This window comes from Myxococcales bacterium (assembly GCA_012517325.1).
Classification (GTDB): Bacteria; Lernaellota; Lernaellaia; order Lernaellales; family Lernaellaceae; genus JAAYVF01.
The window spans coordinates 1-50,335 of the sequence record JAAYVF010000125.1 but is presented as its reverse complement, the minus strand read 5'-3'; the positions used below and the strand labels follow the sequence as shown (position 1 = coordinate 50,335).

Sequence of the window (50,335 nt, the reverse complement as noted above, 5' to 3'; positions counted from 1 at the left end):
TTCCTTGGACATCGATACCCCCGGGTGGTGCGGCCGTCGCGGTTGCGGCTCCCGTCGGCCTCCGGCCTCCGTCCGTCGCAACCGCAACACGACCCAACATCACTCTATCAGGTGTCTCGCCTTCAAAGGGGGTCAGTATGTGCGGCTGCTGACTCCTCCCTTTAATTTCTCTTGGCACGCTGAGGCAACCCACCTGGATTTCGATACATTTTTCTCAATCTATCTCATTTTGGTGCAGATCGATAAATAGTGCATTAAATCAATCGATTAGCCATGCGGGTGTGCCAAATTGGTACACTTTCCGGATTTTACAGACGGCTTTCTGGCGAGGGTTTAAAATTTCCTAACATGTCGATAATAAAGAGGAAACACAAATGTTCGAGCATTTGGCACGGGCGATGCTCTATATGTCGGGCGTGTGATGCGGTGAGAAGGAGGGGCTGGAAGATGTTTACTTCCAAACGATACATCGAAGAATTCCAGATCGTGTTCGTACTGCTCGTCTTCACCCTCTTTTTCATGATGCAGGCGGTTGATTCCTGCTCGCTTCGGCCCGTGGCGGCAAATCAACCTTCCGGCCCTCACTTCTCGCCAAGTGATCTAAACCCAAACGGCAATGCGTCGACAGCCCAGGTAAACGGCATGGTGAGCGATCCATCCGACGTGACGGTTCAAACCCATGCGAAAACTGGTCAACTATGAAACGCTATTACCATATTCACGGGGATAGCAAGATGAGAATCCTGGTAGTTGACGATGATCCGGTCCAGTTGGAGACGATCTGTCGCGGGTTGTTCCTGTACGGACATGATTGCCTCAAGGCCGTACACGGCGGCCGGGCGTTGGAGATCCTGAATTCGACGGACGGCAACCGGGTGGAAGTGTTGCTGACCGATTTCACGATGCCCGGAAAAAACGGCTTCGAGATCATTCAATTGGCCAGGCGGCAGCGGCCCGATCTGCCGGCCGTCCTGATCACGGGATTGACCGCCGCCTACGACAGCGCGGCCGTCGAAGAAATGGGCATCCCGGTTTTGCAGAAACCGTTCGACCCGGACTTGCTGGACCGGACGATCCGCCAGGTTGCCCAGAACCATGTAGCGAGAACCGGAACATGAGCACCAACGGGCATCGACTCACGGCCCGATCAGTCCTCCCCCTTTCCTCCATGAGGGCGCCGGGGAAGCCACGGCTTCCCCGGACAACCTCGCCCGTGGGGAGAGCGAAACGATCGGGTGCGGTTTGAGCCAGTGTTCGGCTCCTTGACAGAATAACGATTTGCCACGTGGGAACGGATTTTACGTCCCGCCCGATTCAAGCGTTTCCCGCGTGGCGGTTTTTGGAAATGAAAATTGTTTTGCCGCGCGGGAACGGACTTTTCATCCCGCCCGATTCAAGCGTTTCCCGCGCGGCGGTGTTTGGAAATGAAAATTGCTTTGCCACGCGGGAACGGATTTGACGTCCCGCCCGATTCAAGCGTTTCCCGCGTGGCGGTTCCTTGAAACGAAAAAAACCTTTGCCGCGCGGGAACGGATTTCTCATCCTGGCTCGATCACATCGGTTTCCCGGCGCGGCATTTCTTTTTAAACTTGAAAATATTAGGTTTTTCCCATCGTCAATCGCCGCTCCGTAATCCGACGGCACGGCCGATCATCCGGCAATTATTTCACACCGCCGCTCGTTTTCCGGCAGACCGGGCATTTTTTCCGCTTCGCTTTCAAGAAAACTAAAGGACTTGGGCAGGTTAGTCGAAAACTTGCTCAGGTAGGCGTGATGGAACAAAAAAATATGACGCATCGGACTTCCCTTCAGCCGCCTGGAATAGGTCGTTTACAGTCCCGTTTATAAGGGTGGAACCGATGGATATTTCCCAGCAAGAACTCATCAACGATTTCGTTCTTGAATCCCGCGAACACCTGAGTCAGTTGGAACCGGACCTGTTGGCCCTGGAACAACAAGGCGAAACGGTGGACAACGCCACGATCAACCGGATTTTCCGCACCATTCACAGCATCAAGGGTTCATCCGGCTTCCTGGATTTGGACAAAATCAATCGCCTCAGCCACATCATGGAAAACATCCTGATGAAAATCCGGGATGGGCTCATGAAGACGACGCCGGCGATCGTCGACGCCCTGTTGGCCGGTGTGGACAAATTGCGGCTGATGATCGAGGACGTCGGGTCCAGCAACTCGGTGGACATCGACGCGGAAATCGGCCGGTTAAGCGGCATTTTGGAAGACAAGGCGCCGGCGGCGGGTAAACCGGCTCCGGCCCAGACGGCAACTCCGGCGAGTAAGCCCACTCCGGCCGCTCCGCCGGCCGGCCCGCAGAAAGGAAGTGTCGCCTTGGTATTGGACGCGGAAAAACTGAAGCATGCCAAAGCCAACGGTCAGACCGTCTATACGCTTTGCCTGGATCCGAAAACCGATGTCCTGGCCCAAGGAATGGGCGTGCAGGATTTCGTCGATCAGATCACTTCCATCGGCGGTTTGCTGGCGGCGACGCCCGCCCTGAGCGAATGGGAGGATCTGCCGGCTGACGCGACCGTGAATCTCGTGGTCGCGACGGTGTTGGAAGCCGATTTGCTGGCGTCGGCGCTGAAGATCGAAGAGCGTAAAATCTCGCTCTACGAGGCCGAAAAACCGGCGCAAACGGCCGACGTTGCAACGGTGGAAGTCGCCGCGACCGTGGAAAGCTCGACCGCCAAAACGGCGACGGTCGCCGCCGGGGCCGACAAGCTCGATACGTTGCGGGTGCAGGTCACGTTGCTGGACAACCTGATGAACCTGGCCGGCGAAATGGTGCTGGGCCGCAACCAATTGATGCAGATCCTCGACAGCCACATCGCGGAAATCCGCGGCCTCAACAGCATTTTGCAGAACATCAACCTGGTCACCAGCGAACTGCAAGAAGCCATCATGCAGACGCGCATGCAGCCGGTCGGCAGCATTTTCAACAAATTCCCCCGGTTGATGCGCGATATGGCCCGCAAGCTCAACAAGGAAATCGAACTGGATGTCCAGGGCAGCGAGGTCGAACTCGACAAATCGATCATCGAATCCCTGGCCGATCCGTTGACCCACCTGATCCGCAATTCCGCCGACCACGGCGTGGAAATGCCCGCGGATCGAGTCAAAGTCGGCAAGCCGCGTGTCGGCCGCGTGCTGATGCGGGCCTACCACGAAGCCGGAATGGTCAACATCGAGATCATCGACGACGGGAAGGGCGTCGATCCGCGCAAGGTGAAGGCCAAGGCGATCGAAAAGAAGGTCATTACCGCCGCCGAGGCGGAGAAGATGAGCGAGCGCGAGGTTTACAACCTGTTGTTCGCGCCGGGCTTCTCGACCGCCGAGCAGGTCACCGCGGTTTCCGGCCGCGGCGTCGGCATGGACGTGGTCAAGACCAACATCGAAAAGCTGGGCGGTTCGGTCGAAATCGAATCGACCCTCGGCAAGAGCACGCGCGTCAACCTGCGCCTGCCGCTGACGCTGGCGATCATTCCGTCGCTGATCGTCAAGGTCGGCAAGGAAAAGTTCGCGATCCCGCAGGTCAGCATCGAGGAACTGGTGCGCATCCGCGCCAAGGACGCCCACAAGACGATCGAAAAAATCAACGGCGCCGATGTCCTGCGCCTTCGCGACAAGCTGTTGCCGCTCGTCCGGCTCGCCGATGTCCTGCGCATTCAGGAAACCTTCATCGATCCCGAAACGGGCGAGGAGAAACCCAACCGCCGCCACAACCTGGTCGACCGCCGGGCCCGCGGCAACGGCCACACCTACTCGCTCGACCCCGATTCCGACGAACTGAAGCCGGAAAATCAGACGAAGGATCCGGCGCCGGAAATGATTCTGAGCGAGCAGCGCGATCAGCGCACGACGACCCGTCGCTGGCGCCGGCAGAGCGCGGTGACCGTGCTGGTTCTCAAGGCCGGCAACAACCGCTACGGCCTGATCGTCTCGGGCATCACCGACAACGAGGAAATCGTGGTGAAGCCGCTTTCGAAGTACATCAAAAAGAACATCTGCTACGCCGGCGCCACGATCATGGGCGACGGCAGCGTGGCGATGATTTTGGATCCGCACGGCATCGCCGAGACGGTCGGCATGCGCTTCGAGGAGATCGAGCGCGCCTCGGGCAAGATCGAAAATGAATACCATCGCAATGCCCTGCGCGAGCGGCAGTCGATGCTGATCTTCGCCAACGGCCCGAAGGAAACCTTCGCGATGTCGCTGCCGCTGATCATGCGCCTGGAGAAAATCACGGCCGATCAGATCGAGCGCATCGGCGACAAGGAATTCATCCAGTATCGGGGCGGCTCGCTGCGGTTGATCCGCTTGCACGACTCGCTCTCGGTCAGCCGGCCGACGGAAGATCAGAACCAGCTTTTCGTGATCGTGCCGAAGAACGTGAAAAAGTCGGTCGGCCTGGTGGCGACGAAAATTCTCGACGTGCTGGAAACCGACGTCGATCTGGACACCTCGAACATCGCCTCGCCGGGGATTCTCGGTTCGGCGATCCTCAACGAACGCATCACGCTGGTGCTCGACCTGTTCACGCTGTTCGAAAAGATCGACGCCGGCATCTTCGGCCACGTGGCGAAACAAATGGCCGACGACCGCGAGGTCAAGGTGCTGCTGGTCGAGGACACTCCTTTCTTCCGGCAGCTCGAACGGAGCTTCCTCGAGTCGGCGGGATTCCAGGTGGAGGTCGCCTGCGACGGCGAGGAAGCCCAGCACCTGTTGGAAAGAGCCAAATTCGACATCGTGGTGTCCGACATCATGATGCCGAACATGGACGGTTTCGATCTGGTCAAGCGCATTCGCGCCAACGAAAAAATCAAAAATCTACCGGTTCTAGCCCTCACTTCGCTGGACGACGATCAATCCCGGCAACGGGCGATGGAAGTCGGCTTCAACGGCTATGAAGTGAAAATCGACAAAAACCGGATGTTGCAAACGATCTACGGGTTGGTTTGCGGAGAGGCGGCGTCATGAGCGAGCGGCAATTCGCGACGTTTTATCTCGATGATTTGTTGCTGGGGATCGACATCCTGGCGGTGCGCGAGATCAACCGCCATCTCGATCTGACCAACGTTCATCTGGTCGAGGACTATGTCTGCGGCATGCTCAATCTCCGCGGTCAGATCATCACCATGCTGGATCTGGGCGTGAAACTGGGGTTGAAACCGCGCGAGATCACCCCGGAATCGCGGGGTATCATCCTCAAAACGCAGCAGGAAATCGATACCAAGACGTTCGAGGCGCTCGCCGAGGAAGATCTGGGAACCGATCACGTCGGCTTACTGGTGGACCGGGTCGGCGATGTCGTGACGGTGGACGCGGGGGAGATCGATCCGCCGCCGGCCAATATCGGCGAAATCAGCGGTCAATATTTGAGCGGCGTGGTCCGCTTGGAAGATAAATTATTGTCTATATTGAAAATTACACCAATTACTGTTTGACCAGGCGCAGGTTTAAAAAAAGAGAACTTTCCAGTAAGAAAGAGGGGGGTGTCGTCATGTTGGCTTGGTTTAACAATCTGAAAATATCCACTAAAATTGTCTTGAGTGGTTTGTTGATGGTCGTCATGTTCAGCGGGCTGATGTTCGCGTGGATCCTGCCGACCGTCAAGGATGCGCAACTCGCGAAAAAGAAAGAAAAAATCAAGGAACAAGTGGAAGTGGCTTGGACCATCCTGAATCATTACGCCGAGTTGAGCGCCAAGGGTGAAATGGATGAAGCCGCCGCGAAAAAAGAAGCCATCAAGGTGATTACCGCGTTGCGTTACGGCCCGGAAATGAAGGACTACTTCTGGATCAATGACACCGAGCCGGTGATGGTGGCACATCCGTACAGCACGGATTTGATCGGTAAGAGTCTGGCCGATAACAGCGACCCGAACGGCGTGAAAATTTTCGTGGAATTCGTCAAGATCTGCCAGGCGCATGGCGCCGGTTTTCTGGGTTACATGTGGGCCGCCACGGACAACAAGAACAAAATCGTGCCCAAGATTTCCTACGTGAAAATCCTGCCGAAATGGAACTGGATCGTCGGCACGGGCATGTACATCGAAGACGTGCTGGCCGAAATTCGCGCCTTGACGGTAAAAATCACCCTGGTCTTCCTCGCGATTTCATTGCTGGCGCTGGCCGTGTCGTATCTGGTCGCCCGAGCGATTTCCAAAAACATCCAGCAGACGACCACCATGCTGCGCGATATCGCCGAGGGCGAGGGCGATTTGACCCGGCGCCTGTCCGTGGACAGCGAGGATGAAATCGGCGTGTTGGCCACCAATTTCAACCTCTTCGTCGAAAAGCTTCAGAAGTTGATTGGCATCATCGCCGAGAATACCGGCGAATTGCGGGAAACCGCCTCCACCATGTCCTCGGTTTCGACCCAACTGGCCGGCAGCGCCGAGGAAATGACCAATCAATCCGGCACCGTGGCCTCGGCGGCCGAGCAGATCAGCACCAACGTCGCCGGCATCACCACGGCCACCGACCATATGTCCAGCAACGTTTCCACCATGGCGGCGGCGGCCGAGGAAATGTCCAACAGCGTCAACACCGTCGCCACGGCGATCGAGGAAATGTCCTCCTCGTTGCAGGAGGTTTCCAAGAATACGGCGCGCGCTTCGCAGATCGCCGAGGCCGCTTCGCGGAACGCCGATTCGGCCACCGATTTGATTTCCCAGCTCGATACGGCGGCGCGTGAAATCGGCAAAGTGGTGGAGGTCATTAACGACATCGCCGATCAGACCAACCTGTTGGCGCTCAACGCCACCATCGAAGCCGCCAGCGCCGGCGAGGCGGGCAAGGGCTTCGCGGTCGTCGCCAACGAGGTCAAGGAACTGGCCAAGCAGACCGCCTCGTCGACCGAGGTGATCACCGAACAGATCGGCGGCATTCAGGTGCGCGCGGACAACGCGGTGAAGGCCATCAAACAGGTCGTGGAAATCATCGCCGAGATGAACACCATCACCAATACCATCGCCACGGCGGTCGAGGAACAGACGGCGACGACCAACGAGATTTCGCGGTCGACGGCCGGGGCGGCCCAGGGCGCCAAGGATGTTTCCGAAAACGTGCAACGCCTCAACACCAGCATCGATGTCGAGGTGGTGCGCAGCATCAAGGAAGCGGCCAAGGGCGTCGGCGAGGTGTCGAAGAACATCCAGGGTGTGAACCTGGCGGCGCATGACACGGCCCAGGGCGCCAACCATACGCACCAGGCGGCGCAGGCCACGTCCGAACTGGCGCAACGGCTGCAAGATATCGTCAGCCAGTTCCGGTTCTAGCGTATGTTGCAACCGCCGCCGCTGGGGGCATTTCAGCGGCGGCGGACCTTCGTCGGGACCGGGACGTGAATTGTTGAAAGAAAGAGTCGAAGAATGAAAATTAAGACAAAACTTTTACTGATGAGCACGGCTTTGGTCTTTTTACCGATTATCGTATTGATCGGTCTGGCCTTTTTAGTCGGCACCGACACCAATCGGGAAGCCAGCCGGTTGGTCGGGGAGCTTTCTCAGGCCGGTTTCGATTATGCCTTGGAAGGCGCGATGAACATGCTTCGCTCGCAGCAGGAATCGGTTCAGTTGCAGGTTGAAAGTTACAGTAAGGTGGCGCAAGACCAATTGCGCCTGTTGGGCAAGCCGAGTAAGACCGATCGAATGATTGCCTGGGACGCGGTCAATCAATTTTCCAAGCAAAGTAAAAAAATCGAATTGCCGATGCTGCGCCTCGGCGGCACGGTGCTTGAAAAAAACCTCGAATTCGACCGGCCTACGCCACTGGTCGATCAAGTGCGCAATTTGACCGGCGCGACGTGCACCGTTTTTCAGCGGATGAATGCGGACGGTGACATGTTGCGCGTGGTCACCAACGTCAAGGCCGCCAATGGCAATCGGGCCATCGGCACGTTCATCCCGGCAGTTGAACCCGGCGGCGCGCGGAACAAGGTTGTCGCGGCGCTGTTGCAAGGCGAAACATACAAGGGCCGGGCGTTTGTTGTCGATGATTGGTACGTCACCGTTTACGTGCCGCTTCGCGAGGATTCCGGCCAGATAATCGGCGCGCTGTTCGTGGGCGTCAAACAAAACAACATCAGTGCCATTCGGCAGGCAATCCTCGGCTCCAAGATCGGCACGTCGGGCTACATGTTCGTGCTGGGCGGCAAGGGCGATCAGCAGGGCAAGTACATTATTTCCAACGAGGGTAAACGTGACGGAGAAAGCGTTTGGGAGGCGAAGGATCAAGCGGGCAAATATTTCATTCAGGACATGGTAACCAAAGCAATCGCCTGTAAAAGCGGCGAGAAATTCACGGTGCGGTACCTTTGGCAAAACCCGGGCGATGATAAAGCGCGCCTTCGAATCGCGCGAGTCGGTTATTTCGCTGATTGGGATTGGGTATTGGGCGTTTCCGTACAGGAAGAGGAATTCAAGGCATCCGAGAAAAAAATGGCGGCCGGGTTGCGATTCATGCTCATGTCCTTTCTGCTCGGCGGATTGATCCTGGCCGGTTTGGGCCTGGGCGTGGCTTTGGTGATCGGCAATAAAATCAGCCGGCCGATTGCGCAGACCAAGGATTTATTGCGCGAGATCGCTTCCGGCGAGGGCGATCTGACCAGCCGATTGGAAGTCAATTCGACCGACGAGGTGGGGGAACTGGCGGAAAACTTCAACTTGTTTGTCGAAAAACTGCAAAAAGCGATGCGCGTCGTGGCGGGCATCACGAATCAACTCGACGGTAGCGCCGATCGTCTGACGAAGGTGGCTTCGCAGTTGGCCGGCGCCGCCGATAACACGACCAAGCAGTCCAGTACCGTTGCCACGGCGACGGAAGAAATTTCCGCCAACGTCCAAGGCATGAGCCAGACCGCCGAGGCCATGTCGCTGAACCTAAATACGATCGCCGCAGCGGCCGAACAGATGTCCACCAGCGTCAACACGGTGGCCACAGCCATCGAGGAAATGTCGTCTTCCTTGTCCGAAGTCGCAAAAAATACCACCCGCGCCTCGCAAATGACCGACGGCGCCAAATCCAACGCCGATTCCGCGACGACGTTGATCGGCCAACTCGAAACGGCGGTCAAGGAAATCGGCAAGGTCATTCAGGTGATCGACGATATCGCCGACCAAACCAACTTGCTGGCGCTGAACGCGACGATCGAAGCCGCCAGCGCCGGCGAGGCCGGCAAGGGATTCGCGGTGGTTGCCAACGAGGTGAAGGAACTGGCCAAACAAACAGCGAACTCGACCGAGGAAATCACCGGCCAGATTCAAAACGTGCAACAACGGACAACCAATGCGGTCGCGGCGATTCGCCAGGTCGCCGAGACGATCGGCGAAATCAGTTCGATCACCAACACAACCGCCGCCGCGGTGGAGGAACAGACCACGACCATCAATGAAATCTCCCGCACCATATCGAGCGCCGCGGCGGGCGCTTCCGAGGTTTCGGGAAACGTGCAACAACTCAACGACCGCATCGGCCGCGAAATCGTCAGTGGCATCCGCGAAGCAGCTAAAGGTGTCAACGAGGTATCGCGGGGCATTCAAGGCGTCGATCAAGCAGCGCGAACGACTGCTCAGGGATCCGAAACCGCCAACGGCGAAGCCGAGCGGTCGGTGCGTCTGGTCGGCGAGTTGTCCGATGTGGTACGACAGTTTAAAATAGACTAAACTAAATTACTTGCCCCAGGGGCGAGAGATATTTAAACAAGCGATGATTGAGCCGTTCCTAGGGCCGTTTGGCCTGTCGAAAAGGGAAGTAAAAGTGGACCAGCCCCATCGGATTCTCGTGGTCGATGATACGGTCGTCTACCGGCGGATTCTGACCGATATCATCGCCGGCTTGAAGGACGCCGAGGTCGTTGGTAGCGCGCCGAACGGCGTGATCGCGTTGAAAAAGATTCCGACCGTCAATCCCGATGTCGTTTTGCTCGACGTGGAAATGCCCGAGATGGACGGCCTGGAAACGCTGAAAATCATCAAGCGCGATTACCCCGAAATCAGCGTCATCATGATCAGCGGCGTCTCCTCCACGAGCGCGGATCTGACCATCAAGGCCTTGGCCAACGGGGCGCTCGATTTCATTAAAAAACCCGAGGGCGACAAATTCGACGAAAACGTCGCGCTGCTGAGCAAGCAGATCGCGGCGCTTTTGCAGATGCATCGCGCCCGGCGTTATACCCGCGCGGCGCGTGCCATCCGCACCGGACCGGTCGCTGAAATCCCGGTCGAGCGGCCGCCGGCGCCGCCGCCGCCGCGGTTGGTCAAGCCGGCCGCTGAGATGTATCCGGCGCCGCCCGGCCGGTTCGATCTGTTGGCGATCGGGTCCTCCACGGGCGGGCCCGAGGCGCTGACGCACATCATTCCCAAGCTGCCGGCCAACCTCAACGTGCCGGTGCTGCTCGTCCAGCACATGCCCCCGATGTTCACCGCCTCCATGGCCAAGAACCTCGATCGGCTTTCGGCGCTGCGCGTCAAGGAAGCCGAGGACGGCGAACTGATCAAACCCAACGTTGTTTACGTCGCGCCGGGCGGTTTTCACATGGTGATCCGGCCGGCGGAAGGGGGAGAGAAGGGTTACCAGATCGTGATCAACGATTTGCCGCCGGTGAAGAGCTGCCGCCCATCGGTGGATGTGTTGTTTCGCTCGATCGCCGAGGTTCACGGCCGCGGCGTTCTGTCCGTGGTGCTGACCGGGATGGGCGACGACGGCGCCGACGGCGTGCTGGCGTTGAAGCGCCAGGGAACCTATTGCCTCGCCCAAAGCGAAAAAACCTGCGTGGTTTACGGCATGCCGCGCGCGGTGGACGAAGCCAATCTTTCGAACGAACGCGTGGATCTGGACGACATCGCGGACCGCCTGTTGTTCAAGTTGGGCCGGACGCCGCTCAAGGAATCCTAGACCGATGCCGTCGATCAATCCGGACGAATTCGATCTGCTGCGCAAATTCATCGAGGATCGTTGCGGCATCGCCTTGGAAAAAGGCAAGGAATACCTGATCGAGAGCCGCCTGGCGCGCCTGCTGGTGGAAACCGATTCCGGCAACTTCGGCGATTTTTACCGCAAGGTGAAAAGCGAACCCAATCCGGTGTTGGTCGAGCGGATCATCGACGCGATGACCACCAACGAGACCCTGTGGTTTCGCGACAAGGGCCCCTACATCATCCTCGAGGAATTGATCCTGCCGCAAATGAAGGAATTGCTGCGCCAGGGCGCCCGCTCGGAAATCCGCATCTGGTCCGCCGCCTGCTCTACCGGCCAGGAGCCGTATTCCATCGGGATGATCATCGATCGTTACTGCCAGTTATACGGCGAGGGCTGGCTGCAACCGTCGCGTTTTTCGATCCTCGGCACCGACATCTCGCCGTCGGCCCTGCTGCTGGCCAAAACCGCCCGTTACGATCGCATCAGCATCGAGCGCGGCATGATCGAAAGCTACCGGAACGCCTACTTTCGGCAAAACGGCACGGTTTGGCAGCTCGAGGACAAGATCAAGGGAATGGCGACCTACCGCAAGTTCAACCTCATGGAAAGTTTCATGACCCTCGGCCGTTTCGACCTGGTTTTCTGCCGTAACGTGGCGATCTATTTTTCCGACGCGGCCAAGCGCGATCTCTTCCGTAAAATCGCTCAAATCCTCTTGCCGGGCGGGTTCTTTTTCCTTGGTTCGGCGGAGAGTCTGACCGGCTTTTCCGCCGATTTCGAGATGGGCGAGTACAAGGGAGCGCTGTACTATCGGACTAATGCCCGAGGGACGACGGGATGATCCCGAGCGTTGACGATTCGGCGATGATCCGCAAAATCATCAGCCGGGCCGTCGAGGTGATCGGCTTTATGGAATCGCTGGGGATGAGTTTCGATCGGTGACGCGGTTCATCCCGCCAGCCGCACGCGAATCGACTTTTCCACCTCCTCGATCGCTTTCCGCAGCCGCCGGTATTGCCGTTCGCTGAGCGCCTCGTACAAGGGCAGCCGCACCGCCTCGCGGCAAAGCCGCGCCGCTTCCGGGCAATCGCCGTAATGCAAAAGCCGGCCGCAATCCTCCTCGATCGAACTGCCGGCGCCGACGTAAAAACCCTGGTGCATCGCCGCTTGCTTCAACTCCGCCGGGCTCAGACGGCAGCGGGCGACGAAGCCGGAAAAGGCCGGCGTTCCGTGCCGGTTTCGTTTTTGCGGCAACAGCCAGATCGGCAAGTTGGCGGCCAATTCCTCCCACCGGCGATTCAGCTCCGCGTTGCGTTGATCCAGCAGCCGCAAACGCTCCATGCCCAGACGGGCCTGGAAATCGCTGTAGGTGATTTTCCGGGTGAGCAGATGCCGGTGGATGCCGCTGTAAATTTGCGTCGCCGGGCGCGCGGCCGTTTTTTTCCGTCCCAGCCGGGTGACCAGCCAGAAGAGCGGGCTGCGGATCGCCAACTCCTTCATCCAGGTGAGGAAGGTTTTACCGAGCGACGGCAGCTTGGCGGGCGCGTAATTTTTCAACTGGTTCCGCAGCGAATCGGCGATCCGTGGATTGCCGGTGGCGATCAACGCCCCGCCGTACGTATGCAAGGGTTTGTTGACCTCGAAGCTGAAAATCGCCGCGTCGCCGAAGGTGCCGACCTTGCGACCGTTGACACCGGCGCCCAAGGCCGCGGTGCAATCCTCGAGGAGCAACAAGCGCCGCTGATCGGCCACCCGCCGGATCGCCTCGATGTTGCACGGGGCGCCGAACAGGTGCGCCGCGACGATCAGTTTGGTCTTTGGGGTGACCCGGGCGGCGATCAACTCGGGATTGATGTTGAAAGTGTCAGGTTCGATGTCGACCGTCACCGGCTTGGTGCCCAGCGCTTCCAGCAGTGGGATAATGTCGCTGCGGTAATAGGCCGGGACGATGATTTCGTCGCCGTGTTTGACGCCCAGGGCCGCCAGCGCCAGTTCGAACGCGTCGCGCACGCTGGCGGTCGCCCGGACCGTCATGCAGCCCAGATAAGCCGCGAACTTCATTTCAAAACGATTGACGACGGTGCCCGGCGCCAGGTTCGGCCAGAACAAGGCTCGTAACCATTTGGCGACATCGCCGTGGTGAACCCGCACTTTCATCCTCGGGATCATGGTCGGGGCGCTCCTTGCATCGGTCGGGTTGACGGTTCAACCGGCGGTCGGGTTGTCGGTGCGTCGATGAGCCGGGTTTCTCGGGGCCAATGGTCACGGGCGCAAAACGAATATCGCCACGAAGTCAGGTTGCTCTCGCGGATGTCGGTCCCCGAATGGATGGAAAGGGTTTTTTTTATGTCTGAGCGACGCTGCTGCCGCGCCCTTTCTTTTCCCTGCCGTCAACATAAAAAACCGCCGGGAGGATGTCAACTTGGTGGGAAAGGTCGGCGAAACCGGGGACAATCGCCATTCGTCGCCCCACGGTGGCAAAGAAATTTGACAAACCGGGATTTTCAGTTTAAGTTTCCGCCATGAAATCGTTCGGCAACCTGATTCTCCATCATCATCATTCGCACGGCGCTGCCGGAGCCGGATGAGTGCGATTCGTTTTGGCACCACCGACGCCGGCTTCGAGCCGGCGTTTTTTTTTGAAAGGAACTGGGGATGTCGCGGGAATTCGGAAGCGTCGCGGTGCGGTTGGCCCTACCGAAAGGGCGGATGCAGGAAGAGGTGATTACCCTGTTGGCCGAGGCGGGGATTCGCGTCCATTGGGGTGGTCGCAATTATCGGCCGGCGCTGTCTCTCTCCGGGTTCACGGCCAAGCTGCTCAAGCCGCAAAACGTCATTGAAATGTTGCACGTCGGATCGCGGGATATCGGGTTCGCCGGCGCCGATTGGGTGGCCGAGCTCGAGGCCAAAGTGGTGGAATTGCTGGACACCGGCCTCAATCCGGTGCGCCTGGTGGCCGCCGCGCCGGCCGACCTGCTGGTGGACGGCCGCCTGCCGGATCAACCGCTGGTCGTGGCTTCCGAGTACGAGCGGCTGACCCTGGACTGGATTCGCCGGCAGGGGTTGCGAGCGACGTTCGTCCGCTCCTACGGCGCCACCGAGGTCTTTCCGCCGGAAGACGCCGATTGCATCGTCGACAACACCGCTTCGGGCGTCACCTTGAGCGAAAACCGCCTGGCGATCGTCGATGAACTGATGACCTCCTCGACGCGCCTCTACGCGCATCCGCGGGCGCTCGACGATCCGCGGCGCCGCGAGGCGATCGAGAGTTTCGTTCTGTTGCTGCGCTCGGTGCTCGATGCGCGCGAACGGGTGATGTTGGAAATTAACGTGCCCGCCGACCGGTTGGAGGCGATCGTCGCGGTGCTGCCGTGCATGCGTCGACCGACGATTTCGCACTTGTACGGCGAGACGGCTTACGCGGTGAAGGCGGCCGTGCCGCGCCGGGATTTGCCGGCCCTGATTCCCGCGATCAAGAAGCACGGCGGCACCGATATCGTGGTGACCGCGCCCGATCAACTGGTGCCGTGAAGGAGGCCGGGATGGACGAAAATATTTCCCGGCGCCCGCGGCCTTCGCCGAATCTGGATGGCTTGTACGCGTATACCGTGCCGCGCGCTCCCGCGCCGACCGATTTGAAATTGGACAGCAACGAGGGCGTGGCGCCGCCGCCGGGGTTGTTACGCGCGCTCGCTGAGGCCGGCCCGGAATTGATGAATCGTTACGTTCGCGCCCACGAACTGGAAGCGGCCTTGGCGGCGTACCACGGCGTGCGGCCGGAGCAGGTGCTGGTCACGGCCGGCGGCGACGACGCCATCGATCGTTGTTGCCGCGTTTTCGTCCAGCCGGATCGCGAAGTCGTCCTGCCGGTCCCCACGTTCGAAATGGCGGCGGTTTTCGCCCGGTTGAGCGGCGGCCGGATCGTGCGCGTGCCCTGGACGAAACTCGCCTTTCCGACCGCGGAAGCCCTGGCGGCGGTGACCGAGCGGACGGGAATGATCGTGGCGATCAGCCCCAACAACCCGACCGGCGGTGTGGTCGCGGCCGACGATTTGCGGCGAATATCCGAAGCCGCGCCGCATGCCGTGTTGCTGGTCGATCTGGCGTACGCGGATTTTGCCGAGGTCGATTTGCGGTCAACCGTTTTCGCGCTGCCCAACGCGATCACCGTCTTTACCTTCTCCAAGGCTTGGGGACTGGCGGGTCTGCGGGTCGGCTATGCGATCGGCCCAGCGGATTTGATCGCTCCTTTGCGCGTCAGCGGCGGCCCATATCCGGTTTCCAACCTGTCATTGACGCTGGCGACGCGCTGGCTGCGTGAGGGGCGCGCGGCGGTCGCGGCGACCGTCGACCGGGTGCGGCAGGAGCGCGCCGAATTGCAGGCCGACCTGACGCGATGGGGCGCGCGGCCGTTGCCTTCCCAGGGCAATTTCGTCTTCGCGCATTGCGCCGATCCGCGGTGGGCGCGCGACGCGTTGGCCGGCCTGGGCATCGCCGTGCGCTGGATTCCGCCCGACGGGGATTTCCCCGCCGGTTTGCGGATCACCTGTCCGAGCGACGAAGCGGATTTCCGGCGGTTGCAAACGGCGCTGCACGCGGTGCTGGCGCCCGAGGCGCTGCTGTTCGATCTGGACGGCGTGCTGGCCGACGTCTCGCAATCCTATCGCGCGGTGATGCAGGCAGTGCTGGATTTTTACGGCGTCACGATCCAGCGCGACGAGATCGCGGCGGCGAAGCTCGAGCCCGACGCCAACGACGATTGGGAGCTGACCGGCAGGCTGCTGCAGCGGCACGGCGTCGAGGTCTCGCTCGACGAGGTGACCCAGCGCTTCGAGGCGCTATACCAAGGAACGCTGGAATCGCCCGGCCTGTGGACGCGGGAAACCCTCTTGCCCGCGCCGGAACTGCTGGACCAACTGGCGGCGAAAGTGCCGCTGGCGGTGGTGACCGGCCGGCCGCGCGCCGATGCCTGGCGATTTTTGGAGCGGCACGGTCTGGCGCGCCGCTTTCAGGCGGTGATCTGCCGCGAGGACGCGCCGCTGAAACCCGACCCGGCGCCGGTGCGGCTGGCGTTGGAAAAAATGTCGGTCCGGCGGGCCTGGCTGATCGGCGATGCCAGCGACGATCTGCGGGCTGCCCGGGCGGCGGGTGTCGTGCCGGTCGGCTTCCTGCCGGCCTATGCCCGTTCGGACGCCGCCGTGGCCGCGCTGCACCAGGCTGGTGCCGCGCGGGTTCTGACTTCCCTCGATGAATTGAAGGAGATTTTGCCATGACCGAACGTCGCGCCACCGTGCAACGCACGACCAAGGAAACCGACATCACGCTGCAACTGAACCTGGACGGCGAGGGGCAGGCCAAGATCCGGACCGGCATCGGCTTTCTGGATCATCTGCTCGACAGCCTGGCGCGCCATGCCCGTTTCGATTTGAATCTGGCCTGCCGGGGCGATCTGGAAGTCGACGATCACCACAGCGTCGAGGACTGCGCCCTGGCGCTCGGCACGGCGTTCGCGGAAGCTCTGGGCGAGCGGCGCGGCATCGCGCGCTTCGGATCGGCTTATGCGCCGCTCGACGAGGCGCTCGCCCGGGCCGTGGTGGATATTTCCAGCCGGCCTTTCGCCGTCGTCGAACTGCAACTGCAACGCGAGGCGATCGGCAACCTGGCCGGCGAAAACATCACGCATTTCCTGCATTCGTTCGCGGCGGCGGCGCGATTGACGCTGCATGTTGACGTATTGCGCGGCGCCAACGACCATCACCGGGCCGAAGCGGCGTTCAAGGCTTTGGCGCTGGCCTTGCGGCAGGCGGTGGCGCGGGACGGCGGCACGGCGGTTCCCAGCACCAAAGGGGTGCTCGAATGACCGGGCCGGAAGTCATCGTGGTGCGGACGGGCGTCGCCAACCTGGCGTCGGTCCTGGCCGGGTTGCGGCGGGCCGGAGCGGCGCCGCGGGTCAGCAACGAGCCGCGAGATATCGAAACAGCCTCGCACCTGTTGCTGCCGGGCGTCGGCGCGTTCGGCGCGGGTATGCGGCAACTGGCCGATGACGGCCTGGTTGCGCCGCTACGGGCGCGGGTCTCGGCCGGGCGGCCGACGTTGGCGATCTGCTTGGGCTTGCAACTGCTGTGTGATGCCAGTGACGAAGATTTGGGCGTGGCGGGACTGGGGGTCGTTCCCGGGATTGTCCGGCGGTTTCCGGATACGGTGCGCGTGCCGCAGATGGGTTGGAACAACGTGGCGCCGGACGAAGGTTGCCGTCTGTTGCGGGCGGGATTCGCCTACTTCGCCAACTCCTATCGCCTAGCCGAATGCCCGTCGGGCTGGCAGGCCGCCTACGCGGAACACGGCGGCCGCTTCGTCGCCGCGCTTGAAAAAGGGGCAGTGATCGGCGGCCAGTTCCACCCCGAACTGTCGGGACAATGGGGCCTGGATTTGCTGCGCCGTTGGTTGGGCGCGGGAGGCGAGACATGCTGACCCGGCGGATCATTCCCTGCCTGGATGTGCGCGACGGTCGGGTGGTCAAAGGCGTCCGTTTTCAGGATTTGCGCGAAGCCGGCCGGCCCGAGGATTTCGCGCCCGCCTACGAACGGCAAGGCGCCGACGAATTGGTTTTGCTTGACGTCTCGGCCACGCCGGAGGGCCGGAAAACGGCGCTGGAAACCGTGCGCCGGGTCAGGGAAAAAATCGCCATCCCGCTGACGGTCGGCGGCGGCGTGCGCGGCGTGGAAGACGCCGGGGCCTTGCTGGAGGCCGGCGCGGACAAAGTCGGTGTGAACACGGCGGCGGTCGCGCGGCCCGAACTGCTGTCGCTGCTGGCCGAGCGCTTCGGCCGTCAATGCACGATCCTGGCGGTCGACGCGAAACTGACGGCGCCGGGCCGCTGGCAGGTAGTGGTCGAATCGGGTCGCAAGGATACGGGCCTGGATGCCATCGAGTGGGTCCGTCGAGCCTGCGCGCTGGGCGCCGGCGAAATCCTACTGACCAGTTGGGACCGCGACGGCACCCGCACCGGTTACGATTTGGAATTGGTCGGCGCCGTGGCTCGCGCCGTCAACGTGCCGGTCATCGCCTCGGGCGGCGCCGATACGCCGCGCCAATTGTACGAAGCGCTGGCGGCGGGCGCCGACGCCGTGCTGGCCGCGTCGATTTTTCATTACAACGAATACACCGTGGCGCAGTTGAAAGATTACCTCGCCGAGCAGGGCGTGGAGGTGCGGCGATGATCATTCCTTCGATCGACTTGATGAACGGTTCGACGGTGCAACTCGTCGGCGGTCGCGAAAAAAAACTCGATGCCGGCGATCCGCGCCCGTTGGCGAAGGCGTTCGGCCTGGTCGGCGAAATCGCCGTGGTCGATCTGGACGCGGCCCTGGGCCGCGGCGACAACCGCGAGTTGATTCGCGAACTGCTGCGCCTGGCGCCTTGCCGGGTGGGCGGCGGCATCCGCGATGCGGACACCGCCCGGCGCTGGTTGGACGACGGCGCGACGAAGGTGGTGCTGGGCACCGCCGCCGTGCCGGAAGTGCTCCGCGAACTGCCCCCGGAACGGGTCGTCGCGGCGCTCGACGCCGAGTTCGATGAGGTGGTGGTGGAAGGCTGGCGGAAAAAAACCGGCGCCACCATCCGGGAACGGTTGCGGGAATTGCGCGGCCTGGTCGGCGGTTTTCTCGTCACTTTCGTCGAGCGCGAGGGACGACTGGGGGGCATCGAGCTGGACCGCGTCGCCGCGCTACGCGAGGAAATCGGCGCCGCGCGCCTGACGATCGCCGGCGGGGTGACGACGCTGGAGGAAGTCGCGGCGTTGGACCGCCTGGACATCGACGCGCAGGTCGGCATGGCCTTGTATACGGGCCGGATGGAGCTGGCCGACGCGTTCGCCGCGCCGTTGCGTTCGGATCGCCCCGACGGCTTGTGGCCGACGGTGATCGTCGACGAGAGCGGCATCGCGCTGGGGCTGGCTTACTCGGATCGCGCAAGCCTGCGCGAGGCGCTGCGCACCGCGCAAGGCGTTTATCACTCGCGTTCGCGCGGCCGGTGGGTGAAAGGCGCGACCTCGGGCGATACGCAGGAACTGGTGCGGATCGACGCGGACTGCGACCGCGATGCGCTGCGGTTCACCGTGCGGCAAAAGGGCAAGGGCTTTTGCCATCGCGGCACGCGCACCTGTTGGGGCGAGGACGGCGGGCTGTCTCAACTGTCGCGCCGGTTGGCGTCGCGTCTTCGCGAAGCGCCCGAAGGCTCGTATACGCAGCGGCTGGCGGCCGATCCGGAATTGCTGGCGGCGAAGCTGGCGGAGGAAGCCCGCGAACTGGCCGAGGCGAAAACGCCGGATGAAATCGCCTGGGAGGCGGCCGATGTGTTCTATTTTACGCTGACCGCCATGGCACGCGGCGGGGTCACGCTGGCCGAGGTGGAAACCGTTTTGGACGGCCGGGCCGGACGCGTGACACGCCGGCCGGATAAGAAGGGGAAAGGGAAATGAGCGAGGTCATCCTGCGGCGAATGGCCGCCGCGGACGTCGTCCGGCAGGCGCGCGAACCCGTCGATGCCCCGACCTTGGCGGCGGCCGCCGCGATCGTGGACGATGTGCGCCGGGGCGGCGAAGCCGCGTTGCGTGGGCAGGCGGTGCGCCTGGGCGATCTGCAGGCGGCCGAGCCATTGGTTCGTTCGCGCGCGGAACTCGACACCGCCGCCGACCGGCTGAACCCGAAAACTCGCGACTTGCTCGAACGCACCGCCGCGCGGATTCGCAATTTTGCCGAGGCGCAACGGCGTTCCTTCGCGGATTTGACGGTGTCGCTGCCGGAAGGTCGCGCCGGACATACCGTGGCGCCGGTCGAGCGGGCCGGTTGTTACGCGCCCGGCGGCCGTTTCCCCTTGGTGTCCTCGGTGCTGATGACCGTCATTCCCGCCCGCGTCGCCGGGGTAAGCGAGATCTGGGTGGCTTCGCCGCGGCCGTCGCCGGAAGTTCTGGCGGCGGCGGCGATCGCCGGGGCGGACGCCCTGTTGGCGGTCGGCGGCGCTCAGGCGATTGCCGCGCTGGCCTTCGGCGTCGGCGGGCCGCCGCCCTGCGAGTCGATCGTCGGACCGGGAAACCGCTGGGTGACCGCGGCGAAACAGCTCGTCTTCGGTCGCGCGGCGATCGACATGCTGGCCGGGCCGTCGGAGCTGTTGATTCTGGCCGACGAAACCGCCGATCCGGTGCGCGTGGCGGCGGATTTGCTGGCGCAAGCCGAACACGATCCGGACGCCTGGCCGATCCTGGTCACGACGAGCGAAACGCTGGCGGCGGGAGTGGAAGTCCAACTGCAGCGGCAACTGGCGGATTTGCCGACGGCGGCGACGGCACGGGCGGCGTTGCAAAACGGTTTTTACGTATTCGTCGACGACCTGGAGGCCGGCGTCGCACTTTGCAACCGACTGGCCCCGGAGCATCTGGAATTACTGGCGGCCGAACCGTGGGCGCTCGTTCCCCGGCTGCGGCATTACGGTTCGCTGTTCATCGGCGAGGCCAGCGCCGAGGTCTTCGGCGATTACGGTTTCGGGCCGAACCACGTGCTGCCGACCGGCGGCACGGCGCGGTTCGTGGGCGGCTTGTCGGTCTTCCATTTCTTGCGGGTCCGTACCTGGATGGCGATCGATCCCGAAGCCGATCGTCGTGAACTGACGGCGGATGCGGCGGCCCTGGCGCGGCTGGAAGGGCTGGCCGCGCACGCGCGCGCGGCGGAAACCCGGCGTCGGTGATTGCGGCGCCGCGATGATGGTCACCCCTTGGCGGGAAAGGTATTTTTTCGCCGTTCGAAAATGCGTTACACTGCTGCGACAGCGCCAGCAACCAATCGAGGGGGCAGCCGGTGATCGAGCCGCTTGAAATTCTGACCCGATTGGTTCGCACGCCCAGCGAAACCGGCGCGGAGGCCGAGATCATCCGGGAAACGGCGGCGCTTTGCGAGGCGCTCGACCTGCGGCCGGAAGTATCCCCGGACGGCCTGGTTTTTCGGGTCGAAAGCGAGGTCGGCGGCCCGACGCTGTTGTTCTGCTCCCATCTGGATACGATCGCCGCCGGCGAAGGATGGGCCCGGTCGCCCGTCGGCGCGCCGGCCAGCGAGACCCACCTTTACGGCCACGGCGTCGTCGACGCCAAGGCATCCTGCGCCGCCATTCTGGCGACTTTCGGCTTTTACGCGCGCGGCGGCCTGCCGCGCGGCCAGATCGTCGGCGCCTTGTCGATCGGCGGCGAGGGCAACGACCCGTCCCTACCGCGCCTGCTGCGGACGATCGGCCACCTGGACGGCGGCATCGTCGGCGAACCGACGCAGATGCAGATCGCCGCGTCGCAGGTCGGCTTGATGATGGTGGAACTCACGGCGCGCGGCGAGCGCAGTCACGTCTCGCGAGCGAGCGGCGAAAACGCCATTCATGCGCTGCTGCGCGACCTGCAGACGTTGCGCGATCTGCGCTTCCAACGGCGGGATGAAAAACAGGGCCGGGTGAAAATCACGCCGACCCGGCTGGTCGCCGGCGTGGCCGACAGCGTGACGCCGCCGACGGCGCACGCGCTGCTCGATATCCGCGTCACCCAGCAATACGACCACGAGGAAGTGCTCGAGATCCTCCGCGGCGCCGTCGCGTCGGAGTTGCGGGTGCTCTCGGATCGCTGGTCGCCGTGTGAAACGCCGGAATCGGAACCGTTGGTCGTCGCGGCTCGGGCCGCGCTGCCGGACGCGCGGGTTTACGCCTCCGACGAGAGCGGCGACTGGGCGTTTCTGGAGGAGTTGAACGTGCCGGCGATCAAGGTCGGGCCCGGCAACCCGGCGCTCGCGCACGGCGCCGGCGAGCGAATCGCGCTGGAGGCCTTCGAGCGCGGGGTCGTCGGCTATATCCGCCTGGCGAAAACCTGCCTGATGCGGCTGGATTCCCCCGACGATTACTGACCGTTTTCCTCGTCCGCCCCGCCGCCGTTGTCGGCCTGATCCGCTTCCGCCGCATGGTTGTTGAACACGGTCTGGCTGATGGCCCGCACCGACGAAATCTTGTGCTTGCTGAGACTGTTACCGCCCGCGTCGCGGTTTTTGACCAGCAATTCGGTGAAGTTGAAATACCGATCGGTGCGGATGCGTGGTTTCTTGCGCAGCTTGATGTGCACGAACGCCTCGGCGCCGGGTTCGCAGAAGAGAATCTTGGGTTTCTTGGCGTTGCGGCCCAGGTTGTACATTTTTTCTCGCGTCACACCGCCGACCGTGAACCGCTTGACCCAGGCCTTGCCGCTGAGGATGTCCTCGTAAATCAGGTTGAAGACCGTTTCCCGGTCGGCCGGCGTGAAGACCCGCGCGTGCACGATCTTCTCGCCGACGTAGACCTTGGCCGCCACCTTGACCACCGTCATGTTGCCGTTTTCGAGCACGACCAGCGCGTCGTCGAGCGACGAGCAGGGGCCGAGTTCCTCGGCGTTTTTCAGGTCGGTGCCGATGAAGCCGTTTTCGCGGTCGACGTAGAGTTTTTCGGTCCGTTCGACCACGTGAATCGCCTTGATGGCGTCGAAGGTCGTCAGTTCGGTTTTGCGCTCGCGGCCCTGGCCGTAGGTTTCGCGCAGGCGGTCGAACCATTCGATGGTGTACGGCACGAGGTTTTTCAGGTTGCGCCGGACCTGTTTGATCTCGCGGTCGATGGCCAGCAGTTCCTCCCGCGCGCGCTCGGCGTCCCAGGCGCTGATGCGGCGCATCTTCACTTCCGTCAGCATGACCAGATCATCCGCGCCGACCGGGCGGCGCAACGTCTTCTTGAAGGGCTCGAGGCCGCGGTCGATCTCGGCCAGAACGGCTTCCCACGTCGTGCATTTTTCGAGGCGCAGGTAGATCCGGTTTTCGATGAAGATCTGCACGAGGCTCTTGTGGTGCCAGCGCAGTTCCAACTGTTCGAGCTGGTGCTCCAGGTCGGCCTTGAGCAGGGCCTTGGTCTGATCGGCTCCTTGCGCCACCATTTCCATCACGCCCATCGTCTCGGGCTTGCCGTCGACGATCATCATGCCGTTGGGGCTGTGGCTGACCTCGCATTCGGTGAAGGCGTAGAGGGCGTCGATGGCCTTGTCCATCTCGACCCCGCGCTGGAAAGTGACGTGGATTTCCACCGCGGCGGCCGTGTTGTCCTCGATGTGCGACAGCTTGATCTTGCCCTTGTCGCCCGCGGCGATGATCGAATCGATGAGCGAGGAAGTCGTCGTGCCGTAGGGGATTTCGCGGATGACGATCGTCTTGCCGTCGCTTTTTTCCAGCCGGGCGCGGACCTTGACCTTCGAGCCCGGCCGGCCGTCGTTGTAGCCGCCGATGTCGGCCAGGCCGCCGGTCGGGAAATCGGGGTATAGCTCGAACGGCTCCTGTCGCAGGTACGATTGCACCGCGTCGATGATTTCGAGGAAATTGTGGGGCATGATTTTCGTCGAGAGGCCGACCGCGATGCCCTCGGCGCCCATCAGCAGCAACAGTGGAAAGCGCGCCGGCAGGACGATCGGTTCCTTGCGGCGGCCGTCGTAACTCTTTTTGTACTCGGTCAGGTGCGGCGCGAACAGCACTTCCTTGGCGAATTTGGTCAGCCGCGCCTCGATGTAACGGGCCGCCGCCGCCGAGTCGCCGGTCACCGGATCGCCCCAGTTGCCCTGGGTGTCGATCAGCAAATCCTGCTGGCCGAGGCCGACCAGCGCGCTGTAAATCGACGCGTCGCCGTGCGGGTGGTACTGCATCGAATGGCCGACGACGTTGGCCACCTTGTGATAGCGGCCGTCGTCCATTTCCCACAACGAATGCATGATGCGCCGCTGCACGGGCTTGAAACCGTCGGCAAGGTCGGGAATCGCGCGGTCGGTGATGACGTAGGAGGCGTATTGCAGAAAGTAATCGCGATAGGTGTCCTCGATCGTCAGCTTGCCGGTGAAGTCGGCGGGCGCCAGCGGCAACTCGCCCTGGCCCTTGTTCTTCTTGGTTCGTTTTCCGGTCATGGATCTCAGGCTTTCGCTTCCTCGACCCGGTCGATCGGTTCGAGGATCAGGTTCTTGATGATGTGTTCGCGCCGCTCGGGCGTGTTCTTGCCCATGTAGTAGGCCAGGATGTCCTTGAGGTGGGCGCCGGCGAACCATTCGACCTTGTCGAGCCGGATGTTCTCGCCGATGAACTGGCCGAACTCCTCGGGGGAAATCTCGCCGAGGCCTTTGAACCGCGTGATTTCCGGCGAACCGGCGAGTTCCGCGGCGGCCCGGTTGCGCTCCGCTTCCGAGTAGCAGTAGCGGGTTTCCTTTTTGTTCCGCACCCGGAAGAGCGGGGTTTGCAGAATGTGCAGGTGCCCCTTGCGCACCAGTTCCGGATAGAACTGCAGGAAGAAGGTCAGCAGCAGCAGGCGGATGTGCATGCCGTCGACGTCGGCGTCGGTGGCGATGACCACCTGGTTGAAGCGCAGGCCGTCCAGTTCGTTCTCCAGCCCGAGCGCGTGCTGCAGGAGGTTGAGCTCCTCGTTTTCGTAGACGACCTTGCGCGTCAGGCCGAACGTATTGAGCGGCTTGCCCTTCAAGGCAAAGACGGCCTGGGTTTCGGGCCGGCGCGACTTGGTGAGGCTGCCCGAGGCGCTGTCGCCCTCGGTGATGAAAATCTGCGTCAGTTCGCGGAGGCCGTCCTTGGCGTCGTTGAAGTGGAATTTGCAGTCGCGCAGTTTCTTGTTGTGGATGTTGGCCTTTTTCGACCGCTCGGTGGCCAGCTTCTTGATGCCGGCCAATTCCTTGCGCTCGTGCTCGTTCTGCTGAATCTTCTGCTGCAGAATTTTCGCCGTTTCCGGGTTCTTGTGCAGCTCCTTTTCCAGCGTGTCGCGAACGAAATCGATCACCCAGCCGCGCAGCGGCGGGCCCTCGGGCGTGACCATCGCGCTGCCGAGTTTGGTCTTGGTCTGCGACTCGAACACCGGCTCGTGGATGCGCACCAGGATGGCGCCGACCACGCCGCCGCGGGCGTCGGCCGCGTCGAATTCCTTCTTGAAGAACTCGCGGTACGCCTTCAGCACGCCTTCGCGGAACGCCGCCTGGTGCGTGCCGCCGTCGTGGGTGTATTGGCCGTTGACGAACGACAGGTAGGATTCGCCGTAGTTGTTGGTGTGGGTGACGGCGTATTCGATCTCGTCGCTGACGACGTGAATGATCGGGTAAAGCCCCTCGTCGCCCACTTCCTTGGCCAGCAGATCGGCCAGGCCGTTGTCGCTGGCGATGGTCTCGTTGTTGAACTGCAACTTCAGACCGCGATTGAGGTAGGCGTACAGTTGCAGCCGCTCGCGGATGAACTCCGCGCGGTACTTGAAGCTCTTGAAAATTTCCGGATCGGGGACGAAGCGGATCAGGGTGCCGTTGCGCTCGGCGGTCGCCTGCACCTTGCTATCCTTGACCAGTTCGCCGCGGCGGAATTCGGCGCGTTTGACCTCGCCCTCGCGGTAGGATTCGACTAGGAAATACTCGGACAGGGCGTTGACCGCCTTGGTGCCGACGCCGTTGAGACCGACCGAACGGTAGAAGGCGCCCTTATCGTACTTGGCGCCGGTGTTGATCTTGGCGACGCATTCCACCACCTTGCCGTGGGGAATGCCGCGGCCGAAATCGCGGATGGTGACGGTCTTGCCGTCGATTTCGATGGCCACGCGTTTGCCGGCGCCCATCAGGAATTCGTCGACGCTGTTGTCGATGACTTCCTTCAAAAGCACATAAATACCGTCATCGTATTGCGAACCGTCGCCGAGTTTGCCGATGTACATGCCCGGCCGAGTCCGGATATGCTCTTTCCAGTCCAGGCTGCGGACGTGTTCCTCGGTGTAGTCGGCGAGGCTGCCGGGTCCGTTTTTGCTAACCAAGGCTTCCTCTCTTTGTGCGAAAAATTCAATATTTAGTGCCACGAATGAGCCAAAACGTCAAGTAATGGATGACTGATGAACTTTTACCAAGGGTGTCCGGAGTGTGATAAAAATAATTATATATATGGAAAATAATCATGAAGCGGGGCCGGCAAACGCTGGAAAAGGGGAAACGGCTGCTACACCGTTTCCCCTTTACGGTTCAATTAATCACGTAATTCTCCGTCTTCGTCGCTTCCAGATTCCCCGCCTCGTCGCGGGCGCGGAAGCGCAGCACCGTGGTGCCCGGGTTGTGGATCCAGACGCCGTCGATCGGGCTCGTGCCGCTGAAAGTGGTGACGCCGCCGGGCGTCGGCACGGAACCGTCGAGCGTGTAATAGATCGTCGGCTGACCGGTGCGGTTATCCGTCGCGATCAGGTTGACGAGAATTTCGTACGGATAGATGCCGCCGGGTGCCGAAGCCGTCGTCACCGGCGCGGTCGTGTCGATGTAGTACTGCTCGGAAGCCACGACGCTCCAATTGCCCGCCGCGTCGCGCGCCGCGAAGCGCAGCAGGGTGTCGGCCGACACGTTGATAGTCAACGGGCTAACGCCGTGCGGTGACGAGGCCGTCGGCGTCGAGCCGTCGGTCGTGTAATAAACGGTCAGGGTGCCGGCCAGGTTGTCGGTGGCGGTCAAGGTGACGGGAAAAGCCGCCGCATGGGGGCTTCCCGAAGGATTGGCCGCAACCTCGGGCGGCACGGTATCGATGGTGAAGGTCGCCGCCTGGATCGCCTCGGCGTTGCCGACCTGATCCACCGCAAAATATTGCAACACGGTGGTTTCGACGATCGGCAGATGTTGCACGGGGCTGACGCCGTGAATCGTCGTTGGGCCGCCGATCGCGGGCGTCGAACCGTCCAGCGTGTAGTAGAGGTTCGGGTGCGCGTCGCAATCATCGGCCGCGGAAAGGGTGAGGTAAACCGGCGCGGCGTACAAACCCGCGGCGGGATCGATCGCGGTGACCGGCGCGGCCGCGTCGATGCAATACGTTTCGACGTAGACCGGGCTGTCGTGCCCCAATTCGTCGCGCGCGAAGAAGGTCAGGGTCAGACCGTCGCCGACCGTGACCGCCAACGGGCTGGCGCCGGAAACCGTGTTGCCCTGGCCCGGAACGGGGAGAGTGCCGTCGGTGGTGTAATACAGCGTGACGGTCGTCGCGTAATCGTCGGTGGCGGTCAGGGCCACGTTTTGCGAACCGGCGTAAGTGCCGCCGCGCGGTTCCGCGACGGCGCTGGGTCCGGTCGTGTCGATGGCGTAAACGGCGCTTTGCGGAACTTCCAGATTACCGGCCGAATCCATCGCAAAGAAGCCGAGGGTCGTCTCGCTGTTGATCGGAATATCGGCAATGGGCGACGGACCGGCCAACGTGTTGGGAGCGCCGGGGAAGGGCGGCACGCCGTCGAGCGAGTAATAAATCGTGACGGTGTTGGCCGGGTCGCCGATGTCGTCGGTGGCGGTCAGGGTGACCGTCAGCGGTTCGCCGTAAACGCCGGCCGCCGGAGCGATCGCGGTCGTCGGCGGGGTCAGATCCTGCGTGTAGGTTTCGGTGCGAACCGGTTCGATGTTGCCCGCTTCGTCCACCGCGCGGAATTTCAGCACGGTGGTGGCGCTCAGTTCGAGCACGACGGGTGACGGGGCGCTGATCGTTCCGCCGGGCGGAACAGTGTCGTTGTCGTCATCGTCATCATCGTCGTCGTCGCCGGGAGTAGTGTCGTTGTCGTCGTCGCCCGGAGTGGTGTCGTTGTCATCATCGTCGTCATCATCCGCCGGGGTCGGCGAAGCGTCGTCATCCAGCGACGCCTTGGTATCGTTGTCGTCGTCGTCACCCGCGGTGTCATCGTCGCCGGGCGTAGTATCGTCGTCATCGTCGCCGCCGATGTCGATCACTGGATCGGTGCCGTCCAGGGTGTAATAGATCGTCGGGTTGGCGGTGTGATTATCGGTCGCGGTCAACACGACGGTGATCGTGTCCTGGAACGTGCGCGAGGGCGGATTGGCCAGCGTGTTGGGGATGTTCGGGTCGATCACATACGTCGCCGTTTCCACCGCGCCGATGTTACCGGCGGCGTCGACGGCGAAATATTTGATTTCGGAAGAGGCCTCGACCAGCAGATTTTCCACCGGACTGAGGCCGGTCAGGGTCAGCGGATCGCCGATCAGCGGCTCGGAGCCGTCCAGCGTGTAATAGATCGTTAACGGGCCGGCGGTGTTGTCGATCGCCGACAGGACGACGGTTTGGGCGGCGCCGTAGACGCCGGCCGCGGGATCGGCGGTGACGGTCGGAGCCGCGCCGTCAATGACGAAATCCGCCGCGAGCGGCGCGCTGGCGTTATGGCGTTCGTCCACCGCGATGAAGGTGAGCGTCTGCGATTGGTTGATTTCCAGATGGGCGGGCGAAAGCACGCGGAAGCCCGAATACTCGCCGCCGGCCAGCTTTTTCGGCTCGGTGCCGTCGAGCGTGTAATAGATAAAAACCCGTTTGCCGCCGGCGTCCGAGCCCCAGAGGGTGACGGCCACCGGTTCTTTGAATACGCCGCCTTCCGGAACCATGCCGAGCGTATCCGGCGCCGTGCGATCCTTGTGGCCGCCGCCCGAGCCGCCATCGTCGCCGCATCCCATGCCGCCGCCCAGCAGCGGTAAAAGGACGAGCAGGGAAAGCAGGACTACGCCGCACGGCACCGCCAGCCAGGCGGTCCGCGACGAACGGAAGGTCGTTTTTTCGGTCGGGCGAGAGTGGTTGTTTTTCATGGCGCGGCCTCCTAGTACAACAAATAGGTTTCGGTTTTGTGCGGCGATTGCGCCACCAACCACTGGTTTATCGCGTAGTACTCGAGGTCCCAGGTATCCGTGCCGTTGACGTAATTGTTGTCGCCGCAGAGGCTGACGACGTACGGCGAAGGGCCGGATGTGTAAGCGCTCCAGGAACCGCCGTTGTGTCTGAGCCGGTAGAAAATGGTCGGCGTCGGATCGTAGGGGTCGGAGCCGATGATCGCGATCGACAGGCAACCGATGGCCGTGCTGCCGGGCGGATAAGCTGATGAGGAGGGCATGGTCGGGTTGTAGACTTCGGTCTTCACCGACTCGATGTTGCCCGCGTCGTCCACCGCCATGAAGCGCAACACGAACGTCGCCCCGGCCTGGAAGGTGATGCCGGTCACCGGACTGAGCCCGCTGTAGGTCCAAGTGCTGCCGGGGATCGGGATGCTGCCGTCGCGGGTATAGTAAATACGCGGCTGCGCCGTGTGCGCGTCGGTGGCGGTCAGCGTGATGGCCTGTGGGGTGGCGTAGACGCCGCCGAGCGGATTGGCCATCGTGGTCGGCGGTGTCGTATCCAGCCCGTAGACCTGTGTCAGGATGCCGCTGCCGTTGCCGGCCTCGTCGACGGCCACCACTTTCAAGGTGAGCGCGCCGCTGACGTACACTTCGAGGGGCGAGGGGCTTTGCGGCGACGAGCCGACCACCGGATCGTTGCCGTCGGTCGTGTAATAGATCGTGCATTGCGCGGCGAGGTCATCGGTCGCGGTGACCGTCGCCCAGAACGCGTGGCTGACATAGCCGCCGGCCGGATCGAACGTCACGCTCGGCGGCAGATTGTCGATCAGGTATTCCTCGTCGCCGAGCGCCGATTCGTTGCCGGCCTCGTCGACCGCGTAGAAGAGTAACGTCGCCGACGCGGGGATGACCAGCCCCGCGACGGGACTTACGCCTTGATAGGTTCCCGGGGCGCCCGGCTCCGGGACGCTGCCGTCCAAGGTGTAATAGATCACCGGCGCCGCGCTTACGTCGTCGGTCGCCGCGATCGTCACCGTCGGCGCCGCGTTGTAAAGATCGCCGGCGGGCGCGGCGGCGACGGTCGGCGCCTGGGTATCGATCACGTAGACCTCGACGCCAAGCGGGCCGTCGTTGCCGGCGGCGTCGCGGGCGAAGAAGGAAAGAGTCGTGGCGGCGTCGATGACGATTCCGGCCACCGGACTGAGGCCGGCGACCGTTCCGGCACCGCCCGGGACGGGCGTCGAGCCGTCGGTCGTGTAATAGATCGTCAACGCGCCGGGCAGATCGTCGGCGGCGGTCAGGGTGACGGTCTGCGCCGCGGTGTAAATACCGCCCGGCACCGAGGCCATAACGGTCGGGCCGAGGCTATCGATCCGGTAATTTTCGGTATGGGTCGTCTCGCGGTTGCCCACTTCATCCATCGCGTAGAATTTCAGTACCGTATCGGCGGTGACGGCGATGCCCTCGATCGGCGAAGGGCCGAACAACGTGCCGTCCTGACCAGGGTAAGGTTCGGCGCCATTGAGGGTGTAATAAATGAGCGGCGCGGCGCTGTAATTGTCGGTCGCGGACAGGGTGAGCGAAAGCACGTCCGGATAGACACCGCCGGCGGCGGAAACACTGCCGACCGGAGGGCTCGAATCGAGGGTGTAGAGATCCACCTTGGGCGTCGGCGAATTGCCGGCCTCGTCCACCGCCGTATAAATGATGGTGGTGGTTTGGGTGGCGGTCAGAACGACCGGCGAAGCGACGCGATAGGTGGTGGAGCTGTCGAGCGAAGGCTCGGTGCCGTCGAAGGTATAGAGGATCTGCGGCGCCGCGGTCAGATCGTCGGTGGCCGTCAGGGTGATTTCGATCTCGCCCCCGAATACCCGCCCCGCCGGTTCGGCGATGACGTCGGGCAGGGTGCCGTCGATCACGTATGTCGCACTGCCGATCTCGCCGGCGTTGCCCGCGGCATCCACCGCCAGATAGCGGATTTCGGTCGGAGCGGCGATTTCGATGCCGGTCACCGGCGCCGTGCCGATGAGCGTCGAACCCTCGGTGGAGCCGCCGATCTCCGGGTCCGACCCGTCCAGCGTGTAATAGATGGTGATCGTGCCGCCGTTGTCATCGTAGGCGGCCAAGGTGACGCTTTGGGTGGCGCCGTAGACACCCGAGGCCGGTTTGGCGGTCACCGCGGGCGGCAGGCTGTCGATTTTGTATTCCGCCACGGCGATTTCACCGGCATTGCCGCTGCCGTCCATCGCGAGGTAGGTGACGTTGGTATTTTGCGACAGCGTCAAGGTGACGGGGCTGATCGCGCGGATCGTGCCGCCGGCCGTTTTATCGGTCGAGGGCTCGCTGCCGTCCAGCGTGAATAATATGTAAGGATCCGTCGTCCGGTCGTCTTCGGCCGTGATGGTCACTTCCACCGGGGTGTTGAACAGTCCGGCTTCCGGCTCGATGGTCGCCGTCGGCGGCGTGCCGTCATCGTGTCCGCCGGCGTCGTCGTCATCGTCGCATCCGCAACCGCCGGCGGCGAAAACGGACAAGGCGACCAGCAGCAGTAAACCGACGCTCCAGCGGGTAATGGATCGGGTCATTTCAGGCCCTCCCTGTGGGAATGATTGGTAGTTGGCTTCCGGTAAGGAAAAGGTACGAATGAACATATAAATAACTCGTTATTGGCGAATGTTTGAAACGAAGAGCGACCATTGAAGCGCCGTCGCAATGATCGCGGGCGGTAAAAGAGCGTTTTTCAGCCGCGTTGGCGATACCCAATTATTGCCCCCTTTTTGAAGGGGCGCCGGCAGCAGGACAAAAAGATACTCACATCCGTCGACTGAGATTTACCATAACCTCTTCCATTTTGGCAGGCAAGAAATATCTGTTTGCCGGGGCAAGATTCAAACCTTCCCAAACGAGGCGGGAATTCTCCAATACCAGAGAGAAAAGGCGGTTTTTTTATACTATTTGTCGATTTTCCGGTGAAATGAATAATGTATTTGTCGGAGACAATCGATAAGTGATACAAAGGGGAAAAATAAGGATGGTATAAAAACAGGTTTTTGGATAAGCGCCGGCTGTCTGTCAGGTTATCTGCTGTTTGTTGTCGAAGGCGTACGATAGAAAACATGAACTTCCGTTTCGACCGTTTTTTTCGGCCGCCAATGTTTCCGGGTGACGAAGAGAAAACCCGTACCGCCTTTATCTTAAATTACCTGTTATCCTTTATGCTCGTTATTTTATGTGTCGCCCTATTGATCGGGGTTCCCTTTTTCTTTGCCGATAAACTGGTCAGCGCGCTCATCGTCCTGGTGCTCTTTGGCATCGTTTTTTCTGCTCGCGGCATGATGGTCCGCGGATGGGTGCGGGGCGCCAGCCGGTTGTTGATCGCCGGTCTTTTCATCATCTTCGGGTGCAATATCGTCTTCTCCGGCGGATTGTACAGCGCCAATCTGGTTTTCCTGATTGCCATGACCGTATTGACCGGGCTTCTTTTAGGCCATCGGGCGGCAATTTACATGGCGATTTTGAGTATTATTCTCGGGTTGGTCATTTTCCTGACCGACTACTTCGGTCATCCGATTCCGCAATTATTGCCCGCGCCGCCGTTGTCGCGCTGGGCGATTCTGACGATCGCCCTGGTTTTAACCACCACCACGCTGAATTACACCTTGCGGCTGCTGGACGAATCCTTGGAAACATCCCGGCGGGAAATCGTCGAACGGCGGGCGGCCGAAGCGGACCTCGCGCGTGAAATCCGACTTTCCGAACATATCATCAACAGCCTGCCGGGCTTGTTCTACATGTACGATACCCAAATGCGCTTGATTCGCTGGAATTTGAAACATGCCACGGTGCTTGGCTACTCACCGGCGGAATTACGGGAAATGACCGCCATGGATTTTGTCCGGCCGCGGGATCGCGATTTTCTAGCGGAGCGGATCCGGAAAACCATGACTGAAGGGACGGCGGAGATCGAAGTCGAGCTGATCCGGAAAAACGGCGAGACCATTCCGTATCTGCTGACGGGTTTGCGCGTCGAGTTGGACGGCACGCCCTTCATAATCGGCGTCGGAATCGATATGTCGGAACGCAAGGCGGCGCAAAAAGAGCGGGAAAAACTGGCGGAACAATTGCGCCAATCGCAAAAGATGGAAGCCATCGGCCGTTTGGCCGGCGGCGTGGCGCATGATTTCAACAATCTGCTGACCGGAATCATCGGCCACGCCGGTCTGGCCTTGATGAAGCTGCATCCGCGCGATCCGCTGAACGAGACCTTTCAGGAAATCAACCGGGCCGCGGAGAACGCCGCCGGTTTGACCCGGCAGCTCCTGGCCTTTTCGCGCAAGCAGATCATCGAACCGCGGGTTTTCGATCTCAACGAACTGGTTGGGCGGATACATAAAATGGTCGGCCGGTTGATCGGCGAGGACATCGAACTGCGGCTCTTTGCCGCGCGGCAACCGTTATGGATCAAGGCGGATCCCGGACAGATCGAACAAATCATGATCAATCTGGCGATCAACGGTCGTGACGCCATGCCGGAAGGCGGGCAGTTGATCATCAGCTCGGATCTGGTGACAGGTCTGCCCGCCAGCCTGGGAGAAACGGCGAGCGATCGACAATTCGCGGTTCTGCGGGTGCGCGACACCGGCTGCGGGATCGATGAGGAAACGCGCCCCCATATTTTCGAACCCTTCTTTACCACCAAACCGGTCGGCAAAGGCACCGGTCTGGGGCTGGCCATGGTGTATGGCGCGGTGAAGCAGAACCACGGCTTTATCGATGTTTCCTCGACGCCCGGTCAGGGCTCGGTTTTCACGCTATATTTCCCCCTGGTTCCGACCGCGGCCACCGAACCGCCCAGCCCGACGGAGCAGGAGGCGACCCCGACCGGACGAAGCGAGACGATTTTGGTCGTCGAGGACGAAGCCGTGGTCCGCGAGCCGACGATTCGCATGCTGCTGGGTCTCGGTTACCGGGTGTTGTCGGCGGCGTCGGGAGAGGAAGCGTTGACGGTCTACCAGGCCCATGGCCGTGAGATCGACCTTTTATTGACCGATGTGATCATGCCCGGCATCAACGGCTACGAGTTGGCCGAAAAGCTGACGGCCCGGCAGCCGGGGTTGAAAGTTTTGTACACCTCGGGATACTCGGAGGAGATCATTGCGCAACATGGGGTGTTGCGCGAGGGCATCCGATTTATGGAAAAACCTTATTCGCCGCCGGCGCTGGCCCGTAAAATCCGTGAAGTACTGACCAAGGAATAGAAGCCGACATGAAATTGAATCGCGCCGAAACCCTGGCGATGAACAACCCGATTCGCGCGGCCATGCGGCGCTATTGGGAAGTCCCCAATTTATTGAAGCTCGGCGGGCCGCTGCCGGGTGGGATCGCTCTCGAGGTCGGCTGCGGCCGGGGAGTCGGGTCGCAAATGATTCTGAAGCATTTCGGAGCCGCTCGGGTGGAGGCGTTCGATCTGGATCCGGCGATGGTCCGGCGCGCCGAGCGCCGTCTGGCGCGCATGGGCGACCGGGTCAAGTTGTGGAGCGGCGACGTGACGCAAATCCCCGCGCCGGACGGCTATTACGATGCCGTGTTCGATTTCGGCATCATTCACCACGTGCCGAACTGGCGCGACGCGATCGCGGAAATTCACCGGGTGCTCAAGCCGGGCGGCCGTTTTTACGTCGAGGAAATCCTGCGGCGGTTTCTGGAATATCGGTTGATCCGCACCTTCTTCGCGCACCCGCGCGAAGACCGGTTTACCGCCGACGATTTTGTCGACGCGCTCGCGCGGCAAGGCTTTTCACTCGTCGGCCGGACCGATTTTATCAGTTGGGCCTGTTGGCTGGTCGCGGATAAAAACTAGCCGATCACTTTTCCGACCACTGGAAATCGTCGTGGCCCGCGTTCCATTGCGTCGCCTGTTCCGGCGTCAGATATTCGCCGTAGCCGGCCAATTCCTTCACATAATAGCCGAAAAAGGCCGTGACATAGCGCAAAACCAGCGAATGCTGGCGCGGCAGGGACATGGGCCGGCCGCTGATGACGTCGGTGAAGCCGAGGTGGCCGGCGCTATCCAGCAGCAAATAGTTCGCCGGCGAGTTCAGGTGGGCCCACGTCGGCTCGGCCTCGCGCTCGTAGGGGCACCAGTTGTCGGCGGTGCCGGCGATCAGCATGGTTGGAATTTTGATCGTTTCCACGCCGACGGCGTCGGGGCCGAAATACGACTGCGCCCCGTCGTGGGCGAGGGAAATCGCGGCCTTGAGGCGCGGATCGGGCAGCCGGTTTTCGAAAATCGCGCGGGCCGCGGGAATCGCGCAGATATAGATATCGACCGGCGGGTCGGCGCACAACTCTTCGATGTAATCGTAGCTGAAGGCCGCGCCGGCCAGGGCCAGCGTCGTGTTGCCGCCGTAAGAATGGCCGATCATGCCGACTCGTTGAATATCGCCCAGGCCGGCGAAGGGATGTTCGGGCGCGGCAAAGAGCTTGCCCAGGCGGTTGAGCGCGAAGACGATGTCGAACGGCCGCAGGACCGACATGTCCAGAAGCCAAGGCCAGTAATGGGTGATCCCGACGTTGCCGACGTGATTCGGCGCGATGCAGACGTAGCCGTGGGAAGCCAGGAATTCCAATAGGTACTTGTATTCCTCCTTGCGCGCGCCCGATCCGTGCGAAAAGGCCACGACCGGGTAGGGTGCGCCCGTCAAATCCGGCGCGGCGTTTTCCACCGCCAGGTAAGCCGGCTTCATCATGCGGTCCATCAGGCCGGCCGTGGTCGCCGCTTGATTGTAGGCCGCGCCGTCGATCGGCGGCGTTTGCGCCGGATAAAAGACCACGACCGGCAGCGTGCGGTCGTCGCGGTTGCCGTCGGTCCAGGCGAACTCCGCGTAACCGACGCCGTAAGGGCCCCATTGGTCGGGCGGATCGACCGGCTCCGGCGAAGCGTCGTCGTCGGCCGGTTCGGTGTCGTCGTCCGTTCCGCCAGCGGCGGAATCGTCGTCATCATCTTGGGCCTGTCCCGGACCTGATCCGGGGTCATTGTCGGATGATTCGTCGCAGCCGGAAAACAGGGCGAGCGCGAGCATGAAAAGCAAGAGCGGACCGAAAACCTTTGTTGTGAACGTCATGGTCAATCCGTTTCTTTCGGTGGAATGGCCGTTCATTTTAGCGAATCGAGCCGGGTTCGTCATCATTGACACTTGCCGGGGGGGACTCCATGCTGGTTGGGATACCAGGGAGTCTTCATGCGTAGCGAAACGGCCGGACAGGTGGTCATGGCCGGGTTTGGCGGCCCGGTCGTCGACGAGCAGGTGCGCGAAGCCCTGAAACTCGGCGTGGCCGGTTTCATCCTGTTTTCCCGCAACATCGAAAGCCCGGAACAGACCGCCGAATTGATCGCCGAAATCCGCGGCCTGGCCGAGGGGCGCCGGCTGTTGTTCGCCGTGGATCAGGAAGGCGGGCGCGTGGCGCGGTTGAAGGCGCCGGCCACGATCTGGCCGCCGATGCGCGTCCTGGGGCGGATCGGCCGGGCCGACCTGGCCGAACGGTTCGGCCGCCTGATGGGACGCGAACTGGCCGCGTTGGGTTTCGATATCGACTTCGCGCCGGTGGTCGACGTGGATTCCAATCCCGCCAATCCGGTCATCGGCGACCGGAGCTTCAGCGCCGACCCGCGGGTGGTCGCCGAGTTGGGCGCCGCCGTCATCCGGGGCTTGCAGGCCGAGGGCGTCTGGGCCTGCGCCAAACATTTCCCCGGCCACGGCGACACCGACCTGGACAGCCACACGCATTTGCCCGTCGTGCCGCACGACCGCCGGCGGCTGGATGAAGTGGAATTGCCGCCGTTCCGCGCCGCCGTCGCGGCGGACGTGGCCGCGGTCATGACGGCGCACCTGGTGGTCGAGGCGATCGAGGCCGGCCGGCCGGCGACCCTTTCGCCCCGAGTGCTGTCGATTCTGCGGAACGAATTGGGCTTCACCGGGGTCATTGTCACCGACGATCTGGAGATGAAAGCCGTCGCCGACCGGTATCCGATGGGCGAGGCGGCCGTCGCGGCGGCGGCGGCCGGGGCGGACCTAATTCTGGTTTGCCATCGGCTGGACCGGCTGGAAGAGGCGGTGCGCGGGCTCTTCGATGCCCACTTGAACGACCGCCTGCCGCCCCGGCGCTTGTACGAGATGCGCGAGCGGCTGCAACGGACCACGATGCGGTTTCCCGCGCCGACGCGCCGGCAGTTGAAACTCGTCGGGTGCGACGAGCATCTGGCGTTCGCCCGGGAAATCGACGTCGCGGCGGCGAAGGCTTGACTTTGCCGCCTAGCGGTAATAATCGACCCTAAACCCTGAAGAAAAGCCATGTACACGCATCGACCGACATTCGCCTGGATCAATCTGGACGCCCTGGAACACAATTTCCGCGTGCTGCGCAAGCGGCTTGGGGCCGACATCGGCATCATGGCGGTGGTCAAGGCCGATGCGTACGGCCACGGCGCGGTGCCGGTGGCGGCGAACCTCGAACGGCTGGGCGCGGACAGCTTCGGCGTCGCCTTCGCCGAGGAAGGGATGTTGCTGCGCGAGGGCGGCATTTCCAAGCCCGTGCTGATTCTGGGCGGCATCTACCACGGCGAGGCGCTCAAGGCGCATCAGTACAGCCTGACGCCGGTCATCATCAGCCTCGAACGCGGACTGGACCTGGCGCGCGAGGCGCGGGAACTGGGCTTGCGGTTCGACGTGCACGTCAAGGTGGATACGGGCATGACCCGGATCGGCATTCCGGTCGGCGAGGCCAAGGACGCGATTCTTCGCCTGGCGCAAGAGCCGGAACTGCGCCTTGAAGGGTTGATCAGCCATTTCGCCACGGTCAGCCCGGACCTGGGCGCCGATTATTGGGACCAGTTGGCCCGGTTCAAGCGCCTGCTCGACGACCTGAAGGCGGAAGGCATCGACCCGCCGATCAAGCACATGGCCAACACCGCCGGCATCCTGGGCGCGCCGAAACCGCCGTTCAACATGGTGCGGCCGGGCATCATGCTCTACGGCTCCTATCCCGGCCCCGGTTTTGAAAACGTGCTCGACCTGCGGCCGGTTTTTCGCTTCACGACCGAGGTCTTTCACTTGAAAACGGTGCCGGCCGGGACGCCGATCAGTTACGGCGGCACTTTCGTGACCGCGCGGGAAAGCATCATCGCCACGTTGCCGGTCGGTTACGCCGACGGGCTGAACCGGCGGCTGTCCAATCGCGGCGCGGCGCTGGTGAAGGGCCGGCGGGCGCCGATCGTCGGCGCGGTCTGCATGGACATGTGCCTGCTGGACGTGACCGACATTCCCGGGGTAAGGGTGGGCGACGAGGCGGTATTCATCGGCGGCCAGGGCGCGGAGCGGATCACCGCTGAGGAAGTCGCCGAGATCTGTGACACGATTTCATACGAGATCTTTTGCAACATCAATCACCGCGTCAGCCGGGTATACGTAAGGCACGGGCTGGATGGAAATCGGTAAGCCGTTCGAGCGCCTCGGCGCCGGGCTCCTGGACTTCGTCGAGGAAGTCGGGCGCGTGATGACCATCCTCGGCCGGGCGCTGCGCTGGTTGCCGCGCAAGCCCTACCGCGTCCGGCTTCTACTGCGACAGCTCGATTTCATCGGCGTGCAATCGACCTTTATCGTCTTCTTGACCAGCCTCTTCACCGGTGCGGTTTTTTCGTTGCAGAGTTCCTACGCCTTCAGCCTGTTCGAGGCCAACTCGATGGTCGGCCCGACGGTGGTGCTGGCGCTGACGCGCGAACTGGGCCCGGTGCTGACGGCGCTGATGGTGATCGGCCGGGTCGGCTCGAGCATGGCGGCGGAAATCGGCACCATGCGCGTGACCGAGCAGATCGACGCCCTGGAAACCATGGCGGTCAGCCCGATCCACTACTTGATCGTGCCGCGGATCATCGCCGCGGTCATCATGATGCCGCTTCTGACCACGATTTTCGACTTCATCGGCACCGTCGGCTGCTGGGCGGTGACGACCAAGCTGCTCAATATCCCGCACTCAGAGTTCATGGAGCAGGTCATTTATTACGTCGATTTCGACGACTACTACATCGGCCTGATCAAGGCCGCGGTGTTCGGGCTGATCATGGCGACCATCGGGTGTTACAAGGGCTATTACACGACGCGCGGCGCCGAGGGCGTGGGCCGGGCGACGACCGAAAGCGTCGTGCTCAGTTCGGTGACCGTCATGGTCGCCAATTATTTCCTGACCGCCTTGCTGTTTTAGGGGGGTTCATGAAGCCGCCGGTGTTCATCGTCAATCCCAACGCGGCCAACGGCGCCGCGTCCCGGTTGTGGCCGGGCATCATGGAACAGGCGAAAAGCCGCCTCGGCGAGTTTGAAGTGCGGTTCACCGCCCGCATGGGCCATGCCGTCGAGTTGGCCCGTCAGGCAGCCGAGGACGGCGCCCGGCTGGTGATTTCGGTCGGCGGCGACGGCACCATGAACGAGGTGGTCAACGGCCTGATGGGCCCCGACGATCGGCCGGTGAACCCCGACACCCTGGTCGGGCAAATCTGCATCGGCACCGGTGGCGATTTTCGCAAAACGACCGGCTTGCCCAAGGAACACGCGGCGGCGCTCGATTGGCTGGCCGGCGAGGCGACGCGCACCGTCGACGTGGGCCGGCTGGAAATGATCGATCACCAGGGGCGGCCGACGATCCGCTATTTCATCAACATCGCCTCATTCGGGATCGGCGGCGAGGTGGACGAACGGGTCAACCACACGACCAAGGTGTTCGGCGGTTTCGCTTCGTTCGCCTGGGGCGCGCTCAGTGCGATGATCGGCTACAAGAACAAGAAAGTCCGGGTGATCCTCGACGACCAGAAAGACCTGGGCGAACAGGCCGTTTTCAGCGTCGCCGTGGCCAACGGCCGGTTTTTCGGCGGCGGCATGCAAATGGCGCCGCAGGCCGATCTGAGCGACGGGTTGTTCGACGTGGTGGTGATCGGCGACATTTCGCTTTGGGAAAAAATCACCCAGATGCCGAAGATTTACCAGGCCACCCACCTCGGTCATCCGAAAATCCAGTTGCACCACGCCCGGAAAATCGTGGCGATCACCGAGGAAACCGTCCTGCTCGACGTGGACGGCGAAGCGCCGGGCCGCCTGCCCGCGACCTTCGCCGTTTGCCCCGGAGCGATTCGCATCAAGATCCACGACTGACGAGGAAGGAGAGACATCATGTCAACGAAGTTGCCGCTTGCCCTGAGCGAGCGGATGTTTGCCGAAGCGAAAACGTTGGTCCCCGGCGGCGTGCTCGGGATTCGCCGCCCTTACAATTTCGTGCCGGGCGAATACCCGGTGTTTCTCGACCGCGCCCAGGGCGGCCGGATCTGGGACGTGGACGGCAACGAATACGTCGACATGCTGGCCGCCTACGGACCGATCATCCTGGGCTATCGCGAAAAGGAAATCGACGACGCGGTGATCGCGCAGATGGAAAAAGGCTTCTGCATGAGCCTGGTTCAGCCCTGCCAGAACGAGCTGGTGCGGAAGTTGCGCCAACTGATTCCCTGCTGCGAAAAAGCGATACTGGTGAAAACCGGCAGCGACGCCACCACCTGCGCGATCCGCATCGCGCGCGGTTATACCGACAAACTCAAAATCCTGCGCTGCGGCTACCACGGCTGGCACGACTGGTGCGTCGAAACGCACGGCGGCGTCCCGGCCAAGCTGTACGAGGATACGCACGAATTCGAATACAACAACCTGGAAAGCCTCGACCGGCTGCTGGCGGCGCATCGCGGCAACGTCGCGGCGATCATCGTCACGCCGGTCGGCCATCCGCTCGGCCACGCGGTGCAGGCGCCGCGGCCCGGCTTCCTCGAAGGCGTCCGCGAACGCGCCACCGCCGCCGGGATCGTGCTGGTTTTCGACGAAATCCGCAGCGGTTTCCGCGTGTCGCTGGGCGGCGCGCAGCAACGTTACGGCGTCACGCCGGACCTGGCCTGCTTCGGCAAGGCGATCGCCAACGGTTACCCGCTCAGCGCGGTGGTGGGCAAGTCGGCGGTGATGGACGTGGTCGAGAGCAAGGTTTTCATTTCGAGCACGTTTTTCCCCAACTCGCTGGAAATGGCGGCGGCGCTCAAGACGATCGAAATCCTCGAGCGCGAAAAAACGCTCGATACCCTGTGGGAACGCGGCGCGAAATGGCTGGCCGAGGTGGACGAAATCGTCAAACGCAGCGGCGTGGCGGCAGAACTGACCGGCATTCCGCCGATGCCGTTCATCATCTTTCCGGCCGACCCCGAGAAAAAATACCGGGCTCGTCGGACGCTGTTCTACACCGAACTGATCCGCCGCGGCGTCTTTTTGCAGCCGTTCCATCACGGTTACATCATGGCGCGGCACACCGACGCGGATCTCCGGCAGGCGGCGAAGGGCATCGAAGAAGCGCTGGCCGAGGTGAAAAAACAGCTTCCCTGAACGCAGTGCAGCCGGACGCCGGTCGAAAAGGGTTCTTTCCGGTGAAACCTTTTGCGCCGCCGCTGTGTCGGATTTAACAAAACCGACCAACGAGCCGAAGGCGGTACCCATGAAAACCAACCGGAAAGTTATCTTCTTTTTATTGTTGCTGGCCCTGGTCTGCTTGATTTCAATCCAGTCGTTGACGGCGGAATCCGCGGCGCCCAATTCCGACACCCCCCAGGCGACGCCCGCCGCGGCGCCGGCCACGCCGGAAGAGCCCAAGGACATCACCGCTCAAGTCCGCGAATACAACTCGGACCAGTTCGCCCCACCGCCGGCGGATTTTCGCCAGGGCCAGGTCACCGTCCGGCAATTGGATGAAAAAGCCGTGCAGAAAACCGAAAACGGCTATGCCGTGCAACTGCCCAGTCATGCGCCGGTCGCCACTCCCGCGGTGGCCGACGGCCTCGTTTTTGTCAGCGGCGGTTTTCGTTCCAAAGAGTTCTACGCGTTCGAAGCCCGGACCGGCACGCTGAAATGGGCGGTAAACCTGGATGACGACGGCCCCTCCAGCGTCGTCGTCCGCGACGGGGTGGTCATTTTCAATACCGAATCCTGCACGATTTTCGCCCTCGACGCCCAAACCGGCCGGCAGTTGTGGTCGTGGTGGCTGGGTGACCCCCTCATGTCGATGCCCACCATCGCGAATGGCCGGGTATTTTCCGCCTATCCGGCGACCGGCCGTTCGGGCGGCGCCAATCAGGCGGTGCAAATGCAGGAGAACGCGGCCAATGTGAACTCGATCGCCTCATCGCCCGCCGGGGCGAAAGCTCCGCCCCCGGCCAGCCACGCGCTGGCCGCCTTCGATTTGCGAACCGGGAAAATCCTCTGGCAGCGGTGGATCGACGCCGATGTGATGAGCGCGCCCGTGGCCGAAGGCGACGAGTTGTTTGTCGCCACGTTCGCCGGCACGATTTATCGCTTCCGGCAAAGCGACGGCGAGATCCTCTCGGCCCGGCAGGCGCGAGCCACTTCCGCGCCGGTCGTGGTCCACGGCGAGCTTTACTACACCAAACGCGCGGACGTTCCCGGTTCGGGCGTGGCCGAGGAAGCCACCGTCAACGCCAGTAAGAACTCGGGGCAGGAAACGCGGCAGGTCAACCGCAAAGCGGCGCCGTATATCGACAGCGCGGTGCAAGCCAAAACCCAGTACAAATCACAGGGCATTTCGCTGGACGCGGCCAACGGTTTTGCCGGCGGCGCGCCGGCCCAGTCCAACGCCGAAGCGGCCTACGGCAATATCGGCCAGAACAACGTTTCGACACTGCAAGCTTTTCAGGGTTCGCGCGTGCTCACCTACGGCGATAACAATTACAATGTGCTGGGCGATGAAATCGTCTGCAACGAGCGGAAAACCGGCGAAAAACGCTGGAGCCAGCCGTTGCCCGGCAACCTGACCGAACTCGGCGGATTCCTCGGGACGCCGCCCGTGGTCGCCGGCGGCTATCTTTTCATCGGCACCGTCAACGGTGAAGTGCTGCAAATCGATCCGGCCGACGGCCTGCAGATCAAGGCCTATCCGATCGGCGCGCCGGTCCGCTCCCAACCCGTGATCGAGGGCGGCTTCATCTACGTCGGCACGCAGGACGGCAGATTGGTCGCCATTGATACGCGGGACGAAAAACTGACCGGCTGGCCGATGTGGGGCGGCGACGCGGCGCACACCAGTTATCGCGAGCCCGTCGCGGGCCATTGATTTGTTATCGGTTGTTACTTGTCGTCGTCGCCGCCGAAGTCTTCGTGGCACTGGAAGCACGAGACGCCGCTGACACCGCCCGACAAATCCGTGCCGTGGCATTGCGTCTGGCAGGTCGACAAGCCGTGGGCGGCCGCATAGCCGCCGTGGCCCTCGTCGCTCGTCCAGCGGTGCGGGTAGGGCGCGTGGCAGGAGAAACAGGAAACCCCGCTGTCGCCGCCCTGATAGTTGGCGCCGTGACAGGCATTGGCGCAGGTTTGCGGTCCGCCTTGGCCGTCGGTGTAAACGCCGTGTTTGGCGATGTCAGCCCAGCCGGCGGCGTGCGGATAGGAAGCGTGACATTGGAAACAGGAAATGCCGCTGTCGCCGCCTTTGAGATCGGCGCCGTGACAGCGCACCGCGCAGCCGCCCGTGCCGTGTTCGAGGACGTAACGGCCGTGCTTGGACGCCGCGTCGTAGCCGTCGGCGTGCGGGTACAGCGCATGGCAACGATAGCAGGAAACCCCTGACGAACCGCCCCGGTAATCGACCCCGTGACAGCCCTGGCATTCGGCGGGGCCGTACTCGATGACATACTTCCCGTGTTGCTCGGCCTTGGCAAAGTTGTCGGAATGCGGATATATCGAACCGTTGCCCGTGGGCTGCGTCGCGCCCGTCAACGCGTCCGGATTCGGATCGTTGCAAGCCGGCGCCGCCAGACCGAACAGCGCGAACGCCGTACCAAGCAGCGCGCCGACGGCGAACAATCCCGCCCAGGTCCATTTCTTGACTGTCCGTTTCATCGGCCAAAATCCTTTACTTCGCATGGCACTTGGCGCACATCCGGTCGTTGGTGTTCATTCCCTTGACCTTTCTTTCCCAGCCTTTGGGATGCGGATTGATCCCGGCGCTGACGCTATGGCAGTCAAGGCAATAGCCTGGGCCCTTACCGTGATGGCAGGTCGAGCAGGACAGGATGTTGCGCCGCGCCTCGTCGCCGTGGAAGTTGGCGGCGCCCTTGGTCATCCAGCCGGCGGGGTGGCCGTAAAAGGGAGTTTCCGCCTCGGCGGAGACGCGATCCTTTTTATGGCAGGCGGCGCACTCCGCGCGGGAGTGGCACTTCAGGCAGGAGGACGGATCGGTTTTCGCTTCGATGCGGTGCAGGGTCAGGTAATCGCCGCGATGGATGAAATGTTTGGTGACGTTTTCGGGGTATTTGACGCTCGGCTTGATCCCCGCTTTTTTGCTGTGGCACTCGAGGCAGTAGGCCTCGCGGTGGCATTGGGCGCAGATGCGGACGGAACTGTTGGCGAATTCCCGATGCTCGGTGATGAAGTTGTCGTCGTGGCGGTAGTGATCGAGCTTGTTGAGGCCGGCGGACGCCAGGTCGCGATGGCACATGGCGCACAGCATCCGCTTGATTTCCTTGCCGTGACAAGCGCCGCAAATCGCGTGCGACCCCGAGATGTGCGGCTTCGGATCGATATCCGTGCCGTGGCAGGTCGCGCAATTATTCAAGGCGTCCTTGTGCTGCGAATGCATGTAGTTGGTGGCGCGGGCCTGAGTGGGGTAGGTGCGCGGCGAGCGCGGATTGGTGTGGCATTTGCCGCAATCGCTCTTCGCCCGGACGTCGTGGCATTCGGCGCAGACCTTTTTCTCGGGCAGCGTGCGATAAAAACTGCGGTCGGCCAGCGAATTGGCGTGGCAATGCGCGCAGTCGATATTCTGCGCGGCATGCAGCTTGTGGTTGAACAGAATGCTGTCGGCCGAATCGGACACCGCCAGGGAAAAAGCGGCCGCCGAAACGAGCAACACCGCGCCTAATAGGATCGGTATGGTTTTCGTATGCATTTAAAAATCCGGATATAAAATGTCGCGACGACCGAAATTGTACGTCAGCTTGAGCAGCCCCCGCAGGTCGCTGTCGTAGTAGGGGCTGGTCAAGTACATTCCCGTCACCAGCAAATCCAACGCGTCGTTGAATTTAAAACCCAGGGAGCCGGTGCCGTTGAACCCCTGGCCGACTCCGTAGAGCTGTTCGTCGAGTTGGTAATGGATGGCGTCCAGCACCACGTAAAAAGACGCGGCGAACCGCTGGTAGAAATAGCCGCGCAGTTCGCGATAGCCGTTGTCCTGGCGGTCCAGGCGATACAGGCCGACGTTGACGGTGTTGGTGCGCTCGTCGCCCCAGAGCACGCCGAGCGAGCCGCCGTAGCGGTCCGCCGGATCGGCGTCGTCGTAGACGTAGTGGTCGTATTGCGCCCCCAAGGCGATGCGCCGCGCCGCAACGTACCGCGCCTCGGATTGGATTTTGTCGATCGTGTCGAAGCTGAACACCGAGAAAAACGAGCCCATTCCCAGATAGGCCGAGGGCATCAGCCGCTGATATTCGCCGAGCAGCTTCAGATCCTCGACCGGCCGGATGACCAGCATGCCGTCGGTGTCGTACCAGGAGGAGTACAGCAGGTCGTAATAGGCGTGCCCCATGACGTCGAGGTTGGCGATGGGAAACAGCGTCAAATCGCCGCCGAAAATCCGCCGGTCCGGATCGCCTTTTTCGGTGAAGGCGGCCGCCGAAAAACCGGCTTCGATATAGGGCCGCCAACCGGCGTAGAAACGTCCGCCGTAGCCCCAGTCGCCGTCGCGCTCGCCCACCTCGGAAAATACCGGCACTCCCCCGAACCCCTGGATGCCGATGTCGTCGATCGGTTCGAGTTGCAGCACCGCGCCGTCCACCTGCTCCGCCACCGGACCGATGACCACCAGTCGTCGGCCGAGCGAAGCGTCGAAAACGTTGTCCTGGTCATGCCAGCGCACGAAGGCCGAATTGAGCTGCGCGTCGCCGACCGCTTTGTCCTCGGGGTCCAATTTGTCGATGGCATCGCCGCGGCCCCAGCCGGAAAAATACATTTCCAGCCGCTCCACGCCGATGTTGCTCGCGCCGAAATCGAGAAATTCATAGAGCGCCAGATAGGATTTGTTTTTGTCGGCGATCGATTCGGTGAAGTAATACGGAATCGTGGTTGAATTGCCGTAGTATTGCAGGTCGGCGGCCAAGGCGGGCCGCGCGACAAGCCAGATCAGCAGAACCCATCCGGCTGCCGGCAACCAACGCCCGCCGGAGCGATCGGGCCGGCGACGTAAGCGGGGCGCGACGACACCTCGGCACAACGTTGCATTCATCCACTAACCTCTCGCAGTTGGGCGGTAGAAAAGATTCATCACCAGCACAGCCTCATTATTCAATACCGCAATTCTTTTTAAAAAGGGAATTTAAAACTGATGGCACACCAGGCACTGGTTCTTATCCTGCCAACTTTTCCCATGCATTCCCGAGTGGCAGTTCAGGCAATTCGAGGACGGATCATGATCCTCCGGAGTGCCGCCATGATTCGGGCTGCCGTGATTCGACATGCTGTGGCATTGCGTGCATTGATCCGGCGCCGTGTACTGATGCTGATGCGGCTCTTTCGGCGCGCCGTTGAAATTGGACGCATGGCAGATATAGCAGTTCCAGGTGCTGGTGTGGTTGTTCGGGTACTGCGGCGCGGCGGTGCCGGCTTGATGGCAGGTGAAACACTGCTGTTGACTGGTCCAGCTTTTGGAATGCTGCGCGGCGTGGCACGTCAGGCAATTGCCGGTGGAGCCGTGGCCTTCCGGCGCGTTGGGATCGGTAAAGCTCCAGCTTCCGGCTTCGTGACAGGTCAGGCATTCGCCCGGCGACCCGTATTGATGGCCGTGCGGTTCGCCCTGGGCGCTGTAAAAATCCTCGCTGTGGCAAAGATAACAATCCCAGGCGGTGTCATGACCGGTCGGGTAGGTCGGCGTCGTGGTCGCTTCACCCGGCAAATGGCAGGCCAGGCACTGATAGGGGTCGGCCCAGGTTTTGTCGTGCAGCCCTTGATGGCAATTCAGGCAATTCTCTTCCGATCCGTGGCCGTCGGGAGCGTTCGGATCATGGTAATTGCTGTCGCTCGCCTCGTGGCAGGTCAGGCATTCGTTCGGCGAATCATATTGATGGTCGTGCGGCTCGCCTTGCGCGGTGAAAAAATCCTCGGCGTGGCACAGGTAGCAATCCCATGAGGTCCGGTGATTTTTCGGGAATCGCGGCGTCTCGGCGGCGGTTCCGGGCAAATGGCAGACCAGGCATTGGTTGGGGTCGGCCCAGGTTTTTTCGTGCAGCCCTTGGTGACAATTCAGGCAATTTTCAGTCGAGCCGTGCCCGGCTGGAGCATCGGGGTTGGTATAGGTCCAATCGCCGTCGGGATGGCAGGCGTTGCACTGTGAAGGCGCAGCGAACGTGCTGCTGTGCGGTTCGCCCTTGGCGCCGAGAAAATCCTCCGCGTGACACAAATAGCAATCCCAGTCGCGATCATGCCCCAGCGGCAGGGAAGGCATCGCCGCGCCGTCGTCGTCGTCAGCCGACGAATCGTCATCCGCGATGTCGGCGCTGTCGTCGTCATCGGCCGTTTGATCGGATTCTGGAGTGAAATCGGGCGATTCGCCGCAGGAAACAATTGCCTGCGCGAAAACGGAGAAAAGAAAAATCACGAGGAAAACGGCCAGAAAAGGGTATTTTTTCCGTTTCATACTTTTCTCGTTGTTTGCCCACCAAGCCGACTCAATTCATCATTAACATCGACTTTTGAGTAATTCAAGAACAAAATTTTAACATCGAAATGAACCATAACCATTTGATATTATTATAAATATCATTGAAATCGAAAATCAAGAAGGTCTCAGGGCAAAACGGCGGTCGCCTCGATCTCCAAATCCATGGCATCGTCGATGAATCCGGCGACCTCCACCACGCTCATGGCCGGGTAGTGATCGCCGAATTCGGCGCGGTAAATCGAGCCCAATTCCGGACGATTCGCCAGGTATTCCGCCATGTTTTTAACGTAGATGGTCAGCCGGCCGATGTGTTCCACCTGGCCGCCGGCGGCTTTAACCACTTCGCGCACCGCCGCCAGCGCCCGGGCGAACTGCGCCGCGAAACTGCCGTCACCGCCGCGGTCGCCCAATCCGCCCTGACCGGCCACAAACAGAATCCGGCCGCCGGACAGCAAAACGCCGTGATTGTAGCCGTTCGGCTCGGGCAGTGCTTCCGGATTGAAAAAAGATGGTTTCATCGGATTCCCCGTTGTTTCATCTTTTCCAAGATAAATCCGGCGACGTGTTCCGCATAGGTGCCGCGGCCGAATCCGGCATCGTATCCCAGTTCCAGGGCCAGTTTGTGATCGATGCGCGGGCCGCCGCAGATCAGCACGAGGCGGTCGCGGTAATCGGCCGCCTCGACCAGTTCCACCAGGCGGGTCAGGTTTTGACGATGGAAGCCCTTTTCGGTGACCACCTGGCTGACCAGAACCGCGTCGGCGTGTTTTTCGATGGCGGCCTGCAGCAACGCTTCCGGCGGCACCTGGGCCCCGAGGTTGTAGGCGTCGATGTTCGGGTAGCGCTCCAGCCCGTAATGGCCGTCGTAACCCTTCATGTTCATGATCGCGTCGATGCCCACCGTATGGGCGTCGGAACCGATGCAGGCGCCGACGACGACGATCTTGCGGCCGAGCTGCTCGCCGATGGCGGCGTTCACTTCCTCGCGCGAGAGGGGCTTGATGTCGACTTTTTCGACGTGGATTTGCGTCAGGTCGATCGACTGATCGGTGTGGCCGTAAACGATGAAGAACGAGTAGCCGCCCAGGTCCTCGCCGTGGACGACCGACGGGTCGCGCAGGCCGAGCTGGCGGCCCAGCAGCCGCGCCGCCTCGACGGCTTCGGGGGAAAGGGCGACGGGCAGGGTGAAGCTCATCTGCACCGCGCCGTCGTCCATGATGTCGCCGTACGGGCGGACCTGGGTGAGATCGACTTCCTTGGTTTTAACCGCGCGCATGAATTTTCTCCGCGAGCACGTCGAACAGGGGATTGGTGTATTGCGGTTGTTTCTTGACGACGCCTTCCTTGCCCTTGCCGCCCTCGGGGGCGCGCTTGATGTCGGCGAACAACCCGGCGGCGATGGCCGCGAACAGGCCATCGCGCCGGATTTGCTCCAGCATCGCCACGGCCTTATCGAGCACTTCCATGCCGCGCTGGTGGAGGGGCGAGCCGGGTTTGACGTCGAGATTTTCGCCGAGGTGCCGCGCGCCGTCGAAGACCATCTTGGCGTTTTTGATCGCCAGGGCGCGGTCCATCAGGTAGGGCGTGTGCATGGCCTCGGTCAGCATGCCCAGCAGTTCGATGCCCTGGCCGGTGACGACGCCGACGAGGTTGTACAGGGTGTTCATCGCGTAGCCGCGAAAGATGTCGCCCGTCATATGCTTAGTGGGCGGCATGTACTTGATCGGATGTTCGGGGAAGATTTCGCGGATCAGCAGCGCCTGGCCCAGCTCGTAGAGGAAGCTGTCCTCGAGTTCGGGCTTGATCTCGAAGGCGTGGCCGAGGCCCATCTGCGCCGGCTTCAGGCCGGCCGCGGCGGCGAATCGTTCGTTGATCAGGTCGCTGGCCAGCACCGTGTGCGCGGCCTCGATCGCGTCGGCGGTGGTCAGGTAGTTGTCCTCGCCGGTGTTGATGATGATTTCGGCGTAGGCGCTGATCATCCGCGACAGGTGCTGGTCGACGAAGGTGCGTAGCGGGTTGATGTCGCGGAAGAGAATGCCGTACATCGAGTCGTTGAGCATCATGTCGAGGCGCTCGAGGGCGCCCATCGCGGCGATTTCGGGCATGCACAGGCCGGAGGCGTAATTGACGAGCTGCACGTAGCGGCCGACCTCGCGGCTGACCTCGTCCAGCGCCTCGCGCATCACCCGGAAATTGGCTTGCGTGGCGTAGGTGCCGCCGAAACCCTCGGTGGTGATGCCTTCGGGCACGTAGTCGAGCAGGCTCTGCGCGGTGCTGCGGATGACGGCGATGATCTCGGCGCCCTGCCGCGCGGCCATCTGCCCCTGCACGACGTCCTCGTAAATGTTGCCGGTGGCGACGATCACGTACAGCCACGGCTGCCGGCCGCGGCCGAGGCTCGCGGTGAATTCGCGGCGCCGGGCGATCTGGGCGTCGATCGTCCGGAAGGTTTCACGGACCAGGCGCGTCGCCTCGGCGACGCCGGCGGCCGGGTCGGCCGGCCGGACGGCGCGTAGGTCGATTTCCTCGCGGGCGACGGCGGCGGCCAGTTCGCCGAGGGTCAGGCCGCGCTCCTTGGCGGCCAGGGCGACGAGCGGCGCAATGCCTTCACCCAGGCGGTCCTTGAGATGGCGGACCAGGACGTTGGGGTAGGGCACATCGTCTTCGTCGGCCCCGGACAGGCCCATCAGGCGCAGGGTGGCGCGCTCGACGGTATCGGTGGTATGGGCGGCGATCTGGGCGAGCACCGGTTCGGTAACGGCTCGGGCCAGGTCGCGCGCGTAAGCGATTTTTCCCGGATCCAGACCTAGTCGCATGAAAGAACCTCGTGGCAGTTGTGGATCTCGTTACGGTCCATGCTAAGTGACCGCGAAAGGTTGTCAACTCCCGGCGTCGGTCGGAAGGGGAACCAAGCGGCC

The 50,335-nt window shown here is 62.1% G+C and carries 38 protein-coding genes; 24 read left to right on the top strand and 14 right to left on the bottom strand.

Translation table 11 applies throughout. The features are described 5' to 3' along the window. Positions 1–447: 447 nt before the first annotated feature. Both GX444_20620 and GX444_20615 read left to right on the top strand, forming a co-directional pair. Entirely contained in the window at positions 448–702 is a 255-nt protein-coding gene (locus GX444_20620) for a hypothetical protein (GenBank protein ID NLH50987.1), read from the top strand. Positions 703–734: 32 nt separating this feature from the next. Then, positions 735–1,118, top strand: a complete 384-nt coding sequence (locus tag GX444_20615) for a response regulator (protein ID NLH50986.1) — start codon at positions 735–737, stop codon at positions 1,116–1,118. Positions 1,119–1,314: 196 nt separating this feature from the next. Here the strand turns inward: GX444_20615 and GX444_20610 are convergent, their stop codons facing one another. Then, a complete protein-coding gene (locus tag GX444_20610) occupies positions 1,315–1,644 on the bottom strand; it encodes a hypothetical protein (GenBank protein NLH50985.1) in 330 nt (109 codons plus the stop codon). A 215-nt stretch (positions 1,645–1,859) separates the two neighbouring features. On the opposite strand from GX444_20610, the gene GX444_20605 reads away from it, so the two are divergent. The 6 genes from GX444_20605 (at position 1,860) to GX444_20580 (ending at position 11,780) form a co-directional block, all read left to right on the top strand. After that, positions 1,860–4,997 carry a response regulator gene (locus GX444_20605; GenBank protein NLH50984.1) on the top strand — a complete coding sequence of 1,046 codons (3,138 nt, stop codon included), beginning with the start codon at positions 1,860–1,862 and terminating at the stop codon, positions 4,995–4,997. Beyond that, positions 4,994–5,464 (top strand): chemotaxis protein CheW, encoded by a 471-nt coding sequence (locus GX444_20600; protein NLH50983.1) that lies wholly within the window; start codon positions 4,994–4,996, stop codon positions 5,462–5,464. The genes GX444_20605 and GX444_20600 overlap by 4 nt, the downstream gene beginning before the upstream one ends. 56 nt (positions 5,465–5,520) lie before the next feature. Beyond that, positions 5,521–7,299, top strand: a complete 1,779-nt coding sequence (locus GX444_20595) for a methyl-accepting chemotaxis protein (GenBank protein ID NLH50982.1) — start codon at positions 5,521–5,523, stop codon at positions 7,297–7,299. A gap of 93 nt (positions 7,300–7,392) precedes the next feature. Continuing rightward, complete coding sequence (locus GX444_20590; protein ID NLH50981.1) at positions 7,393–9,684, top strand: methyl-accepting chemotaxis protein; 2,292 nt, start codon at positions 7,393–7,395, stop codon at positions 9,682–9,684. 94 nt (positions 9,685–9,778) lie between these two features. Next, positions 9,779–10,915 (top strand): chemotaxis response regulator protein-glutamate methylesterase, encoded by a 1,137-nt coding sequence (locus tag GX444_20585; GenBank protein NLH50980.1) that lies wholly within the window; start codon positions 9,779–9,781, stop codon positions 10,913–10,915. A 4-nt stretch (positions 10,916–10,919) separates the two neighbouring features. Then, positions 10,920–11,780: a protein-glutamate O-methyltransferase CheR gene (locus GX444_20580; protein ID NLH50979.1), complete on the top strand. Its 861-nt coding sequence runs from the start codon at positions 10,920–10,922 to the stop codon at positions 11,778–11,780. 107 nt (positions 11,781–11,887) lie between these two features. Here GX444_20580 and GX444_20575 read toward each other — a convergent pair whose 3' ends face one another. Continuing rightward, positions 11,888–13,108, bottom strand: coding sequence for a hypothetical protein (locus tag GX444_20575; protein NLH50978.1), 1,221 nt, complete (start codon positions 13,106–13,108; stop codon positions 11,888–11,890). Between the two features lie 486 nt (positions 13,109–13,594). Between GX444_20575 and hisG the strand changes: the two genes are divergently transcribed. From hisG to GX444_20535, 8 genes are all read left to right on the top strand, one after another. Next, a complete protein-coding gene (gene hisG / locus GX444_20570; GenBank protein NLH50977.1) occupies positions 13,595–14,470 on the top strand; it encodes an ATP phosphoribosyltransferase in 876 nt (291 codons plus the stop codon). Positions 14,471–14,481: 11 nt separating this feature from the next. Continuing rightward, the gene (locus GX444_20565; protein ID NLH50976.1) at positions 14,482–16,212 is read left to right on the top strand and encodes an aminotransferase class I/II-fold pyridoxal phosphate-dependent enzyme; all 1,731 of its coding nucleotides are present in this window, start codon (positions 14,482–14,484) and stop codon (positions 16,210–16,212) included. After that, on the top strand, positions 16,209–16,799 hold the full coding sequence (gene hisB, locus GX444_20560; GenBank protein ID NLH50975.1) for an imidazoleglycerol-phosphate dehydratase HisB: 591 nt from the start codon (positions 16,209–16,211) through the stop codon (positions 16,797–16,799). The genes GX444_20565 and hisB overlap by 4 nt, the downstream gene beginning before the upstream one ends. Continuing rightward, positions 16,796–17,410, top strand: a complete 615-nt coding sequence (gene hisH / locus GX444_20555) for an imidazole glycerol phosphate synthase subunit HisH (protein ID NLH50974.1) — start codon at positions 16,796–16,798, stop codon at positions 17,408–17,410. The genes hisB and hisH overlap by 4 nt, the downstream gene beginning before the upstream one ends. Beyond that, entirely contained in the window at positions 17,404–18,159 is a 756-nt protein-coding gene (hisF, locus tag GX444_20550; protein ID NLH50973.1) for an imidazole glycerol phosphate synthase subunit HisF, read from the top strand. The genes hisH and hisF overlap by 7 nt, the downstream gene beginning before the upstream one ends. Next, complete coding sequence (gene hisE, locus GX444_20545) at positions 18,156–19,418, top strand: phosphoribosyl-ATP diphosphatase (GenBank protein NLH50972.1); 1,263 nt, start codon at positions 18,156–18,158, stop codon at positions 19,416–19,418. Before hisF ends, hisE begins: the two co-directional genes overlap by 4 nt. After that, entirely contained in the window at positions 19,415–20,680 is a 1,266-nt protein-coding gene (gene hisD / locus GX444_20540; protein ID NLH50971.1) for a histidinol dehydrogenase, read from the top strand. The genes hisE and hisD overlap by 4 nt, the downstream gene beginning before the upstream one ends. Positions 20,681–20,790: 110 nt before the next feature. Beyond that, positions 20,791–21,870, top strand: a complete 1,080-nt coding sequence (locus tag GX444_20535; protein ID NLH50970.1) for a M20 family metallo-hydrolase — start codon at positions 20,791–20,793, stop codon at positions 21,868–21,870. On the opposite strand, the gene GX444_20530 is transcribed toward GX444_20535, so the two are convergent. The 4 genes from GX444_20530 to GX444_20515 form a co-directional block, all read right to left on the bottom strand. Further along, complete coding sequence (locus GX444_20530) at positions 21,864–23,927, bottom strand: DNA gyrase/topoisomerase IV subunit A (GenBank protein NLH50969.1); 2,064 nt, start codon at positions 23,925–23,927, stop codon at positions 21,864–21,866. The two genes, GX444_20535 and GX444_20530, sit on opposite strands and share 7 nt — an antisense overlap. Before the next feature lie 5 nt (positions 23,928–23,932). Next, positions 23,933–25,714 carry a type IIA DNA topoisomerase subunit B gene (locus tag GX444_20525; GenBank protein NLH50968.1) on the bottom strand — a complete coding sequence of 594 codons (1,782 nt, stop codon included), beginning with the start codon at positions 25,712–25,714 and terminating at the stop codon, positions 23,933–23,935. Positions 25,715–26,012: 298 nt separating this feature from the next. Beyond that, a complete protein-coding gene (locus GX444_20520) occupies positions 26,013–28,601 on the bottom strand; it encodes a hypothetical protein (protein ID NLH50967.1) in 2,589 nt (862 codons plus the stop codon). Between the two features lie 11 nt (positions 28,602–28,612). After that, the gene (locus GX444_20515; GenBank protein NLH50966.1) at positions 28,613–31,210 is read right to left on the bottom strand and encodes a hypothetical protein; all 2,598 of its coding nucleotides are present in this window, start codon (positions 31,208–31,210) and stop codon (positions 28,613–28,615) included. A gap of 657 nt (positions 31,211–31,867) precedes the next feature. Between GX444_20515 and GX444_20510 the strand changes: the two genes are divergently transcribed. Then, positions 31,868–33,883 carry a response regulator gene (locus tag GX444_20510; GenBank protein NLH50965.1) on the top strand — a complete coding sequence of 672 codons (2,016 nt, stop codon included), beginning with the start codon at positions 31,868–31,870 and terminating at the stop codon, positions 33,881–33,883. An 8-nt stretch (positions 33,884–33,891) separates the two neighbouring features. Next, positions 33,892–34,485: a class I SAM-dependent methyltransferase gene (locus tag GX444_20505; protein NLH50964.1), complete on the top strand. Its 594-nt coding sequence runs from the start codon at positions 33,892–33,894 to the stop codon at positions 34,483–34,485. Between the two features lie 4 nt (positions 34,486–34,489). On the opposite strand, the gene GX444_20500 is transcribed toward GX444_20505, so the two are convergent. Next, positions 34,490–35,749 carry a hypothetical protein gene (locus tag GX444_20500; GenBank protein ID NLH50963.1) on the bottom strand — a complete coding sequence of 420 codons (1,260 nt, stop codon included), beginning with the start codon at positions 35,747–35,749 and terminating at the stop codon, positions 34,490–34,492. Between the two features lie 117 nt (positions 35,750–35,866). Between GX444_20500 and nagZ the strand changes: the two genes are divergently transcribed. The 6 genes from nagZ to GX444_20470 all read left to right on the top strand — a co-directional run bounded on the left by nagZ (position 35,867) and on the right by GX444_20470 (position 42,824). Further along, entirely contained in the window at positions 35,867–36,928 is a 1,062-nt protein-coding gene (nagZ, locus tag GX444_20495) for a beta-N-acetylhexosaminidase (protein ID NLH50962.1), read from the top strand. A 48-nt stretch (positions 36,929–36,976) separates the two neighbouring features. Continuing rightward, positions 36,977–38,119 (top strand): alanine racemase, encoded by a 1,143-nt coding sequence (gene alr, locus GX444_20490; GenBank protein NLH50961.1) that lies wholly within the window; start codon positions 36,977–36,979, stop codon positions 38,117–38,119. Beyond that, positions 38,106–38,882 carry an ABC transporter permease gene (locus tag GX444_20485; GenBank protein ID NLH50960.1) on the top strand — a complete coding sequence of 259 codons (777 nt, stop codon included), beginning with the start codon at positions 38,106–38,108 and terminating at the stop codon, positions 38,880–38,882. Before alr ends, GX444_20485 begins: the two co-directional genes overlap by 14 nt. An 8-nt stretch (positions 38,883–38,890) precedes the next feature. Then, positions 38,891–39,823, top strand: coding sequence for a diacylglycerol kinase family lipid kinase (locus GX444_20480; GenBank protein ID NLH50959.1), 933 nt, complete (start codon positions 38,891–38,893; stop codon positions 39,821–39,823). 18 nt (positions 39,824–39,841) lie between these two features. Next, the gene (locus GX444_20475) at positions 39,842–41,086 is read left to right on the top strand and encodes an aminotransferase class III-fold pyridoxal phosphate-dependent enzyme (protein NLH50958.1); all 1,245 of its coding nucleotides are present in this window, start codon (positions 39,842–39,844) and stop codon (positions 41,084–41,086) included. A 109-nt stretch (positions 41,087–41,195) separates the two neighbouring features. Beyond that, positions 41,196–42,824 (top strand): PQQ-binding-like beta-propeller repeat protein, encoded by a 1,629-nt coding sequence (locus tag GX444_20470; GenBank protein NLH50957.1) that lies wholly within the window; start codon positions 41,196–41,198, stop codon positions 42,822–42,824. 14 nt (positions 42,825–42,838) lie between these two features. Here the strand turns inward: GX444_20470 and GX444_20465 are convergent, their stop codons facing one another. From GX444_20465 to GX444_20435, 7 genes are all read right to left on the bottom strand, one after another. Then, positions 42,839–43,606 (bottom strand): hypothetical protein, encoded by a 768-nt coding sequence (locus tag GX444_20465; GenBank protein ID NLH50956.1) that lies wholly within the window; start codon positions 43,604–43,606, stop codon positions 42,839–42,841. 13 nt (positions 43,607–43,619) lie between these two features. Then, positions 43,620–44,654, bottom strand: coding sequence for a hypothetical protein (locus GX444_20460; protein NLH50955.1), 1,035 nt, complete (start codon positions 44,652–44,654; stop codon positions 43,620–43,622). After that, complete coding sequence (locus GX444_20455; GenBank protein ID NLH50954.1) at positions 44,655–45,911, bottom strand: hypothetical protein; 1,257 nt, start codon at positions 45,909–45,911, stop codon at positions 44,655–44,657. Positions 45,912–46,076: 165 nt separating this feature from the next. Beyond that, positions 46,077–47,393 (bottom strand): hypothetical protein, encoded by a 1,317-nt coding sequence (locus tag GX444_20450; protein NLH50953.1) that lies wholly within the window; start codon positions 47,391–47,393, stop codon positions 46,077–46,079. 149 nt (positions 47,394–47,542) lie between these two features. Continuing rightward, positions 47,543–47,935 carry a RidA family protein gene (locus tag GX444_20445; protein ID NLH50952.1) on the bottom strand — a complete coding sequence of 131 codons (393 nt, stop codon included), beginning with the start codon at positions 47,933–47,935 and terminating at the stop codon, positions 47,543–47,545. Continuing rightward, positions 47,932–48,693 carry a hypothetical protein gene (locus GX444_20440; protein ID NLH50951.1) on the bottom strand — a complete coding sequence of 254 codons (762 nt, stop codon included), beginning with the start codon at positions 48,691–48,693 and terminating at the stop codon, positions 47,932–47,934. The genes GX444_20445 and GX444_20440 overlap by 4 nt, the downstream gene beginning before the upstream one ends. Continuing rightward, the gene (locus GX444_20435) at positions 48,680–50,233 is read right to left on the bottom strand and encodes a D-lysine 5,6-aminomutase subunit alpha (protein ID NLH50950.1); all 1,554 of its coding nucleotides are present in this window, start codon (positions 50,231–50,233) and stop codon (positions 48,680–48,682) included. The genes GX444_20440 and GX444_20435 overlap by 14 nt, the downstream gene beginning before the upstream one ends. Between the last annotated feature and the right edge of the window lie 102 nt (positions 50,234–50,335).

Bases quoted from the DNA above. Each gene is read 5' to 3' on its own strand.
- GX444_20620 (NLH50987.1), top strand. From the start codon at position 448: ATGTTTACTTCCAAACGATACATCGAAGAATTCCAGATCGTGTTCGTA.
- GX444_20615 (NLH50986.1), top strand. From the start codon at position 735: ATGAGAATCCTGGTAGTTGACGATGATCCGGTCCAGTTGGAGACGATC.
- GX444_20605 (NLH50984.1), top strand. From the start codon at position 1,860: ATGGATATTTCCCAGCAAGAACTCATCAACGATTTCGTTCTTGAATCC.
- GX444_20600 (NLH50983.1), top strand. From the start codon at position 4,994: ATGAGCGAGCGGCAATTCGCGACGTTTTATCTCGATGATTTGTTGCTG.
- GX444_20595 (NLH50982.1), top strand. From the start codon at position 5,521: ATGTTGGCTTGGTTTAACAATCTGAAAATATCCACTAAAATTGTCTTG.
- GX444_20590 (NLH50981.1), top strand. From the start codon at position 7,393: ATGAAAATTAAGACAAAACTTTTACTGATGAGCACGGCTTTGGTCTTT.
- GX444_20580 (NLH50979.1), top strand. From the start codon at position 10,920: ATGCCGTCGATCAATCCGGACGAATTCGATCTGCTGCGCAAATTCATC.
- GX444_20575 (NLH50978.1), bottom strand. From the start codon at position 13,108: ATGATCCCGAGGATGAAAGTGCGGGTTCACCACGGCGATGTCGCCAAA.
- hisG (NLH50977.1), top strand. From the start codon at position 13,595: ATGTCGCGGGAATTCGGAAGCGTCGCGGTGCGGTTGGCCCTACCGAAA.
- GX444_20565 (NLH50976.1), top strand. From the start codon at position 14,482: ATGGACGAAAATATTTCCCGGCGCCCGCGGCCTTCGCCGAATCTGGAT.
- hisB (NLH50975.1), top strand. From the start codon at position 16,209: ATGACCGAACGTCGCGCCACCGTGCAACGCACGACCAAGGAAACCGAC.
- hisH (NLH50974.1), top strand. From the start codon at position 16,796: ATGACCGGGCCGGAAGTCATCGTGGTGCGGACGGGCGTCGCCAACCTG.
- hisF (NLH50973.1), top strand. From the start codon at position 17,404: ATGCTGACCCGGCGGATCATTCCCTGCCTGGATGTGCGCGACGGTCGG.
- hisE (NLH50972.1), top strand. From the start codon at position 18,156: ATGATCATTCCTTCGATCGACTTGATGAACGGTTCGACGGTGCAACTC.
- hisD (NLH50971.1), top strand. From the start codon at position 19,415: ATGAGCGAGGTCATCCTGCGGCGAATGGCCGCCGCGGACGTCGTCCGG.
- GX444_20530 (NLH50969.1), bottom strand. From the start codon at position 23,927: ATGACCGGAAAACGAACCAAGAAGAACAAGGGCCAGGGCGAGTTGCCG.
- GX444_20525 (NLH50968.1), bottom strand. From the start codon at position 25,714: ATGTACATCGGCAAACTCGGCGACGGTTCGCAATACGATGACGGTATT.
- GX444_20520 (NLH50967.1), bottom strand. From the start codon at position 28,601: ATGAAAAACAACCACTCTCGCCCGACCGAAAAAACGACCTTCCGTTCG.
- GX444_20515 (NLH50966.1), bottom strand. From the start codon at position 31,210: ATGACCCGATCCATTACCCGCTGGAGCGTCGGTTTACTGCTGCTGGTC.
- GX444_20505 (NLH50964.1), top strand. From the start codon at position 33,892: ATGAAATTGAATCGCGCCGAAACCCTGGCGATGAACAACCCGATTCGC.
- GX444_20500 (NLH50963.1), bottom strand. From the start codon at position 35,749: ATGACGTTCACAACAAAGGTTTTCGGTCCGCTCTTGCTTTTCATGCTC.
- nagZ (NLH50962.1), top strand. From the start codon at position 35,867: ATGCGTAGCGAAACGGCCGGACAGGTGGTCATGGCCGGGTTTGGCGGC.
- alr (NLH50961.1), top strand. From the start codon at position 36,977: ATGTACACGCATCGACCGACATTCGCCTGGATCAATCTGGACGCCCTG.
- GX444_20485 (NLH50960.1), top strand. From the start codon at position 38,106: ATGGAAATCGGTAAGCCGTTCGAGCGCCTCGGCGCCGGGCTCCTGGAC.
- GX444_20480 (NLH50959.1), top strand. From the start codon at position 38,891: ATGAAGCCGCCGGTGTTCATCGTCAATCCCAACGCGGCCAACGGCGCC.
- GX444_20475 (NLH50958.1), top strand. From the start codon at position 39,842: ATGTCAACGAAGTTGCCGCTTGCCCTGAGCGAGCGGATGTTTGCCGAA.
- GX444_20470 (NLH50957.1), top strand. From the start codon at position 41,196: ATGAAAACCAACCGGAAAGTTATCTTCTTTTTATTGTTGCTGGCCCTG.
- GX444_20465 (NLH50956.1), bottom strand. From the start codon at position 43,606: ATGAAACGGACAGTCAAGAAATGGACCTGGGCGGGATTGTTCGCCGTC.
- GX444_20460 (NLH50955.1), bottom strand. From the start codon at position 44,654: ATGCATACGAAAACCATACCGATCCTATTAGGCGCGGTGTTGCTCGTT.
- GX444_20450 (NLH50953.1), bottom strand. From the start codon at position 47,393: ATGAAACGGAAAAAATACCCTTTTCTGGCCGTTTTCCTCGTGATTTTT.
- GX444_20445 (NLH50952.1), bottom strand. From the start codon at position 47,935: ATGAAACCATCTTTTTTCAATCCGGAAGCACTGCCCGAGCCGAACGGC.
- GX444_20440 (NLH50951.1), bottom strand. From the start codon at position 48,693: ATGCGCGCGGTTAAAACCAAGGAAGTCGATCTCACCCAGGTCCGCCCG.
- GX444_20435 (NLH50950.1), bottom strand. From the start codon at position 50,233: ATGCGACTAGGTCTGGATCCGGGAAAAATCGCTTACGCGCGCGACCTG.